Below are 56033 nucleotides of genomic sequence, written 5' to 3'. Positions count from 1 at the left end.
GCGCCAGGATGTCTTCAAAGATACGCCGGGTAGTCGGGTCTTTATCACCAATGTACTGAATGATCTCGCGGTAGCTATCAATCGCAATCCGCTCCGCCACCAGGTCCTCCAGCACCATCTCCTTCAGCGAAGTGCCCGCCACATACTGCGCGTGCGAGTTCTTGGTCAGGTTGTCCGGATTGAAATCCGGCTCGCCGCCCAACTGCACGATGCGTTCGGCCAACTTGTCGGCATGTTCGGCTTCCTGGTTGGCATGTTCGAGAAACTCGCTAGCAGCCACACTGGCTTTGATACCGCTGGCCATGAAGTAGTGGCGCTTGTAGCGCAACACGCAAACCAGCTCCGTGGCCAGCGATTCATTCAGCAGGCGCAGGATCTGTTGGCGGTCTGCGTGGTAACCCTCGGTCACCGCGCCTTGCTCGACGTGCTGGCGGGCACGTTCGCGCAGGGTTTGCACATCGGTCAGTTCAGTCGCATTCATGTTCATCTCCGTAAGCTTCAGGGTGGTCATGGCAGGTCCTGAAAGACTCACGCGCCGTGAGTGGCGTCGCTGTCTTTTTCGCGTTGTTTGCAGGTTTTGAAGCCCTTGGCATCAACGTGGCCAGTGGCGTCGAAACGCACGTAGTAGGGCTGCTGGTGGCCGTCGCGGTTGAGGATGTAGTCGTTGCAGGTGCCCCCGTGCGGCAGGTCGATCACGTTCGATGGACTGCCGCCAATGGCAATGACCTTCTGCATGGTCATGCCGTTCTCCACCTGCCTGACCAGCGGTTCTTCACGATAGGTGACGTGGTCCACGGGGTTTTCCGGGTGGCTGCTGCAGGCAGCCAGGGTGGCGCCTGCCAGAAGGATTGCCAGGGTCTGCTTGTACATGGTCCCGCTCCTTGCAAAGGGTCTGTGTGGTTTGGAACCGCTGCGCGCGCCGGGAGTTCGATTGCGATGGTCATGATGGCCGCTGTAGTGTTGGCCAGTCGTCCACGGAAAGGGGCTGGGGGCAATGCAGCAGGAATTGGCCACGCGATACCCGTTGGTGCTGGTGCCGGGCATGTTCGGGTTTGTCCGGATGGTGCTCTACCCCTACTGGTTCGGCATCGTGCCGGCCTTGCGCAAAGGCGGGGCGCAGGTGTTTCCGGTGCAGGTTTCGCCGTTGCACTCCAGCGAGGTGCGCGGCGAGCAGTTGCTGCAGATCATCGAAGACATCTGCCAGCGCACCGGCGCAGAAAAGGTCAACCTCATCGGCCATAGCCAGGGCGCCTTGAGCGCACGCTACGCAGCGGCCAAGCGGCCCGATCGGGTGGCGTCGGTCACGTCGGTGGCAGGGCCCAACCATGGCTCGGAACTGGCCGACCACCTGGAGCGTACGGCACCGGGCAACTCCCCTCAGGGGCGCATCCTCAAGGCGCTGCTACATGGCTTTGCCGTGCTGCTGGTGTGGCTGGAAACCGGCTGGCGCCGCGACCCGCTGCCGGTGGATGTGCATGCCTCGCACCAGTCGCTGACCAGCGCCGGGGTAGCGTTGTTCAACCAGGCTTATCCACAGGGACTGCCTAGCACCTGGGGTGGCGAAGGGGCCTATGAGGTCAATGGCGTGCGCTATTACTCCTGGTCTGGCACCTTGCAGCCCGGCCTGACCGACCAGGGGCGCAACCGTTTCGATGGCAGTAGCCGCTTCTGTCGGCTGTTCGCGCGCAGCTTCGTCAAGGAAAAGGGCCATTGCGACGGCATGGTCGGGCGCTTCAGTTCGCACTTGGGGCAAGTGATCGGTGATGACTACCCACTCGATCACCTGGACATCGTCAACCAGTCGCTCGGCGCCGTGGGCAAAGGCGCCGAGCCGGTGCGGCTGTTCACTGAACACGCCGCGCGGCTCAAGGCCTCAGGGCTCTAGCGACGGATCGGCGTGGTCCAGCGCTCGGCCAGCACCACGCCCGCCAGGGTCAGCAGGCCGCCGACCAGGTGGTAGCTGGCCAGTTGCTCGTCAAGCACCACGGCAGCGATCAGCGCCGTAACCAGCGGCAGCAGGTTGAAGAACAGCGTGGTGCGGCTTGGCCCCAGGCGGTGCACGGCCTGCATCCATACCAACGGTGCGATCATCGAGGCCAGCACGCAGGCGTACAGCACCAGGCCGATGTTGTGGCTGTTCAGGCCGGTCTTGTCCGAAAGCAGGAACAACGGCAGCAAGACGATGATGGCCACCAGCACCTGCAGGTACAGCAGCTGCATCGGTGGCAGGCGCAGCTGCCATTTCTTCAGCAGGAAGCTGTACAGCGCGTAGGCCAGGGTGGCCACCAGCATCAGCAGGTCGCCGCTGTTCAGGCCTTGCTGCAGGAGGCTGGCGGGGTGGCCGGCGCTGACCACTTCGAGCACGCCGAAGAACGACACTACAGCGCCCAGCAGGGCGCCGTAGCTCAGGCGCTGGCCCAGCCAGGCGATGGACAGCGCCAGCGACATCAGCGGCATCAGCGAGAGGATGATGCCCATGTTGGTGGCGCTGGTGATGCTGGCGGCGAAGTAGGCCAGGCTCTGGTACAGCGCCATGCCCAGCACGCCAAGCACGAACACCTTGGCCAGGTGCGGGCGGATGGCTGCACGGTTGCGCCACACCGTGGGCAGCAGGAACGGGGTGAACAGCAGCGCGGCCAGCAGCCAGCGGTAGAAGCCGATCTCGGCGGGGTGGATGGCACCGGCGGACATCTTGGTGACCACTGTGTTGCCGGCCCAGATGAGGATGGCGGTGAGGGGGAACAGGTAGTTCATGTAGCGGGGTACTCGTTTTGGGCTGATTGGGGCTGCTTTGCAGCCCTTCGCGGGTAAACCCGCTCCTACAAAGGACCGCGCAAGCCCGATGGAACGCGGATCTTTCCCATGGCAACGCTGACCGTTGTAGGAGCGGGTTTACCCGCGAAGGCCTGCAAAGCAGGCCCTCGATAGGCCTGTATTATCGGTTGTCCGTCCACAAGCCTATACTCCTATCCAGACAACCCACCCCGCCAAACAGTCAGCATGCAACGCAAATACCTCGACATCCCCCAGTTCACCGAGCTCCCGGCCCCGGTGTACTTCCGCCACGACGAGTTCGGCGCCGACACCCACAGTGCCCTGCACCAACACGCCTGGGGCCAGCTCAACTACACCGCCCATGGCGTGATGCACCTGGAGGTTGCCGGCCAGCGCTTTCTGTCGCCGCCGCACTACGCCGTGTGGGTACCGCCCGACACCGCGCATGGCTGCTACAACCCCCAGGCCATCGTCTACCGCTCGGTGTACCTGGACCGCAGCTTGTGCGCAGCGCTGGCGCAGCAACCGTGCAGCCTGATGATCAGCGACATCCTCAAGGCCATCCTCGCCGACTTCGCCCGCCGTGACCTCAAGGTGGCCGATAGCGAGCGCGACCAGCGCCTGGTGCAGGTACTGCTCGACCAGTTGCTGCTGGCGCCCACCCAGGCCTGCTACTTGCCGTTTGCCCAAAGCGATGGCCTGCGCCAGGTGCTCGACGCGCTCAGCGCCGAGCCGGGTGACAACCGCCCGCTGGCCGAGTGGGCCGCCCGTGTGCATGTCAGCGAACGCACCCTGGCTCGCCAGTTCCTGCGTGAGTTGGGCATCAGTTTTGGCGAATGGCGCCTGCGTCTGCGTTTTCTGCGCGCCATCGAAGCGCTGGAAGCCGGCCTGCCGATTCAGGCCATTGCTTTCGACCTGGGCTACAGCAGCGCCTCGGCGTTCATTGCCATGTTCCAGCGCCAGGCCCAGTGCACGCCCGAGCAATACCGCCGCCAGGCGCGGGCGGGGCGCTGAGAATTCTTGGCTACACTCAGCTCGACCCCCGTGCATCGGGCGCGGAGCCAAGGAGACCACTCCATGAAAGTGCTGCAAATCCCATTGCTGGTGCTGGCGGTGTTGTTCAGCGCCCAAGGTTTCGCCGCCAATACCGCGCAGCAGGAAAAGATGAAAACCTGCAACGCCGACGCCACCACCAAGGCACTGAAGGGTGATGAGCGCAAAGCCTTCATGAGCACCTGCCTGAAGAAGGACGTGCCGCAATCCCAGCAGGACAAGATGAAAACCTGCAATGCTGACGCCACCACCAAAGCCCTGAAGGGTGACGAGCGCAAGGCGTTCATGAGTGACTGCCTGAAGAAGAAATGACCTGCGCCTATGCCTGCGCCGTCAAGGCTGGCAGACTGCGGGCATTCCCGCTGTCTGCCGTCGAGGCTGTATGACTTTCACCCCCCGTCAGATCACCCTGGCCAGTCTGATCATCGTCATGGCCGGGCTGCTGCTGGCTTTGCCCCTGAAGTTGCTGCCCAGCCTGCTGGCCGGCCTGCTGGTGTTCGAACTGGTCAACATGCTGACCCCGCGCCTGCAACCTTTGATAGCCGGGCAACGCGCCCGCTGGCTGGCCGTGGCGCTGCTGGGCACGCTGGTGGTGACCACCTTGGCCCTGCTGATTGCCGGTGCCTTTAGCTTCCTGCTGCACGAGGCGGAAAACCCCGGGGCCTCGCTGGACAAGTTCATGGCCCTGGTGGAGCGCGCCCGTGGCCAGCTGCCGCCATTCATCGAAGGCTATCTGCCAGCCAGTGCTGCCGAGTTCAAGGTCGCCATCGGTGACTGGATCAAGAGCCACCTCAGCGACCTGCAACTGGTGGGCAAGGGCATGGCGCACATGTTCGTGACGCTGCTGATCGGCATGATTCTCGGCGCCATCATCGCCCTGCAGCGCATCCCCGACATTTCCCGACGCAAACCACTGGCGGCTGCACTGTTCGAGCGTCTCAACCTGCTGGTTAATGCGTTTCGCAATATCGTCTTCGCGCAGATCAAGATTTCGCTGCTCAACACCGCTTTCACCGGCATCTTCCTGGCCGTGGTATTGCCGCTGTTCGACGTGCACCTGCCGCTGACCAAGACGCTGATCGTGCTGACCTTCCTGCTGGGCCTGCTGCCGGTGATCGGCAACCTGATGTCCAACACGCTGATCACCATCGTCGGTTTGTCGCTGTCGATCTGGGTGGCGGCGGCGGCGCTGGGTTACCTGATCGTCATCCACAAGGTCGAGTACTTCCTCAACGCGAAGATCGTGGGCGGGCAGATCAGTGCCAAGGCGTGGGAACTGTTGTTGGCGATGCTGGTGTTCGAGGCGGCGTTCGGGCTGCCTGGGGTGGTGGCGGGGCCGGTCTACTATGCCTACCTGAAGAGTGAGCTGAAGCGGGCGGAGCTGGTTTGATTGTGTGTTGACCTGTGCTGGCCTCTTCGCGGGTAAACCCGCTCCTACAAGGATGTGGTGGCTGTGTAGGAGCGGGTTTACCCGCGAAGAGGCCGGGACAGGCTAATAGAGATGGATCAGGCTACGCCATACCGCTTGCGCGCCTCGATGGCCAACCCGCTGCCAATGCTGCCAAAGATATTGCCTTCCACATGCCGCGCATTCGGCAGCATCGCCGCCACACTGTTGCGCAGCGCCGGAATCCCGCTGGAACCGCCGGTGAAGAACACCGTGTCCACCTGCCCTTCGCTCACCCCAGCCTTGGCCAGCAACTCGGTCACGCTGCCACGCACCCGCTCCAGCAACCCTTCGATCGCCTCTTCGAACAGCACGCGGGTCAATTCCGCCGTCAGCTCAGGCTCGACCCGACGCAGGTCGATGCGGCGGCTGTCGTGCTCGGTCAGCTCGATCTTGCTGGCTTCCACTTCCATCGCCAACCAGTGCCCTGCGCGCTGCTCGATCAGCTTGAACAGGCGGTCGATGCCGAAGCTGTCCTCAATGTCATAGCGCATGCTGCCCAAGGCCAGTTGCGACTTCTGCGAGTACAGGGCGTTGATGGTGTGCCAGGTGGCCAGGTTGAGGTGATAGCTGGTCGGCATCAGCGCGCCGCTCTTCATGCGGCTGCCGTAGCCGAACAGCGGCATCACGCCCTGCAGGCTCAGTTGCTTGTCGAAGTCGGTCCCGCCGATGTGCACGCCACCGGTGGCGAGGATGTCGCTCTGCCGCTCGGCAACCAGGTGGCGCTCGGGCGACAGGCGGATCAGGGTGAAGTCCGAGGTACCACCGCCGATGTCGACGATCAGCACCAGCTCTTCGCGGCTGATGCCCGATTCATAGTCGAAGGCTGCGGCAATCGGCTCGTACTGGAACGACACGTCCTTGAAGCCGATCTTGCGCGCCACGTCGGCCAGGGTGTCCTCGGCCTCCTGGTCGGCGGCCGGGTCTTCATCGACGAAGAACACCGGGCGGCCCAGCACCACCTGGTCGAATTCACGACCCGCGGCGGCCTCGGCACGCTTTTTCAGCTCGCCGATGAACATGCCCAGCAGGTCCTTGAACGGCAGGGCGCTGCCCAGCACGCTGGTGTCGTGCTTGATCAGTTTCGAACCCAGCAGGCTTTTCAGCGAGCGCATCAGCCGGCCTTCGTAGCCTTCCAGGTATTCGTGCAGGGCCAGGCGGCCATACACCGGGCGCCGCTCCTCGATGTTGAAGAACACCACCGAAGGCAAGGTGATCTTGCCGTCTTCCAGGGCAATCAGCGACTCGACGCCAGGGCGGTGCCAGCCGACCGTGGAGTTGGAGGTGCCAAAGTCGATGCCCAAGGCGCGGGCCGGGGATACGTCAGACATGGGGAAAAAGCTTCCGGAGGCAAAACGGCCGCGCAGTGTATGCCAGTTGGCTACAGAATCAAGACCAGTCGTCTGCGATGGAGCAAACCCAAGGCGGTCTTGAAAGGCTATGCTTGACCCCTATCTTTAGTTGCATCTTCAGTTGCAACACGCACTTTCACATTGGTGATCCACAGATGGACTTCAAAGACTATTACAAGATACTCGGCGTAGAGCCCACGGCGGACGACAAGGCGATCAAGGCCGCGTACCGCAAGCTGGCGCGCAAGTATCACCCCGATGTCAGCAAGGAGCGCGACGCCGAGGACAAGTTCAAAGAGGCCAACGAGGCCTACGAAGTGCTGGGCGACACGCAGAAACGTGCCGAATTCGACGAGATTCGCAAGTATGGCGGCCAGCATGGCCGGCCATTCCAGGCGCCACCGGGCTGGGAGAGCCGTGGCGGTGCGGGCGGCGGTTTCGAGGGCGGCGATTTCTCCGACTTCTTCAGCTCGATCTTTGGTAACCGCGGTGGCAACCCCTTTGGTGGCGCCCGGCAGCAGCAACGCAGTGCCGGCAGGCGGGGGCAGGACGTGGAGCTTGAACTGGCGGTATTCCTTGAAGAGACCCTGAGCAAGGAGTCCAAGCAAATCAGCTTCCAGGTGCCGCAAACCAATGCCATGGGCCAGCGCACCGGCTTCACCACCAAGACCCTGAACGTGAAGATTCCGGCCGGGGTGACCGACGGCGAGCGCATCCGCCTCAAGGGCCAGGGCGCGCCGGGCAGTGGTGGCGGGGCCAATGGCGACCTATTCCTGACCATTCGCATGGCACCGCACCCGCTGTTCGATGTCGAAGGTCATGACCTGATCATCACCGTGCCACTGGCACCGTGGGAGGCTGCGCTTGGCACCAAGGTGGCCGTGCCGACCCTGACCGGCAAGATCAACCTGACCATCCGCCCCGACAGCCAGAGCGGCCAGCGCCTGCGCGTACCGGGCATGGGCCTGGCCAACAAGAACGGCGAGCGCGGCAACCTGTACGCGCAGCTGAAAGTGGTGATGCCGCCTGCATCCGACGAGTCTGCCCGCGAACTGTGGACAAAGCTTTCCGAGAAGGCTGCGTTCAACCCGAGGACACAATGGAGTAAGTGACCATGAGCAGCACCCTGATCGTTCAACTGGACATGCGTACCTTGTGTCAGGAAGCCGATGTGACGGCGGACTGCGTGATCGAAATCGTCGAGCACGGCATTGTCGAACCTTCCGGGCGAACGCCGGAGGACTGGCTGTTTGACGATCAGGCGCCGTTATTGGCCAAGCGTGCGGCGAAGCTGCATCAGGAACTGGAACTGGAGTGGGAAGGGGTGGCGCTGGCGCTGGAGTTGCTGCAGGAAGTGCAGCAGTTGCGCAGCGAGAACAGCATGCTGAAGCAGCGGTTGGGCAGGTTTACCCAGATGTGAGGGTTGCAGGCCCGGCCTCTTCGCGGGTAAACCCGCTCCTACAGGTTCAGCACAGGTTTCCGGAATGTGCGGTCCTTGTAGGAGCGGGTTTACCCGCGAAGAGGCCGGGCCTGCAAATATATAACTCAGCTTGGTTCAGCCCCCGGGTTCAACACCAGCTGCATGAAGGTCAGGTCCAGCCAGCGGCCAAACTTCACCCCCACCTGTGGCATCTGCCCGGTCACCACAAAGCCCAGGCGCTCATGAATGCGCACCGACGCCGCATTGCCACTCTCGATGGCCGCCACCATCACATGCTTGCCACACGCCCGCGCCCGCTCTATCAGCTTCGCCATCAACACCGGCCCCAGCCCCTTGCCACGCTGGTCACCCCGCACATACACCGAATGCTCCACGGTCAGGCGAAAGCCCTCAAATGGCCGCCAGTCGCCAAACGAGGCATAGCCCAGCACACCGGTCTCATCCACGGCCACCAAAATCGGATAGCCCTGCTGCGCCCGTGCTTCGAACCAGGCCTGGCGGTTGCCCAGGTCCACCGGGGTTTCGTTCCAGATCGCCGTGGTGTTGCGCACGGCGTCGTTGTAGATGTCGAGAATGCCCGGCACGTCGGTGGGCAGGGCGTCGCGGATTTCGTAACTCATGACAGCGTCTCGCAGGGTGGTTGTTTGCAGATTAAATGGTTACCAGGTCGCGCACACCTTCGGCTTGCATGTTTTCACCGCGGCCGCGCTGGACAATCTCACCACGGGCCATGACCAGGTACTGGTCGGCCAGTTCTTCGGCAAAATCGTAGAACTGCTCTACCAGCAGGATGGCCATGTCGCCGCGCTCGGCCAGGCGGCGGATGACTGCGCCGATTTCCTTGATGACCGAGGGCTGGATGCCTTCGGTCGGTTCGTCGAGGATCAGCAGGCGCGGGCGGCTGGCCAGGGCGCGGCCGATGGCCAGTTGTTGCTGCTGGCCACCGGACAGGTCGCCGCCGCGGCGCTGCTTCATCTGCTCCAGTACCGGGAACAGTTCGTAGATGAACGCTGGTACTTCGCGGGCTTCACGGGCCGGGAAGCGCGACAGGCCCATCAGCAGGTTTTCTTCAACGGTCAGGCGCGGGAAGATCTCGCGGCCCTGGGGTACGTAGGCGATGCCAGCGTGGACGCGTTGCTGGGGCTTGAGCGCGGTGATCGGCTTGCCTTCCCATTCGATGCTGCCGTCGCGGGCCGGTACCAGGCCCATCAGGCAGCGCAGCAGGGTGGTCTTGCCCACGCCGTTGCGGCCGAGCAGGCAGGTGACTTCGCCGACCTTGGCTTCGAAGGACAGGCCCCGGAGGATGTGGCTGCCGCCGTAGTATTGGTGCAGGGTGTCGATCTTGAGCATGTTGGTGTTCCTGAAGGTTTTGCTGTGCCTGTGCCGGCCTCTTCGCGGGTAAACCCGCTCCTACATGGACCGCGTAATGCCACGGCTGGCGGTTTCCTTTGTAGGAGCGGGTTCACCCGCGAGAAGAGGCCGGCACAGGTTTAAAGATCTAGCGGCCCAGATAAACCTCGACCACCCGCTCATCCGCCTGCACCTGCTCCAGCGACCCCTCCGCCAGCACGCTGCCCTGGTGCAGCACCGTCACATGGTCGGCAATGCTGCCGACAAAGCCCATGTCATGCTCCACCACCATCAGCGAATGCTTGCCGGCCAGGCCCTTGAACAGCTCGGCGGTGAACTCGGTCTCGGCATCGGTCATGCCCGCCACTGGCTCATCCAGCAACAGCAATTGCGGCTCTTGCACCAGCAGCATGCCGATCTCCAGAAACTGCTTCTGCCCGTGCGACAGCAGCCCGGCCGGGCGCTGGGCCAGGGGTAGCAGGCGCAAGGTGGTCAGCACTTCCTCGATACGTTGGCGCTGCTCACCGCCCAGCCGTGCTGCCAGGCTGGCCCACACAGACTTGTCGGTCTTCAGTGCCAGCTCCAGGTTCTCGAATACTGTCAGCGCCTCGAACACTGTGGGCTTCTGGAACTTGCGGCCGATGCCGGCCTGGGCGATCTGGTATTCACTCATGCGGGTGAGGTCGAGGGTGTCGCCAAAGTACGCGGCACCGCTGTCGGGCCGGGTCTTGCCGGTGATCACGTCCATCAGGGTGGTCTTGCCGGCACCGTTGGGGCCGATGATGCAGCGCAACTCGCCCACGCCGATGTACAGGTTCAGCGCGTTCAGCGCCTTGAAACCATCGAAACTGACGCTGATGTCTTCCAGGCTCAGCACCGTGCCGTGGCGGGTGTCCAGGCCAGCCTTGCGGCTGTGGCCCAGGCCGATGGCATCGCGGCCGGCGCCGAGCTGGTCGAACACCGGTTCCAGCATGAATTCAGGGTGTACCGGGGGCACGCCTCTCATGGCTGGCTCCTTTTCTTCAACAGGCCGACCACGCCCTTGGGCAGGTACAGGGTCACGAGGATGAACAGCGCGCCAAGGAAGAACAGCCAGAACTCCGGGAAGGCCACGGTGAACCAGCTTTTCATGCCATTGACCAGGCCGGCACCGAGCAGCGGGCCGATCAGTGTGCCGCGCCCGCCCAGGGCCACCCACACCGCGGCTTCGATGGAGTTGGTCGGCGACATTTCGCTGGGGTTGATGATGCCCACCTGCGGCACGTACAGCGCCCCGGCCAGGCCGCACAGCACGGCGCTGAGCACCCACACCAGCAGCTTGAAGCCGCGCGGGTCGTAGCCGCAGAACATCAGGCGGTTCTCGGCGTCGCGCACCGCCGTCAACAGGCGGCCGAACTTGCTGCGGGTCAGGCGCCAGCACAGGTACAGGCTGGCCAACAGCAGGCCGACGGTGAGCAGGAACAGCACCGCCCGGGTGCCTTGCGCAGTAATGTCGAAGCCAAGGATGGTGCGGAAGTTGGTGAAGCCGTTGTTGCCGCCAAAGCCGGTTTCGTTACGGAAGAACAGCAGCATGCCGGCGAAGGTCAGGGCCTGGGTCATGATCGAGAAGTACACGCCCTTGATCCGCGAACGGAAGGCGAACCAGCCGAACACCAGGGCCAACAGCCCGGGCGCCAGCACCACCAGGCACAAGGCCCAGGCAAAGTGCTGGGTACCGGCCCAGTACCACGGCAGCTCGGTCCACGACAGGAAGGTCATGAACCCCGGCAGGCCGTCACCGGCCGCCTGGCGCATCAGGTACATGCCCATGGCGTAACCGCCCAGGGCGAAGAACAGCCCGTGGCCCAGCGACAGCAGCCCGGCATAGCCCCAGACCAGGTCCAGGGCCAGGGCGACAATGGCGTAGCAAAGGATCTTGCCGACCAAGGTCAGGGTATAGGCCGACACTTGCAGGGCATGGTCCGCCGGTAGCAGTGACAGCAGTGGCAGGGCCACCAGCAGCAGGACGACGACGGCGCCGATCGCCAGCGACAGGCGTGGCCCGGCCTTTTGCGTAGCAGTGACAAGCAGTGGCTGGTTCATCAGTCGATTACCCGTCCCTTGAGGGCGAACAGGCCTTGCGGGCGCTTCTGGATGAACAGAATGATCAACGCAAGGATGAGGATCTTGCCGAGCACGGCGCCGATCTGCGGCTCCAGCAGTTTGTTGGCGATGCCAAGGCCGAATGCCGCCCAAAGGCTGCCGGCCAACTGGCCGACACCACCGAGCACCACCACCAGGAACGAGTCGATGATGTAGCTCTGGCCCAGGTCCGGGCCCACGTTGCCGACCTGGCTCAGGGCCACGCCACCCAGCCCGGCGATGCCCGAGCCGAGGCCGAAGGCGAGCATGTCGACACGCCCGGTGGATACACCGCAGCAAGCGGCCATGTTGCGGTTCTGGGTAACGGCCCGCACGTTCAGGCCCAGCCGCGTGCGGTTGAGCAGCAGCCAGGTCAGCAGCACCACGGCCAAGGCGAAGCCGATGATGACCAGGCGGTTGTACGGCAGCACCAGGTTGGGCAGCAGCTGGATACCACCGGACAGCCACGCCGGGTTGCTGACCTCGACGTTCTGCGCGCCAAACAGCAGGCGGATGGCCTGGATCAGGATCAGGCTGATGCCCCAGGTGGCCAGCAGGGTTTCCAGCGGGCGGCCGTACAGGTGGCGGATCACCGTGCGTTCCAGCGCCATGCCGACCCCGGCACTGACGGCGAAGGCCACCGGCAGGGCGATCAGCGGGTAGAACTCGATGGCACCGGGGGCGTAGCGCTGCAGCAGCACCTGGACCATGTAGGTGCTGTAGGCGCCGAGCATCAGCATCTCGCCATGGGCCATGTTGATCACCCCGAGCAGGCCGAAGGTGATTGCCAGGCCGAGTGCGGCCAGTAACAGGATCGAGCCAAGCGACAGGCCGCTGAAGGCCTGGCCGAGCAGCTCGCCGACCAGCAGTTTGCGCTGCACCTGGGCCAGGCTGGTTTCGGCAGCGGTGCGCACACCGGCATCGGTTTCTGCGTCGGGTTGCAGCAGGGCTTCGAGGCGGGTGCGGGCCAGTGGGTCGCCGGTCTCGCCTAGCAGGCGTACGGCGGCCAGGCGTACGGCCGGCTCGCTGGCGCCCAGTTGCAGGTTGGCCAGGGCGAGGCCGAGGGCGGCGTGTACGGCAGGGTCCGGCTCGCTGGCGAAGCGCCGGTCGAGGAAGGCCATCTGCGCCGGTTGTGCGCTCTTCTGCAGCTGTTGGGCAGCTGCCAGGCGGGTTGCGCTGTTGTGGCTGAGCAGCTGGTGGCTGGCCAGGGCGTTGTCGATCAGCCCGCGCAGGCGGTTGTTCAGGCGCAGCTTGCGGGTGTCGTCGGCGGCGATGCGGCCTTGGCGCAGGTTGTCCAGCAGCGGCAGGCGCGCGGCATCGGGTTGTGCCGCCCAGCCTTCGAGCAGTTGGGCCTGCTCGGCGGGCTTGGCGGTGAGGAAGAATTCGCCCTCGCTGGCTTGGGTTGCCAGGGGGATTAACAGGAACAGGGTGAGCAGCAGTCTGAGCATGCGGGCAATCCTGGAAATCGGGGTTGGATTCTTCGCGGGTTTACCCGCGAATGGGCCGCAAAGCGGCCCCCGTACTCAGTTACCTTTCACGGCGTAATCAGGCCGCTTGTCATTCCCCGGAATGAACGGGCTCCAAGGCTGCGCCCGCAGCGGTTGCTCGGTTTCCCACACCACACTGAACTGCCCGTCATCCTGGATCTCGCCGATCATCACCGGCTTGTGCAGGTGGTGGTTGGTCTTGTCCATGGTCAGGGTAAAGCCCGAAGGCGCCTTGAAACTCTGCCCGGCCAGCGCCTCACGCACCTTGTCCACATCAGTGGACTTGGCTTTTTTCGCCGCCTGCGCCCACATGTGGATGCCTACGTAGGTGGCTTCCATCGGGTCGTTGGTCACCGCCTTGTCGGCGCCCGGCAGGCCCTTGGCCTTGGCGTAGGCCTTCCAGTCGGCGACGAACTTCTGGTTGACCGGGTTATCCACCGACTCGAAGTAGTTCCACGCCGCCAGGTGGCCCACCAGCGGCTTGGTGTCGATACCGCGCAGCTCTTCTTCGCCCACCGAGAACGCCACCACCGGCACGTCGGTGGCCTTCAGGCCCTGGTTGGCCAGCTCCTTGTAGAACGGCACGTTGGAGTCGCCGTTGACCGTGGAGATGACCGCCGTCTTGCCGCCCGCGGAGAACTTCTTGATGTTGGCGACGATGGTCTGGTAATCGGCGTGACCGAACGGCGTGTACACCTCTTCGATGTCCTTGTCGGCCACGCCTTTGCTGTGCAGGAAGGCACGCAAAATCTTGTTGGTAGTGCGTGGGTAGACGTAGTCGGTACCCAGCAGGAAGAAGCGTTTGGCGCTGCCGCCGTCCTCGCTCATCAGGTACTCGACGGCCGGGATGGCCTGCTGGTTGGGCGCGGCGCCGGTGTAGAACACGTTCGGCGACATCTCTTCACCCTCGTACTGCACCGGGTAGAACAGCAGGCCGTTGAGCTCCTCGAACACCGGCAGTACCGACTTGCGCGACACCGAAGTCCAGCAGCCGAACACCACTGCGACCTTGTCCTGGGTCAGCAGTTGGCGGCTCTTTTCAGCGAACAGTGGCCAGTTGGAGGCCGGGTCGACCACCACCGGTTCGAGCATCTTGCCGTTAACCCCGCCCTTGGCGTTGATCTGCTCGATGGTCATCAGCGCCATGTCCTTGAGCGAAGTCTCGGAAATGGCCATGGTCCCTGACAGCGAATGCAGGATGCCGACCTTGATGGTCTCGGCCGCCTGGATGCTCCAGCTCAGGCCCATTGCGGCAATCGATGCGCTAAGGGTAAAGGCCTTGATCAGACTGCGACGCTTCATGTGCTCTCTCCGCTGAGTTTTTATGTGTTGGGCAAGCGGGGAGGGGTGTTGCAAGGGGTGTGCCTAGTGGCGAAAGCGGCGGAATAGAGGGGTTGTGCGAGGTGTTGGGGCGTTTGTGCGGGCCAGGTTGGTGCCTGTGGGATTTGTGTGCACAGGATTGGGGCCGCTTTGCGGCCCATCGCGACACAAGGCCGCTCCTACAGGAGATCGCGTTCCCTTGTAGGAGCGGCCTTGTGTCGCGATGGGCTGCAGAGCAGCCCCCGAGGCCATCAGCCGTTACGCACCGCCGAGCGCGGATGACGGCGGCTACGCACGAACTGATAGGTCACCGCCAGCAACAGGAACCAGATTGGCGTCACCACCAGCGCCGAGCGGGTATCCGCCTCCAGGCTCAGCAACACCAGGATGAAGGCGAAGAACACCAAACACACGTAGCACATGAAGCGCCCGCCCGGCATCTTGTACTTCGACGCCTGGTGCAGTGCCGCGCGGTGCGTGCGGTACTTCAGGTACGACAGCAAGATCAGCGTCCAGACGAACATGAACAGCACCGCCGAAACGGTGGTGACCAGGGTGAACGCCTCGACCACGTTCGGCACCAGGTAGATCAGCACTGCACCCAGCAGCAGGCAGATACAGGAGAAATACAGGCCGTTGGCCGGTACCGAGCGGCTCGACAGTTTTTCGAAAGCACTTGGAGCATCACCTTCCTGGCTCAGGCCGTAGAGCATGCGGCTGGTAGAAAACACGCCGCTATTGGCCGACGAGGCTGCCGAAGTCAGCACCACGAAGTTGATGATGCTCGCCGCTGCCGGCAGGCCCGCCAGCACGAACAGCTCGACGAACGGGCTCTTGCCCGGTACGACGTCGCGCCATGGGGTTACCGCCATGATGGCGATCAACGCCAGTACATAGAACACGATGATGCGCACCGGGATCGAGTTGATCGCCCGCGGCAGGGTGCGCTCCGGGTTCTTTGCTTCAGCTGCAGTAGTGCCCACCAGCTCGATGCCGACGAAGGCGAACACGGCAATCTGGAAGCCTGCGAAGAAGCCCATCAGGCCGTTGGGGAACATGCCGCCGTCATTCCACAGGTTGGCCAGTTGCGCAGTGCGCCCGCTGGGCGAGGTGAAGCCGGTGATGACCATGTACAGGCCGGTGGCGACCAGGCCGAGGATGGCGACGATCTTCACCAGGGCAAACCAGAACTCCAGCTCGCCAAACATTTTCACCGTCACCAGGTTCAGCGACAGCAGCAGGCCTACGCAAGTCAGCGCCGGTATCCACTGCGGCAGGTCGGGGAACCAGAACTGCGTGTAGGCGGCGATGGCGACCACGTCGGCGATGCCGGTGACCACCCAGCAGAACCAGTAGGTCCAGCCGGTGAAGTAGCCGGCCCAGGGGCCGAGCAGGTCGGCGGAGAAGTCGATGAATGACTTGTAGTTGAGGTTGGACAGCAGCAGCTCGCCCATGGCGCGCATGACGAAGAACAGCATGAAGCCGATGACCATGTAGACGAAGATGATCGACGGCCCGGCCAGGCTGATGGTCTTGCCCGAGCCCATGAACAGGCCGGTGCCGATCGCGCCGCCGATGGCGATCAGCTGGATGTGGCGGTTGGTCAGGTTGCGTTGCAGGTGCTGCTCATCAGGTGGTGTGGGTGAGGTTTGCGTCATAGGCTGCATTCCCTTGTAAGGTCGGTCTTCTTGTCTGAGGTAGCCGGCTAGGCTAACACGCGCGTTCCGGTTCGGGGCGCGACAGATCGACTCTACATTTGGGTAGCAGTGTTTTGCCTGTACCGGCCTCTTCGCGGGTGAACCCGCTCCTACACCGACCGCGCATAACCTGTGGTTGCGCGGCCTTTGTAGGAGCGGGTTCACCCGCGAAGAGGCCGGTACAGGTCAAACCTTAGGCGCTTGCCAGCACCCGTCGCCGTCTCACCACCAAACTATCCACCACCCACATCACCACCATCGACACCCCCACCAGCGGGAACATCACCCCCAGCACCAGCATCACCCCTACCGCCGTCTTCCAGCGCGGCAAGTCATGGCGCAGCGGCGGCACGCCCAGCCCACCCTCAGGCCGGCGCTTCCACCACATCACCAGCCCGCTCACCGAGCCCAGCAGAATCATCAGGCACACCAGCAGGATGATGATCTGGTTGAACGCGCCGAACATCTTGCCTTCATGCAGCATCACCCCCAGCTCGGTGGCGCGGGCGACCGGGCTGTAGTCCTGCCAACGCACATCGGCCAGCACCTTGCCGGTGTACTGGTCGACATGCAGGGTGGCGTCGTTGCGCGGGTCGTCGGCGAACACGGCAATGGTGAACACCCCGTCTGCGGTGGTGGGCAGGGTGATGCTGTAGCCCGGCTCGACCTGGCGCGCGGTGGCGATGTCTTCGACCTGCTGCACGCTCACCTGCGGCGCTGCGGGCGCGGCCGACATCATGTGGTGCCCGGCATGTTCGGCGTGTGCGCCGGACTGCGGCATCGGCGTGTTTTCCAGCGCCCAGGGTACGGTCTGGCGGTGTGCGCTGTTCAGCTCGCCCGCCTGCTGGTCCGACTTGGGCACGTCGTTCCACATGGCCGCCGGGAAGCGGTTCCACAAATCGGCGTACTGCTTGCCCCACATGCCGGTCCAGGTCATGCCGCTGACCAGCATCAGCAACAGCAAGGCCGAACCCCAGAAGCCGGTTACCGCGTGCAGGTCGCGCCACATCAGCCGGCCGCGTGCCGACAGCCGTGGCCACAACACACCCGCGCCATTGCGCCCGCGTGGCCACCACAAGTACAGGCCCGACACCACCAGTACGATGCCCCAGCCCGCAGCCAGTTCCACCAGGCGGTCACCCACCGTGCCAACCATCAGTTCGCCATGCAGGGCACGGGCGATGGCCTGCAGGTTCTGCTTGCCGTCCTGCGCGCCCAGCACCTTGCCGCTGTACGGGTCGACGAACACGTTCAGTTCGCGCCCGCCGTCATGCACCACGAACTGCGCGCTGCGCTCGGCGTTCAGCGGCGGCAGGTACTGGCCGACGTGCCCCTTGGGGTAGGCCTGCCTTACTTCTGCCAGCAGCGCATCCGCGCCCTGTCGATGGTGGCCCGCTTCGACCACCATCAGGTCGCGGTACAGCAGCGGGTCGAGCTGCGGCTTGAACAGGTAGATGATCCCGGTGATTGCCAGCAGGATCATGAACGGGGCCACGAACAGCCCCGCATAGAAGTGCCAACGCCAGGCCAGGTTGTAGAAGTTGATGCGTGTTCCTCTCATGGGAACCTCCTGTTTGACCAGCTGATGGGCGCAACCGCAGCTGCGCCCGTTGTTGTTGTCAGAAGCTGAAATCGACCTTGGTCCAGAAGGTCCTGCCTGGCTCGTTGACCGGCTGTGGATCGCTTGCCGGGTAACCGAACCCGGCGTTCCCGGCCAGGTTCAAGTGCTCGGCGTAGGTTTTGTCGAACAGGTTGTCGACCCCTGCGCTGAGCTTGAGGTTGTTGTTCACCTTGTAGGCACCGTTAAGCGAGAACACGCCGAAGCCGGCGCTCTTGGCGTAGTCCTTGCCAACCACGTTGCCCTGGTTCTCGGCAATGCGGTTCTGCGCCGCCACCAGCCGCCACAGGGCGCCGACGCTCCACACGTCGCGGCTGTAGGTCAGGCCCAGGCGGCTTTCCAGGGGTGGCATTTGCGGTAGCGCTTTGCCATCACTGCTGTTCTTGCCCCAAGCGTAGGCCAGCGTTGCGTCGGCCTTCCAGTTTTCAGTCAGCAAGTAGGCGGCGCCCAGTTCGCCACCCATGATGCGGGCGTCGATGTTCTGCGCCTGCGAGGTGCTCATGCCCATCATGCCGGTGCGGTAGTCGAACAGGATGTAGTCGCGGATCTGCCCGACATAGCCCGAGGCCCAGGCTTCCAGGCGCTCGGTGCGGTACTGGATGCCGAAGTCGAGCTGGGTGGTCTTCTCTGGCTTGATGCCGTCAAAGGCATTGGCCGCACTGGGTGGTGCCAGCTTGGGCGAGAACAGCTCCCAGTAGTCGGGGAAGCGCTGGGCATGGCCGAGGCCAATGTAGGTAGTGGCCGGGATGGCTGCCAGGTCGTGCTCGTAGCGCACGAAGCCGCTGGGCAGGGTGTCGGCGCGGGTGTCGCCTTCGGTGGCGCTGCCCTGGCGGAAGTCGCGGGCCGAAGCGCGGTCCAGGCGGGCGCCGGTAATCAGCCGGTCTTCGCCACTCATGTACCAGGTCAGTTCGCTGAAGGCGCCGTAGTTGTGGAAGTCGGCATCCTTGGTCCAGGCCTGGCCCTTGTGCGCGTCCACGCCCATGCCGCCACGCTGGCGATGTTCGTTGGTTTGCGCGTCGATGCCGCTGATCAGCTGCACGTCGGCCCAGCGCCAGGTGGCCTTGATGCGTGCGCCCAAGGTGCGGCGGTCGACGTTGCTGACCATCGGCATGCCCATCATGCCGCTGCCCGACGGCGTGCGCAGGCTGTAGTTGTCCATCACATGGTCGGCGTAGTTGTAGTAGACCTGCGCCTCGACCTTGTCCAGCACCTCGCCTAGGTTGGACTTTTCAAAGCGCAGGCCCAGGCTTTCGCGCTTGAACTGCGAGCCGTCCATGCCGCGCCCGGCATAGCGGGCCTCGCCATCACCCTTGCCGGCGGTGAGCTCCAGCAGGGTGTCTTGATCGGGCGTCCAGCCCAGGGCAACGTCGCCGTTCCACTTGTCCCAGCGCGACGGCACGGTGTCGTTGTTGCCGTCGTGGTAGTCATCCGAGCGTGACTGGTTGCCGACGAAGCGGGCATAGGCCTGGCTGTTGCCGGCAGCGGCGTCCAGCACCTTGTCGAAACGGCCGTTGGAACCGGCCAGCAGGCTGGCGTTGACCCGGCTGCCGAGGGTGCCGAACTTTTCCGGTTCGCGCTCGAAGAGGATGGTGCCTGCCGAGCCGCCAGGGCCCCAGATCACGCTTTGCGGGCCCTTGATCACGGTCAGGCGGTCGTAGGTTTCCGGCGAAATGTAGGACGTAGGGGCGTCCATGCGGTTGGGGCAGGCGCCGAGCATCAGGCCGCCGTTGGTGAGGATGTTCAGGCGCGAGCCAAACATGCCGCGCAGGACCGGGTCGCCATTGGTGCCGCCGGCGCGGATCGCCGAAAAGCCGGGAATGGTCTTCAGGTAGTCGGCGCCGTCGCTGGCCGGCACTGGCTGGCGCGGGTCTTTCGGGTTGGTGACCACGGTCAGTGGCGAACTCGGGGCCACGGCGGTAATCACCGTCGGGCTCAGCTCGGGTGCAGCGTGCGCATGGCCTTCATGGCCAGGGTCGGCGGCCAGGGCCACGGGCGCGAACAGCGAGCCGCAGACGGCGGCGAGGGTCCCACGCAGGGACAGGGCAGAAACAGGGGTGCAGCTGGACATAGTGATTCCAGTCGATCAGTCATGAGTAAGCGCGAAGCCTCCTGGCTCCGTGCGCAAAATGTGGGTTCAGACGTTGATCGAGGACGGCGGGGCGCGGCTGCGGGCACCGGGGAATACAGCCTGCCGGGCATGGCCCTGGTGCGTTGACGCAAGCAGGTGGGTGGTGGGGATGACGCTGCCGACGCTGAGCGGGCTGAGGGCCTGGGGCAGGGCGGGGCAGTTGAACAACAGGCTGCAGTAACCGCACTTTTCCCACATCACATGCAACTGGCCATCGCCGCCGTGGCCGTGATGTGCGTCGTTGCCATGCTGATGGGGAGCCGCCATCGGCATGTCCATCGGCATGCTCATGCCGGCGTGGTGGTCCATCGGCATCGACTGGGAAATCAGCGGGCCGATGAAGATCATCCACATGGCGAACAGGCTCAGCCATCCGCCACCGGCGCGCCTGCGGTCAGGGCGGGTAGTACGGCTGAGGCTGTTGCGCGGCAGGCTCATGGCGAGTGCCTGTCAGCAGGTGTCAGTGCGCGTGTTCGTGGGCTTGCGGCTGGTCCGTTGGCGGCTGCTTCTGCACGGCCACTTCGACGGTAACGTCGCCGGCCTTTTCGAAGTGCAGGGTCAACGGGAAGCGCTTGCCGTCGACGAGCAGGCTGCGGTCCTTGGGCTGCATCAGCATCACGTGGTAGGCGCTGGGGGCGAAGGTCAGGTCCTTGCCGGCGGGCACCACCGCGCTGGGCACCTGCTGCATCTTCATGGCGCCGCTGGCACTCATGGCGTGCTCGTGCAGTTGTGCATCGTCAGTGATGGGGCTGTCGACGCTGAGCAGGCGGTCATCGGCCTGGCCGTTGTTGTGCACCACGAAATACGCCGCCACGTTGGGCGCGTTGGGTGGCAGCTGCAGCGACCAGGGGTGGGCTATATGCAGGTCACCCACGCTGTATTCGTGGGCATTGGCAAAGGCGCCGGGCAGCAGCAGGGCGGCCATGACGAGGGCGTGCTTGAGCATGGTGAATCTCCGTTTCTGTTCAGGTTCAGGCAGACAGCGTGATGAACTCAGGCCAGCGGAGAGGCACGGGGGTTTAACGCAGGCCAGAGTTGGCGCGGCGTGGGTTGGTAATCAGCAGGTGGCGGCAACAGCCCGGCAAGCAGTGTCGGTGGGTTGTGCAACTGCGGCGGGTAGACGGGCAGGGCCAGCAGTGGTGCGGTGCCGGAGCAGCACCAGCAGTTCGTCATGCCGGCGCTGTCGTCACTTTGCGGGCCGAGGTCGATCTTGGCCAGGGCCTGCACATCGACCTTGGCCTTGTTGGCCATGCTGGAACAGAAAGCCCCCCACAGCAGCTGCTCGGCCGGGCCCTTGGGCGCGGCAGAAGACAGCGGCATGGCCAGCAGGTTGAACAGCACTGCTAGGCAGGCTATCCAGGCAATGTGCCGACGTGGGGGCATGGAGAGATCCGGTCAGGAATCGTGGTGGGTATTGTAAGGCCGAGTATAGGTAAAAATGGCGGGGTGCGGTGAAGTGACGCAGGTCGGGGTGGCTTTGGGGGCTGCTTTGCAGCCCTATCGCGACACAAGGCCGCTCCTACAGGGGATCGCGCCATGGCCAGCATGCGCGGTCCTTGTAGGAGCGGCCTTGTGTCGCGATAGGGGCGCGAAGCGCCCCCGGCATTCTCAAGCCTTGTTACGCCCCATCAGCCCACGCACGGTCTCCTGCAAATCCGCCGGCAACACCACCACCTTGGCATTGTTGCTCCCGGCCAGGTTCTCCATCGCCCCGACATAGCGCTCACCCAGCAGATACATCGCCGGCACGGTCTCGTTGCCCACCGCTTCCTTCACCAGCGAAATCGCCCGCGCCGAAGCCTCGGCCAGGCTGATCTGCGCCTCGGCATCCAGCCTGGCCGCCTGCAGGCGCGCCTCTGCTTCAAGGATTGCCGCCTGCTTGGCCCCTTCGGCACGGGTCACATCGGCCTTGCGCTCACGCTCGGCGGCGGCCTGGCGCTCCATGGCCAGTTGCATGTTTTCCGATGGCTTGATGTCCTGGATTTCCACCGAGCGTACGGTCACGCCCCAGTCTTCGGTCTGCTCGGACATCGCCTCACGCAGGCGCGCCTTGATCTGTTCGCGGCTGGACAGCGCTTCGTCCAGGTCCATGGCGCCGACGATGGCACGCAGCGAGGTCATGGTCAGGCTGGTGACGGCGAACGAGAAGTTCTGCACGCCATACGAGGCTTTCTGCGGGTCGACCACTTTGGCGAAGCACAGCGCGTTGGCGACGATCACCGCGTTATCCTTGGTGATGATTTCCTGCTGCTGCACATCGAGGATGATGTCCTTGGTCGGCAGGCGATAGGCAACCACGTCCACGTAAGGAATGACAATGTTCAAGCCGGGCTTGAGCGTGGTGTTGTAACGGCCCAGGCGTTCCACGATCCATTCTTCGCCCTGAGGCACGATACGTACCCCCTTGAACACTGTGATCAGGACGAACAGGGCGATGGCGCCGACGACGATGAGGCTGGTCATGATGCAAAATTCCTTTTAGTGCGGTTTCAGGCCCGGATGACGCGGGCGGTGTTCCCCTCGATGGCGGTCAGGCGCACCCGTTCGCCGGTCGGGATTTCGCTATCGGCGACGCAGGTCCATTCTTCGTTGCCGAGGATCGGCTTCTGGAAACGCACACGGCCTTTCTGGAACTCCGAAACGCCCGAGGTCAGCAAGCCCACTTCGCCGATCACGCTGTCGGCGGTCCAGCGCACATCCGGCTGCTTGCGCCGGAACAGCTTGAACCACAGCGCTGTAGTGGCCGACGACAGCAGCACCCACAGCAGCACCTGCATGTCCAGTTGCAGGCTGGGGGCGGCCAGCGAGATAAGCGAGACCAGCACGGCACCGATGCCGAACCAGAGGATGAAGAACGTCGGCAGGAACAGTTCGAGCAGGATCAGCGCGATGCCGAACACCAGCCAGATCCACCATTGCATTTCCATATGGGTGAAACCTTCCGGGGGAGGTGGGGTAAAGCTTAATGCAGCGGTGTGGGCTAAGGCTATTAAGCTGAGGCCGAGCGGGCTGTAGGAGTGTTCTGATATTGGCGGTGCATTCCACAGGGACGGCTTGTGGCGCAGGGGAGCCTGTCGATAGGTATGCGGCGCCTATGAGATCGAGCGCCGCCCGCGCGGCGCTTCGCGGGACAAGCCCGCTCCCACATCTGTTTCGGGCCAGTCACTCCTGTGAGGTCATCGCTGTCCGCCTTGTTTGTTCTATTCGATATCGAGGGTGGGCAACTGCTCTTTATCTATCTCCAGTCATGCACCAGGGCTGCAACCCATCTTGTGCAGGAATAATTGGCCCGAAACAGATGTGGGAGCGGGCTTGTCCCGCGAAGCGCCGCGCGGGCGGCGCTCGATCTTGAAGCCGATGCAATAACTCCGGCGTACTGGGCGGAGGTTCCAATGGCCTACAGATCTTCCCGTTGTTGGTCTTTGGGTTGATCGCGAGCCATCATGAAATCAGAGCTGGCTTTGTCATTGAAAGTCTTTAGTACCGCCGTCAGTAACACCGGAGAATCGAACTCGCGGTCTACATCCGGTAAAGTCGGACGTTTCAATATCAGTACCGGAATTTCAAGCTCCCGAGCCACTTCCAGTTTCGGTTCGGTCGCCACGCTACCGCTGTTCTTGCTGATCAGCACATCAATACCCCGCTGAACAAAAAGGCTGCGCTCATCTTCAATATTGAATGGGCCGCGAGCCCCGATAATTTCACAGCGTGAGTTGCCAGCGTATGCCTCCAGCGCCCGCAAGGTCCAGAACTGCTCCGGCGGAATCTCGTCCAGATGTTGCAGCGGCTCTCGTCCCAGCGTGAACAGCGGCCTGTGGAACGGCTTGAGCGCGTCGACCAACCTCGCCCAGTCCTCGACTTCGCGCCAGTCGTCCCCCGCTTGCGCCTGCCAGGCCGGGCGGCGCAAGGCCCAGCACGGAATACCAGCAATCCGTGCAGCGCTGGCAGCATTGCGGCTGATTTGTGCGGCATACGGATGGGTCGCGTCGACCAGCAGGGTGATGCCCGCCTCGCGCAGGTAGCTGGCCAGGCCCTCGGCGCCACCAAAACCGCCGACCCGTACCTGGCATTGCAGGTCCTGCGGCACGCGGCCGATACCGGCCAGGCTGTAGACATGTTGCGGGCCAAGGCGGCGGGCGATGGCCAGGGCTTCGGTGACGCCACCCAACAGCAGGATACGGGCAGTCATTGCACGCCTGCCTTGCCGACGATGCCGCCTTGGCGGTCGATGGCGAACACTTCCACCTGCACTTGCGCGGGCACTACGCTGCGGGCAAAGGCCAGGGCGTGGGCACATACCGCGTCGCCCAGGGCGATGCCGGCTGCATGCGCCAGGGCCAGGGCCTGCTGGCTGGTGTTGGCGCCGATGATGGCGGCCTGCAGGGCTTCGTCGGCGCCGATGTCTGCCCCCCAGCCGGCCAGTTGCGGCAGGTCGATGCTGGAGTGGCGGCTGTGCAGGTCCATGTGCCCGGCGGCCAGTTTGCTGATCTTGCCGAAGCCGCCGCACAGGCTCAGGCGCGGCACCGGCACCTTGCGCAGGTGCTTGAGCACCGCGCCGACGAAATCACCCATTTCGATCAGGGCGATTTCCGGCAGGCCGTAGACCCGGCGCATGGTGTCCTCGCTGGCGTTGCCGGTGCACGCGGCAATGTGCATGTAGCCGTTGGTATGGGCCACGTCGATGCCTTGGTGGATCGAGGCGATATAGGCCGCGCAGGAAAACGGCCGCACGATGCCGCTGGTGCCGAGGATCGACAGCCCGCCAAGGATGCCCAGGCGCGGGTTCATGGTCTTCAGCGCCAGCTGCTCGCCACCCTGCACATTGACCGTGACCTCGAAGCCGCCGGCGTAGCCGCACTCGCCGGCCAGGCGTTGCAGGTGCTCGCTGATCATGCGCCGTGGTACCGGGTTGATGGCCGGTTCACCCACGGCCAGCACCAGACCTGGGCGTGTAACGGTGCCGACACCCTGGCCGGCGACGAAGCGGATACCGGGCTCGCCCTGCAGGCGTACCTGACTGTAGAGCAGGGCGCCGTGGGTCACGTCCGGGTCGTCACCGGCGTCCTTGAGCGTGCCGGCTTCGGCGCTTGCGCCAGCCAGGCGACAGAACTCCAGGCGCATCTGCACCACCTTGCCCTTGGGCAGGGTGATATCCACGGCATCGTCACGCTGCCCGGTGAGCAGCAGTTTGGCCGCCGCCAGGCTGGTGGCGGTGGCGCAGCTGCCGGTGGTCAGGCCGCTGCGCAGGGGCGCGGGTTGTTCGTGGGTTTCTTCACGCATCGGCGGGCTTCACCACTTCCAGCAGGGTGATCGGCAGCGCCTGGCGCCAGGTGTCGAACGCGCCCAAGGGCTGGGCATGGGCGACATGGATGCGGGTCAGCTCGCCACCGTGCTGCTCGCGAAAATGCGCCAAGGCCAGTTCGCTTTGCAGGGTCACCGCGTTGGCTACCAGCCGGCCGCCGGGGCGCAGGTTTGCCCAGCACCGGTCGAGCACGCCTTCGCGGGTGACGCCGCCGCCGATGAAGATTGCATCGGGTTGCTCCAGGCCTTCCAGCGCTGCCGGTGCCTTGCCGCGGACCAGTTGCAGGCCAGGTACACCCAGCGCATCGCGGTTATGTTCGATGAAGCCCTGGCGGCCTTCGTCAGCTTCAATGGCCAGGGCGCGGCAGGCTGGGTGGGCGCGCATCCACTCGATGCCGATCGAGCCGCAGCCGGCGCCCACGTCCCACAGCAGCTCGCCAGGTTGTGGTGCCAGACGCGCCAAGGTGATGGCGCGGACATCGCGCTTGGTCAGCTGGCCGTCGTGGCGCAAGGCGCTGTCTGGCAGGCCGGCGAGCCGGTGCAGGCGTGGGGCGTCGAGCGCGGCCAGGCATTCGATGGCTACCAGATTGAGTGCGGCGATATCGGCGTGCGGCCAGTCCTGGGCGGTGCCGGCCAACTCACGCTCCTCTTCGCCACCCAGGTGTTCCAATACCCGCAGGCGGCTTGGCCCGAAGCCTCGTTCGCGCAGTAGCGCGGCAATTGCCGCCGGGCTGTCGCCATCGTTGCTCAGCACCAGCAGGCGTATGCCGCTGTACAGGTGTGCATTGAGCGCTGCCAAGGGGCGGGCCACCAGCGACACCACCTGCACGTCCTGCAGCGGCCAGCCCAGGCGGGCAGCGGCCAGGGCGCAGGAGGAGGGCATCGACAGCACGCGCATTTCCTGCGCAGGCACCTGGCGCGCCAGGCTGGCGCCAACGCCGTAGAACATCGGGTCGCCGCTGGCCAGCACGCACACCGGTTCGCCACGCAGGGCCAGTACCGGGGTTAGCGAGAACGGGCTGGGCCAGGCCAGCTGTTCAGCGGTTATGCAGCGTGGCAGCAAGGCCAGCTGGCGTGGGCTGCCGACGATCTTCGCAGCGCTCAGCAGGGCGCGCCGGGCTTGTTTGCCCAGGCCAGGGAAGCCGTCTTCGCCGATGCCTATTACTGTCAGCCAGGGGGTCATGTGTTTCAAATCCGCCAATTTTGGGGGCGCTTTGCGCCCCTTCGCGGGTGAACCCGCTCCTACAGGGGACTGCGCAGCCGTTTGGGGCAACGGTGATCCTGTGGGAGCGGGTTTACCCGCGAAGAGGGCGACGCGGTCCTGAATTTCTACTCAATAGCCGAGGATGCTCGACCACCGGCTTTTCATGCCGCCGGACAAAGCAGGCATAATACCGCGCCTTCTACACTCAAGCGCATTTTCACAGATTGCCGGACGCCCCTTTGACGCAGGACCATGCCCCCATTGTTACGCCCCGCCCCTCGGCCTGCCCGGGGTTGTGGCGCATCGTCAGTGCCCGTGATGGCGGTATCTGCCGTATCAAGTTGCCGGGTGGGCTGCTGCTGGCCGACCAGGCCGAGGCGGTGGCAGCGGCGGCCGAGCGTTTCGCGGGTGGCGTGATCGAAGCCACCAACCGTGGCAACCTGCAGATTCGCGGCATTGGCAGCGAGCACCGTGCCCTGGTCGAGACCTTGCTCGCTGCCGGCCTGGGCCCGCGCGAGGCGGCCGGTGACGATGTGCGCAACCTGATGCTCAGCCCGCTGGCCGGGCATGACCCGGCAATGCTGCTGGACGCCCGGCCGCTGGCCGGGCAGATCCTCGACCTGCTGGAAGGCACCCCGCGTTTCCATCAGTTGTCGGCCAAGTTCGCCGTGCAGCTGGATGCCGGCGAAAGCCTGGCCATGCTCGAACACCCCCACGACCTGTGGCTGTCGGCCCTGCGCCTGGAACAGCAGACCTGGCTGGCGTTTGGCCTGGCGGGTTGCCCGGCCGACGGCCGAGTACTCGGCGCCGTACCGGTGGAACAGGGCCTGGCGCTGGTGCGTGCCGTGCTGGAGCGCTTCCTCGACCTGGCAACCCCGGCGCAGTCGCGCATGCGCCAGTTGCTGGAGGTGTGCCCGGTAACCGATTTTGTCGACGGCCTCGGCCTGGATATCCGCCGCGACTCTGCCGTGCTCGACTGGCGCCGTGAAGCACAATACGCCTCATGGCTGGGCGTATTGCCCCAGGCGCAAGGCCTGGCCCTCGGCGTTGCCCCGCCCCAGGGCCGCCTGACCCCGGCCATGCTGCGTGGCGCCGCCCGTATTGCCCGTGAACTGGGCGATGGCAGCCTGCGCCTGAGCCCCTGGCAAAGCCTGGTGCTGACCAACCTGCAAGCGCAACACATCGAACAGGCCAAGGCCGAATTATCCGCAACCGGCCTGCTATGCCACGACCATGAGCCGCTGGCACGCATCAGCGCCTGCACCGGCGCCAGCGGTTGCGCCAAGGCCCTGGGCGAGACCAAGGCCGACGCCGTGACCCTGGCCACACTGCTGGGCCCTGGTGCCCCCGCCAGCGTGCACCTGTCCGGCTGCCCCCGATCCTGTGCCGTGGCCCATGTTGCCCCGGCCACCCTGCTGGCCCGCTCGCCGGGCCGTTACGACCTGTACCTGCGTGATGCGCGCCAGCCGGGCTTCGGCACCTTGCGCGCCAGCGACCTTACCTTGAACGAAGCAGGCGCCATGCTCGACCTGCCGACGGAGCACCTTGATGATTGACTACATCCGCGATGGTCAGGAGATCTATCGCAATTCCTTCCGGATCATCCGTGAGGAAGCCCGACTCGAGCGGATCCCCGCAGACCTCGAAAAGCTCGCCGTACGGGTGATCCACGCCTGTGGCATGGTCGACGCCATCGATGGCCTGCAGTTCTCCGATGGCGCCGGCCGGGCCGGGCGCGAGGCGCTGCTGAACGGCGCGCCGATCCTGTGCGATGCGCACATGGTTGCCGAAGGCATCACCCGTGCCCGCCTGCCGGCGGACAACAAGGTTATCTGCACCCTGCGCGACCCTAGCGTGCCGGGCCTGGCCAAGGACGCTGGCAACACCCGCTCCGCCGTGGCCCTGGAACTGTGGCGCCCGCACCTGGAAGGCAGCGTGGTGGTGATCGGCAACGCCCCTACCGCGTTGTTCTACTTGCTGGAAATGCTCGACGCCGGCGCCCCCAAGCCGGCGCTAATCCTCGGCTTCCCGGTCGGCTTCGTCGGTGCTGCCGAGTCCAAGGCCATGCTCGCCGCCGACAGCCGTGGCGTGCCGTTCGTGATCATGCAGGGCCGCCTGGGCGGCAGCGCGATGGCCGCCGCCGCGGTCAACGCCCTGGCCACGGAGGTGGAATGATGGTGCCGCGTGGACGTCTGCTGGGCCTGGGCGTGGGCCCTGGCGACCCTGAACTGATTACCCTCAAGGCCCTGCGCCTGCTGCGCGAGGCGCCCGTGGTCGGCTACTTCGTGGCCAAGGGCAAGCGTGGCAATGCCTTTGGCATCATCGAGGCGCACCTGCAGCCCGAGCAGACCTTGCTGCCGCTGGTGTACCCGGTAACCACCGAAGCGCTGCCGGCGCCGCTGTCCTATGAACAGGTCATCAGCGACTTCTACGACGAAGCCAGCCTGCAGGTGGCCGAGCACCTGGATGCCGGCCGTGACGTGGCGGTGATCTGCGAAGGCGACCCGTTCTTCTACGGCTCCTACATGTACCTGCACGACCGCTTGGCACAGCGTTACGAAGCCGAGGTAATCCCTGGTGTCTGCTCGATGCTGGGTGGCGCTTCGGTGCTGGGTGCGCCGCTGGTTTACCGCAACCAGAGCCTGTCGGTACTGTCTGGCGTATTGCCGGCCGAGGAGCTCAAGCGCCGTCTGGCCGACGCCGATGCGGCGGTGATCATGAAGCTGGGGCGCAACTTCCCCAAGGTGCGCGACGTGCTGGCCGAACTGGGCCTGGACGGGCGCGCGCTGTATGTAGAGCGGGCGACTATGGCCAACCAGAAGATCGTACCGCTGGACCAGGTCGACCCGCAGTCGTCGCCGTACTTCTCGCTGATCATCGTGCCGGGGGAAAAATGGCAGGGCTGAACATGCACAAGGTACCGGCAATCGTCATTCTTGGCCCGGGCAGCCTGGCCACGGCGCAGCGGATCCAGCAGTGTTATCCACAGGCTACGATCCATGGCCTGGAAGGCCGGGTCGAAGGCGCCGACTGCTATTACAGCGCCTTCGGCGATACCCTGCGCGCGCTGTACCAGCAGGACACGCCGATCATCGCCCTGTGCGCAGCAGGTATCGTTATCCGCAGCCTGGCCAGCCTGCTCAACGAGAAGGGCAGCGAGCCACCGGTGTTGGCCGTGGCCGAGGATGGCAGCGCGGTAGTGCCGTTGCTCGGTGGCCTGGGCGGTGTGAACGTGATGGCGCGTGAAATTGCCGAAGCGCTGGGCGTTGCCGCCGCCATCACCACCAGTGGTGAGCTGCGCTTCGGCACCTGCCTGTTGAACCCGCCGCAGGGCTATGCCCTGGCGGATATCGAGCAAGGCAAGCGCTTTGTCTCCGACCTGCTGGCTGGCGAGTCGGTGCGCATCGAAGGCGACGCACCGTGGTTGCAGCAGGCGCAGTTGCCTGCCAGCGACGCGGCCCAGCGCACCATCCATGTGGGGCATCAGGCGCGCCCGGCCAGCCGTGATGAACTGCTGATCCACCCGCGTTCGGTGGTAGTGGGCGTTGCCGGCGGCAACCTGGCCAGCATTCGTGCTGCCTTGCAGCAAGCCGGCATCGCCGAGCCCGCTGTGGCCTGCGTACTGGCGGACGAACAAGCCATGGGCGATAACGCCTTGCACGAGGCAACACAGGCCCTGGGCGTTGCCTTGCGCTTTGCTGCCAAGCCGCACGATGTGGCTGGCATGGTAGCGGCGGCCTTGCCTGATGCCCAGTTGATCGAGCAGGCAGAAGTGGTCATCGCGGTGGCGCCTGCCCCGGTCGAAGTGACGCAGATCGGTCGCCGTCGCGGCCGCCTAGCGGTGATCGGCCTGGGCCCGGGTGCCGCCGAACTGATGGTGCCGGCGGTCAAGGCCGAGCTGGCGCGCGCCGAGGATGTGCTTGGCTACGAAACCTATGTGCGCATGGCCGGCCCGTTCCGTGACGAGCAGATCCTGCATTGCACCGACAACCGTGAAGAGATGCAGCGTGCCCGGCATGCCTTCGAACTGGCCGCTCAGGGCCGTTCGGTGGTGGTGGTGTCGTCAGGCGACCCAGGCGTGTTCGCCATGGCGGCGGCGGTACTTGAAGCGTTGCACGAGTCGAGTGACCCGGCGTGGCATCGCGTCGACCTCGAGATCCTGCCTGGGGTGTCGGCCTCGCTGGCGACCGCCGCACAGGCAGGCGCGCCCCTGGGCCATGACTTCTGCGTGATGTCGCTGTCGGACAACCTCAAGCCTTGGTCGATCATTGAAAAGCGCCTGGACCTGGCCGCGCAGGCCGACCTGGTGCTGGCGTTCTACAACCCGATTTCCAGGTCCAGGCCACATCAGCTTGGCGTGGCGCTGGAAGTGGTACGGCGGCATCGTGAGGGGAACACGCCTGTAGTCCTTGGCCGTGACATCGGTAGGCCGGGGCAGACGCTGAAGGTAGTCACCTTGGCCGAACTGCTGCCAGAAATGGTCGACATGCGCACCATGGTGCTGGTGGGGTCTTCCACCACCTGCGCGTTCGACCGCGCAGCTGGCGGGGTCTGGGTCTATACCCCACGCTGGTACGGTACCAAACCGTAAGCAGTGGCAGCCCGGGGGGATGAGGAATTGCTTCGGGGCAGTTTGATGCGCAGGTCACAGGTAGGTTTGCGGCTGGAGCCATTTGGCTTCAACCGTAACCTTCTTGGAGACCTTTGATATGACGACCGATAACGAGAAGCTGCAACTTCAGGTCCTGCCTGACAAGAACCTGTTCGTCTTCCCCGACCAAATGGGTGAACAAAACCGCGATGCCGCAAAGGCTTGCCACGCCCTGGCAACGCAGGGTGCCAATAAACAACACGACCCCATCCTTGAAACTCAGCTCTGGTTCAAGCAATACATTTTCCTGATGTCCAAGATGGGCTGGGCGCCGACCAACGTCGACGTACAGCAGATTACCCAAAGCAACATGCAACTTGAGATCAGCAACCTGCTGGGCAAGGGCCTGCAGGCGGCCTACGGCGTTTTCAGTGGTGATGTGGCAACTGCCCTGGAAAATCTCGGGAAAACGGTTATTGCAGCGTTGGCCGCGAGTACCAAGAACGTCGAGCTGCTCGACCGCAAGTCGGTGGAAGATGACCGAACCGGGCTGAGCCTTACCAAATGCGAGGAGACGGCCGCCGGCCAGGTGGCGATGCTTGTCAGTGCGATCCAGACCGACGCCAAGCCCGACAAGACGGCCAACTATCTGCTGGCCAAGTGGGAAAGCAGCGGTACCTCCAACTTTGCCTGTGGTGCGGTGTTGAATTTCGATCAACGCCAATATGACAAAGTTCGTGCCCTGGTAGAAACCAAGCTTGACGACAATGCCCTGCAGGTCCTGCTGGCACTGGAACTCTAACTATGAAGTGGGCCTGTCGGCATGTTTTCGGCAGGCCTGGAGGGCATGCAGATGCAAGCCAATTACACTTTGTGGTTAAACGGCAACAGCTTGGTATTGATCGATAATTCCGTCAGCGCTTCACGAGCGGAAGCACTGCTGGATGTTCAACTGGCTGCCTACCTGACCGCCAAAAAAGGCCATGCCATTCAGGATGCTGCGTGGCACAAGGAATATCTACGAGTACAGGGCGGCTTCGGTTGCAATATCGCCACCCTGCATTGCGGCACTCCAGTTGCGACACAGGCATCCGCCAGCGAACCGTGGCAGATCCTGCGGGACAGGCTCCTGGCAGGTGTGCTCGGCACCTTGCGCGAGCCGGTAGCCGAATGCCTCGATGCTTACTCCGCCCAACCAGACGCTGCCATTGAGCAGTTGTTATGGGTGGAATGCGTTCGGCCGCCAGATGACAAAGGCATCAGTCATGTCCGTGTGGAGTTGCGCCTGATACTGGCCGACTCAAGCGTCATCAGTACCGAGTTAGGCTTCAGCACTGCAGAGAAACTGACTGCGGATTGGCTGAGGCAGCCGCTGAGCCTTGCGAGCGGCCACGCAACCCGGCAGTTCGATGGCAATTATCAAACCCATGAAAAGGTGATCCATTCGATAAGCGCGGGCCTGCACGACTCCATAAAGCTCAAACAAATGCAGTACCGCAGCAGGGTCAGAACTTTTGTATCTTCAGGAGCCCAAAATGAGTGAATTCAATCAAAAGGCGGCCAGTGGCAAGCTTGTCCACAGCGGGCTGCTGTCATTCCTGCCAGGTGTGAGTCGCGAAGCGCGCGAAGATATCTTGTTGGCCACTGCCTTTGCCCAGCAAGTTGCTTGGTCGGAATTTGACGAAAACTTTCAAAAGGACTGGTTCAAGAATTACTGGCGCAATCTAGCTTTTATGGGTTTCGATGGCAAACATTCGCCTGACGAGCGTCGACCAGGGCGCGACAGGACTAGCCTGGCCGACCAAGCGCTGGCCCAGATTCGTCAGGCAGGATTAGCCGACCATGCCAAAACTGCCGAGCTTTCTTTGCAGGCGCTGCGAAAAAACAGCCAGGCATTGACCGCGTTTGAATCCAGGGCCGTTACCAAAACCATTGGGCGTTTTCAGTTGGTGCCGTGCGCCCAGCAGTCGAGCGGCGCTATCGACATGGTGATGGTTCACATGGAAGTGTCGATGAAAAAGACGTTCAAGGAATTCCTGTTCATGCAGTCGAACAGTGAAGTAAAGGTCGAGGACATACGCGTCGAAGTGATTCACTTCAACTTGCAGGGGTTCCGCGAAGACTACCGCAAGCGGGCACAGGCCAGTGTCGACAAGCAAAATGGCAAGGCCATACATGAGCTGCAGTTGTAGGCACCCGGCCGGCTGGCCAGAGAACGTCAGGGCAACAGGTAGCCGCGGATCCCGGTAAAGATGATCTGCGCGGCCAGGGCACAGACGAACAGCCCCATCAGCCGGCTGACAATCTGCAGGCCCTGGTCACCGAGCAGGCGCTCGATACGGTGCGACAGATACAGCACCAAACCCACGGTAAAGCTGGCCAAGGCAATGCTGATGATTGCCAGCAACTTGTCATCCCAGTGCGGTTGGCTCACCCCCATCACCAGCAAGGCGCCGATGGTGCCAGGCCCGACGGTGAGCGGGATGGTCAGCGGTACGATGGTGACGTCCTGCTGCACGTTATCGGCCTGTACGGCAGATTTGCCTTGGGCCATGCCCAGCGCGGAAATGAACAGCACACTGCCGGCGCCGATACGAAAGGCGTCGGCGGTGATGCCGAAAATACCGAAGATCGCCCGCCCGAACAGGTACAGCAGCACACTGGCGATGAGCGCGGCAAAGGCCACCTTCCAGGCCAGTTGCTTGCGCTCCTTGCTGGAGTGGCCACGGGTCAGGCTGATGAAGCACGACAGCACGAAGAACGGGCTGTAGAGCACGAGCATTTTCAGGTAGACGCTGAACAACTCATGGAGCATGGGGGCAGTCCAGGCAGTTAGGGCTGGGCAGAGTTTATCAGCAGATTCAGTTGCTATCCTGTGCGGGCCTATTCGCGGGTAAACCCGCTCCCACAGGTACTGCATCAGACCTGAGGGCGGCGCTATCCTGCGGGAGCGGGTTTACCCGCGAATAGGCCGGCACAAGCGCTACAGATCAGGAAGTATGCGCCGGGTCTACCTGGGCTTCGCGGTGGTTGGCCCAGTACTGGATCAGCTCGCGCAACTGCGACAGCTCTACCGGCTTGGCCATGTGCCCGTCCATGCCCGCCAGCCGCGCGCGTTCCTTGTGTTCGGCAAGAATGTGCGCGGTCAGCGCCACCACCGGGGTGCGTTGGCGCTGGTTGGCGGTTTCCCAGGCACGCAGTTGCTGAGTGGCCGAGAAGCCGTCCAGGATCGGCATTTCGCAATCCATCAGCACCAAGTCATAGCGCTGCGCTTTCATTGCCTGCAAGGCTTCTTCGCCATTGCAGGCGGTGTCTGGCTCGAGGTTGAGCTTGCCGAGCATGCCGCGGATCACTTTGGTGGAAATGCTGTTGTCCTCGGCGACCAGCACGCGGAAATCACCAGGCAGGTCCAGCGCCTGCGGGATGCCAGGCAGGCTGGCAGGCACCGCTTGCTCGCGGCCGCGCTGGGCCAGCTCCTCGGCGAGGGTGGTCTTCAGCGTGTAGCCGGCCACCGGCTTGGCGAGTATCCGTTTGACCCCGGCGTTGCGCGCAATGACCTTGCTCGGTGCGTTGCTGATGCCGGTGAGCATCACCACCAGGATGTCGTGGTTCAGGCTCGGGTCTTCCTTGATCTTGGCGGCCAGCTGCATGCCGGTCATGCCAGGCATGTTCTGGTCCAGCAGCACGGCGTCGAAGTAGTCGCGCAGGTGCGCCTTGGTGCGCAGCAGGGCCAGCGCCTCTTTGCCCGATGGCACCGCACTGACGTTCATGCCCCAGGCGCTGCACTGTTGCACCAGCACCTTGCGGCAGGTGTCGTTGTCGTCCACCACCAGCACGCGGGCATCGCGCAGCGGACCGTCGAGGTCGGCCGGTGGTTGCTCCAGGCGCGAAGGGTCCAGCGGCAGTGTCAGCCACAGGGTATTGCCCATGCCGGTGCTGCTCTTGATGCCGAATTCGCCCTGCATCAGGCCGATCAACTGCTTGGCGATGACCAGCCCGAGATGGCCGCCCAGCTTGTTGCTGGAAAGGAAGTGGTGGCTGTGCAGCTCGGCCTGTAGCAAGGCTTCGCGGTCAGCGGCAGGCAGCGGCTCGCCACTGTCTTGCACGGCAATGCGCAGGCGTGGCACTTCGCCCCGTTGGTCTAGCGCCACCACCAGCAGGATCTCGCCCTGGTCGGTGTTTTTCAGGGCGTTGTCCAGCAAGCTCGACAAGGCCTGGCGCAGCCGCGTCGGGTCACCGCTGATCACCCGCGGTACCTGCGGCTGGGTGAAGCTGATCAACTCGATGTTCTGCTGCTCGGCCTTGGCGCGGAAGATGTTCAGGCAATCCTCGATCAGCGCGTTGAGGTCGAACTGCACGTCATCCAGCTCGATCTGGCGCGACTCCAGTTTGGAAATGTCGAGAATTTCGTTGATCAGTGTGAGCAGCTCATTGCCGGCGCTGTGGATGGTCTGCACGTAGTCGCGCTGCTTGACCGACAGCGGCGTGCCCAGCAGCAGCTCGGTCATGCCCAGCACGCCGTTCATGGGGGTGCGGATTTCGTGGCTGATCTTGGCCAGGAACTCGGCCTTGGCGTTGATTTCAGCATCGCTGGCGGCCAGCGCACGGCTGGCGCTGAAGCGCTCTTCGCTCATGCGCCGCAGGCGTTCGCTGACCGCCAGGTTGAGCAGCAGGCCGCTGGCCACGGTCAGCCCCAGCAGGATGCACAGCAGCCAAGGCGTCGAGGTGCGGGTCAGGCCGAGCAGGGCCGGCAGCAGCACCAGGCCACCCAGGTTGAACACCACCATGCCCAGGCTGAACAGGCGCCCAGGCGCATAGCCCTTGTACCAGTGGTAGCTGCTGACCAGCAGCATGCTCACGCTGCCCAGGGCCAGCAAGGCGTAGGTCATCAGGTTGAGGGGCAGGGTGTCGACGAACAACAGCACCAGGCCGCTGACCCCGACCACCAGCATTTCGCCTTGCAGCAGGCGGTTCAGCCGTGGCGAATTGCACGGCGAGAAGAAGTGCTGGGTGAAATACAGCCCGGCCAGGCCAGCCAGTACCAGGGTCAGGTAGGCGGCGGGCGTTTGCGCGCTGTGCCACACGTGCCACCAGGGGCCGCTGAGGTTCAGCAGGATCAGGCCGCTGAGCAGCATCAGGCCGTGGTACAGCGCCAGGATCAGGGTGGTGCTGGAGCGGCTGTAGAGGAAGCGGATCAGGTTGTGCATGATCAGCATCACCAAACCGCCGAACAGCATGCCGAACAGCAGCGGCTGGCCTTGTTCGGCGGCGGCTACGGCCGCTGGCTCCAGGCTGATGGCCGGGCGCAGCTGATGCTCGGAGACCAGCCGCAGGTAGATGTCCAGGGGTTGCTTGCTGTTGGGCAGGGGCAATACATGGTCGCTGCCACGCAGGGTGGGGCTGGCATTGCCGGCCAGGCGCCCGTGGTGCAGCTGACGCAGAAGTTTGTCGCCGTCGAGGGCGTAGAAGTCCAGGGCAGACAAGTCTGGGGCGAATACCCGCAGCAGTTGTTCCTGGTCGCCCGGTTGCAGGTGGTAGTGCAGCCATAAGGCCTGTTCCGCCGGGGCGGCATCCAGGTCGGCGAGGATCAGTGGGCTGAACTGGTTGCGGTAACGCTCGGAGCGTACGTCGCTTAGTTGCAGGTTGGCCTGTTCGTCGAGCAGAACGGTCCAGCCTCCGTCATGTTCGGCCGCAGCGGGGAACATGCAGAGCAGGGTCAGCAAGCTGACGATCAGAGCTGAGGCAATCCGAAGCCGACGCACTACGAAATCCCTTCTTAGCCGATGTGCCGGGTACTAACTATGCGCGGCGCGCCAAGTCGAAGGCAAGGCCCAGGCCGGGCCCTGTCGACGAGCCGGGTGCCGTGTGCGCAAGGCACCACGGCGCTCCGGTAGTACTTACTGCTGGTGCTCACCGCGCTCGCGGGCGATGGCCCGGTAGCCGATGTCGGTACGGTAGAAGCTGCCGTTCCAGCTCACTTCCTTGGCCAGGCGGTAAGCCTGCTGCTGCGCATCGGCAACGGTGCTGCCCATGGCGGTGGCACACAGGACGCGGCCGCCGTTGGTGGCCACTTGGCCATCCTTGAGCGAAGTACCGGCATGGAACACCTTGCCTTCGATCTTGGCCGCAGCGTCCAGGCCGCTGATCACGTCGCCCTTGGCGTAGTCGCCCGGGTAACCGCCAGCTGCCAGTACCACGCCCAGGCTCGGGCGCGGGTCCCACTGCGCTTCGACCTTGTCCAGCGCCTTGGCGAATGCAGCTTCGATCAGCAGCACCAGGCTCGACTCCAGGCGCAGCATGACTGGCTGGGTTTCCGGGTCGCCGAAGCGGCAGTTGAACTCGATGACCTTGGGGTTGCCCGCCTTGTCGATCATCAGCCCGGCGTAGAGGAAGCCAGTGTAGACATTGCCTTCCTCGGCCATGCCGCGCACGGTCGGCCAGATCACCTGGTCCATCACGCGCTGGTGCACCTCGGCGGTGACCACTGGGGCAGGGGAGTAGGCACCCATGCCGCCGGTGTTCGGGCCGGTGTCCTGGTCGCCGACGCGCTTGTGGTCCTGGCTGGTGGCCATGGGCAGCACGTTGTGGCCGTCGACCATGACGATGAAGCTGGCTTCCTCGCCGTCGAGGAACTCTTCGATCACCACGCGCGAGCCGGCTTCACCGAAGGCGTTGCCTGCCAGCATGTCACGTACGGCGGCTTCGGCTTCTGCCAGGGTCATGGCGACGATCACGCCCTTGCCCGCAGCCAGGCCGTCGGCCTTGATCACGATCGGCGCGCCTTTTTCCTGCAGGTAGGCCAGTGCCGGCTCGATTTCGGTGAAGTTCTGGTAGTCGGCGGTCGGGATCTTGTGACGCGCCAGGAAGTCCTTGGTAAAGGCCTTGGAACCTTCCAGCTGGGCCGCGCCCTTGGTTGGGCCAAAGCAGTCCAGGCCGCGGCTGCGGAACAAGTCGACCACGCCGATGACCAGCGGTGCTTCCGGGCCGACGATGGTCAGGTCGACGTTCTTCTCGGCGAAGTCGGCCAGTTGCTCAAGGGCGCACACGTCGATGGCGACGTTCTCGCACTTGGCTTCGGTAGCGGTGCCGGCGTTGCCTGGGGCAACGAAGACTTTCTCGACGCGTGGGTCCTGGGCAACTTTCCAGGCCAGGGCGTGCTCACGGCCGCCGCTGCCGATGATCAAAACTTTCATGTCAAAACCTCGAATTCTTTCGGACGGGAGGCAAAGCCTCACGCTGTACGAGGTCGCAATGAAGCAGGTAGATGCAAGGCGGGGCCGGTTCCGATGAGCGGAGTTGCCTTCTGGCAATGAGCATCAGCGGAACCGGCCCCAACGCAGCAGATGCCTGCTTCAGTGCGGCCGATTGCCGTAAATCAGTGGCGGAAGTGGCGCATTCCGGTGAAGACCATCGCAATGCCGGCTTCGTCAGCAGCAGCAATCACCTCGGCATCACGCATCGAACCACCCGGCTGGATCACGGCGCTGATACCCACTTTAGCCGCATTGTCGATGCCGTCACGGAACGGGAAGAACGCATCCGACGCCATGACCGCGCCCTGCACTTGCAGGCCAGCATGCTCTGCCTTGATTGCAGCAATGCGAGCGGAGTTGACGCGGCTCATCTGGCCGGCACCAACGCCGATGGTCTGGCGCTGCTTGGCGTAGACAATGGCGTTGGACTTGACGAACTTGGCCACTTTCCAGGCGAATACCAAGTCGTGGATTTCTTGCTCGGTCGGGGCACGCTTGGTGACGATCTTCAGGTCATCGGCGGTGATCATGCCGATATCGCGGCTTTGCACCAGCAGGCCACCGTTGACACGCTTGAAGTCCCAACCGGCAGCGCGCTCGGCTGGCCACTCGCCGCATTCCAGCAGGCGTACGTTCTGCTTGGCGGCAACCACGTCGCGGGCAGCCTGGGAGATTTTCGGGGCGATGATCACTTCGACGAACTGGCGGTCGACGATGGCCTTGGCGGTTTCGCCGTCCAGTTCACGGTTGAAGGCGATGATGCCGCCAAATGCCGACTCGGTGTCGGTGGCGTAGGCCAGGTCGTAGGCCTTGCGGATGCCGCCTTCTTCTTCAGGCACCACAGCCACGCCGCATGGGTTGGCGTGCTTGACGATGACGCAGGCCGGCTTGACGAAGCTCTTCACGCACTCCAGCGCGGCGTCGGTGTCGGCCACGTTGTTGAACGACAGTTCCTTGCCCTGCAGCTGCACGGCAGTGGAAATGCTGGCTTCGCCCTTTTTGGCTTCTACGTAGAACGCCGCGCTCTGGTGCGGGTTCTCGCCGTAGCGCATTTCCTGGGCCTTGACGAACTGGCTGTTGAAGGTGCGCGGGAACTCGCTGCGTGCGGAGGTCGAAAGGGTCTCTTTGGCCTGGTCGATGGTGCCCATGTAGTTGGCGATCATGCCGTCGTAGGCGGCAGTGTGCTCGAACGCCTTGAGCATCAGGTCGAAGCGCTGGGCGTAGGTCAGTCCGCCGGCCTTGAGGCCTTCGACGATGCCGGCGTAATCGCTGGCGTTGACCACGATGGCGACGTCTTTGTGGTTCTTGGCAGCCGAACGGACCATGGTCGGGCCGCCGATGTCGATGTTCTCGATGGCGGTCGGCAGGTCACAGCCAGGCTTGGAAATGGTGGCTTCGAACGGGTACAGGTTGACTGCAACCAGGTCGATCGGCTTGATGCCGTGCTCGTTCATGATGGCGTCGTCGGTACCACGGCGGCCGAGGATGCCACCGTGGATCTTCGGGTGCAGGGTCTTGACCCGGCCATCCATCATTTCGGCGAAGCCGGTGTAATCGGCCACTTCCACCGCGTTCACGCCGTTGTCCTTGAGCAGCTTGTAGGTGCCGCCGGTGGACAGGATCTCGACACCGAGCTGCTGCAGCTCACGGGCGAATTCGAGGATACCGGTCTTGTCGGAGACGCTGATCAGGGCGCGGCGGACTGGCAGGCGGGTAGTCTGGTCGGTCATTTCGGGTTCCAATAACGCGGTGGAGTCAGCAAAAAAGGCGTCTCTGTTCAGGGAGCCGCCTTTTCTGGTTGGGATTCTGGCTTACAACAAGTCGTACTGCTTGAGCTTCTTGCGCAGGGTGCCTCGGTTCAGCCCGAGCATCTCGCTGGCCTTGGTCTGGTTGCCCTTCACGTAGTTCATCACGCTTTCGAGCAGGGGCGCCTCGACTTCGGAGAGCACCAGGTTGTACACGTCCGTCACGGTCGCGCCTTCCAGGTGGGCGAAGTAGTTGTGCAGCGCCTTCTCGACGCTGTCGCGAAGGGTCTGGCCCTCTTCGCTCGGCGTGTTGAGGTGCTGTTTCAGGTTGGCGTTGTCGCTCACGGGCGTTGTTCCACTCACAAAATTCTCGGTCATCATCGTCATGCGGCCACCCCTTGTCCGTCCTCTGTCTCAAGGCTCTGTCGACGTTCACTGAAAAACGCGCGAACGTTGGCGCACTGCGCTTGTGTGTCTTCCAAAGCGTTGAACCGGGAGCGAAACTCCTTGCCGCCGGGTCGTGTTGCCAGGTACCAGCCAACGTGCTTGCGGGCAATACGTACGCCCATCACATCGCCATAGAAGGCATGCAGCGCGGCCAGGTGCTCCAGCAGGATGCGTTCCACTTCGTCCAGTTGCGGTGCCGGCAGGTGTTCGCCGGTGCGCAGGTAATGCTCGATCTCGCGAAAGATCCATGGCCGCCCCTGGGCAGCCCGGCCAATCAACAGGCCATCGACCCCGGTGGCGTCCAGCACCGCCCGGGCCTTTTCTGGCGAAGTGATATCGCCGTTGGCAAAAACCGGGATGGACACCGCCTGTTTGATGGCAGCGATGGTGTCGTATTCGGCTTCGCCTGTGTACAGGTCGGCGCGTGTGCGACCATGCACCGCCAGCGCCTGGATGCCGGCCTGTTCGGCGATCTTCGCCACGTTCAGGCCGTTCTTGTTCGCCCGGTCCCAACCGGTGCGGATCTTCAGGGTCACCGGTACATCCACGGCGCCGACCACGGCGTGGAGGATTTCGCTGACCAAGGCTTCATCTCTCAATAAAGCAGAGCCTGCAGCTTTGTTGCAGACTTTTTTTGCCGGGCAGCCCATGTTGATATCGATGATCTGGGCTCCCGCTTCGACGTTGGCCTGCGCCGCCGCTGCCATCATCTGCGCATCACCACCGGCGATCTGCACCGAGCGTGGCTCGGGATCACCTTCATGGATGCGGCGCAGGCTCGACTTGCGGCTGTTCCACAGGCTCATGTCGCTGCTGACCATTTCCGACACCACCATGCCCGCGCCCAGGCGCTGGCAAAGTGTACGGAAAGGCTGGTCCGTGACCCCGGCCATGGGCGCGAGGATCAGGTTGTTACGTAGTGTGTATGGGCCGATGCGTACCGCCGACATAGGTGATCCCTGTTGTGGGGCCGAATCTTGGAGTTCGAAAAAGGGTGGGCATGATACCCGCTCTCGGTGCCTGGATAAAGATGGATTTGGATAAAATCTGAACAGTTGTCGGCTTATGACATTTGGTATGGGCGAGGGTCTGGGGCTGCTTTGCAGCCCATTCGCGGCACAAGGCCGCTCCCACAGGGTGTGTGGGAGCGGCCTTGTGCCGCGAATGGGGCGCAAAGCACCTCCGGCAGTTATTTCGGTTATTCCGGCGAACGGAAGCTCAGGCTGTAATTGACCGCCTTCGGTCCCGGGTCGAGGATGTCCAGGGCAATATGGATCGGGGTCTGGCTGGGCATTTCGCCACGCCCGGCCAGTTCACCGGACAGGTACTCGCTGGGTTTGAAGCGACGGCTGGCGATCAGCTGGCCATTGAGGTCAGCGAAGCGCAGCTCCAGCAGTGGGAACGGCTGGGCGAATGGCGCCCGGTTGTAGATGATCGCATCGACGATCAGTGCGCCTTTGAAGTCGGGGTGGCTGCGTACCACCAGGTTGCTGCTTTTGATCCGTGCGATATCGACGCGAGTCGGTACCTGGCAGCCGATCATCGGGCAAATTTGCTGGAAGATCGGCCGGTATTGGTCCTGGCGGGCCATTTCGTCGAAGTGGAACCACACGTACTGGAACGCCAGCAGGCCAGCGGCCAGCAAAGTCAGCAAGCCCCACAGCAAGCGTTTTCCCCAGTTGGGCGCAGGCTTTTCCCAGCCCAGCTGCAGCGGGTCGTCGACCACATCGACCAGCGGCTCCTTGCGCGCTGCGCGCTCGGGCTTGTCGGTAAAACTCGGTTCCTGGCGCTCGCCTGGCAGCGCTTCGACAGGGTCGTCGTCACGCGCCGACAGGTGCAGTGGCAGTGGCTCATCGTCACGGGCACTCAGGCCCTGCTCCGGGAATTCATCGTCGTTGGCGCGCAGCGGCTCGCTGAATTCGACGTGGTCATCGATTTCGGCGGCGCGGTTTACCGGCGGCTCGTCGTCGATGTCCAGGTCCAGGTTGCCGCCCAAGGTCGGTTCGGTGCGCTCGCCAGGGTCCGGCTCCGGTTCCAGCTCCAGGGGCTCCGGTGCCAGCAACACTGGCTCAGGCTCTGCTGCCGGTTGCGGCTCGAAGGGTTCGTCGGTGGCCGTACCGAACAGGTCGTCGACATGTTCGTCCGGCTGCAGCTCGTCGCGCCGCGCCTGCAGCCCGTCGTCCAGGTTGGCCGGGCGTGCCGAGGCGGGTTGGCCACGACGCTCCAGGCGCTCCAGTTCCTTGTCGAGGTCGAGCTCATCCAGCGCCTGGGCGGTGAGTGCCCAGTCCTCGTCAGGTGTGCTGTTGTGCGCACTGACGGCCGGCTCGGGGGCAATCGCCGGCTCGACCACCGGTTCGGCCGGCGCAGCAGGTACCGGCGCAGGCACCATGGGTGCACTGGCAGTACCGCTACGGTTCTGCTCCAGCAACTGCTTGGCGGCGTTGAACACCTGCAAGCAGTGGCCGCAGCGCACCACACCGCGCGCCACACTCAGCTGGTGGTGGGTGACGCGAAAGCTGGTCTGGCAATGCGGGCACTGAGTGACGAAACTGTCGGTCATGCGGCAATCCGGGAGCTGTGCAGAAAGGTATTCTAGGCCCGCTTAACGGCGGCGACCACTGATGCGCACCCAACCGTCGCGCACGACGATCGGGTCCAGCTCGAAGTCGGCGGCGTAGGCGGCGGCCACTTCCTCACCCTGCTCGGCGAGGATGCCCGACAGCGCCAGCAAACCACCTGGGCGGACCAGGCCAGACAACTGCGGCGCCAGCGACACCAGTGGGCCGGCCAGGATGTTGGCGACCAGCACGTCGGCCTGCATGGCCGGCATGTGCTCGGGCAGGTACAGCGCCAGCTTTTCATTGGCGATGCCGTTGCGCTGGGCGTTGTCGCGCGACGCCTCGATGGCCTGCACGTCGATGTCGGTGCCGACCGCTTCACGCGCGCCCAGCAGCAGCGCGGCGATGGCCAGGATGCCCGAGCCGCAGCCGAAGTCCAGCACCTGGGCGCCGTCGAGTTGCTGGCCGTCGAGCCATTCCAGGCACAGGGCGGTGGTGGGGTGGGTGCCGGTGCCAAAGGCCAGGCCCGGGTCGAGCAGCAGGTTCACCGCGTCCTTTTCCGGGGCATCGTGCCAGCTGGGCACGATCCACAGGCGGTTGCCGAAGCGCATTGGCTGGAAACCATCCATCCAGCTGCGTTCCCAGTCCTGGTCCTCGATCACTTCGGCCTGGTGCTCGGGCAGCTCGGCGCCCGTCAGCAGGCGCAGGTGGGCGAACACCTGCTCTGGGTCGGCATCGGCCTCGAACAGCGCCAGCAGGTGGGTGTGCGACCACAACGGGGTGGTGTTGAGGTCTGGCTCGAAGATCGGTTGATCTTCGGCGTCCATGAACGTGACCGAAACGGCGCCTACTTCAAGCAGGGCGTCTTCGTAGGTTTCGGCTTGTTCCGGGCTGATGGCCAGGCGTACTTGCAGCCAAGGCATGGCGGGCACCTTTGGTAAATCGACAGGGGCAGCCCTAGGCTGCGCGAAGGCTGGCAGTTTACGCGAGTGCGGGGGATTTGTGGATTGGCTTGGGAAGGGGGCTGCTGCGCAGCCCGATCGCGACACAAGGCCGCTCCTACAGATGATCGCATTCCCCTGTAGGAGCGGCCTTGTGTCGCGATCGGGGCGCGCAGCGCCCCCAAAAATCCATCAGACAAAACAGAGCGAGAGCGACTCAGCTATATAAGCAGGCTTATCTTCGCCTTCGATCTCCAACGTGGCAATCGCCTTGAGCAGCCACTGCCCTGGCTTCTTCTCCGTCACCTGGGCCAGTTCCAGCTTCAACCGTACCTGGCTGTTGACCTTGACCGGCTGGATGAAGCGCACACTGTCCAGCCCGTAGTTCACTACCATCTTCAGCCCTTGCGGCAGGACCAGAATGTCCTCCATCAGCACGGGAATAAGCGACAACGTCAGGAAACCATGGGCGATCGTGCAGCCAAACGGGGATTTTGCCGCCTTTTCCGGGTCGACGTGGATGAACTGGAAATCACCCGTCGCCTCGGCGAACAGGTTGATGCGTTGCTGGTCGATCTTCAGCCAGGCGGAGTGGCCCAGTTCCTTACCAACGTACTGCGAAAGCTCTGTAACCGGTACATAGGGCATCGCGGACTCTCCAGATTGCAAGTTGGTACGAAGGTGCAAGATCAGCACGATCAACCGTTTCAGTCAAGTTGCCAGCTTTTCGGCGAATATCGGTATATAGCCGCACGTGCTTATAATGGCCGCCATGCCCGAGGGAGATGCTTATGCTGTTGCGCGGTTTGACCTGGCTGGTGCTGTTCCAGCTGCTGGGTACGGCAATCAACCACCTGTTGGTGCCGTTTCTGCCCGGGCCGATCATCGGCCTGTTGCTGCTGTTGTTCTTCCTCATGGCCCGTGGCGAGGTAGGCAAACCGCTGAACGAGGCCGCCAGCAGCCTGCTGCGCTACCTGCCGCTGTTGCTGGTACCGCCGGCCGTGGGAGTGATGGTGTATGCCAAGGACATTGCCGCCGACTTCTGGGCCATTGCCGGGGCCTTGCTGATTTCCTGCCTGGTGACGCTGGTGTTTGTCGGCGTGTTGATGCAAAAGCTCATCCACCGCCAGGGCAAGCGTGAGGGGCAGCCATGATGCTCGACTGGCAAGGCGCGCTGGATGCGGTGGTTCACCATCCTTTGTTCGGTATCGGCATCACGCTCGGGGCTTACCAGGTTGTGCTGGCAGCCTACGAGAAGACCCGCTGGATCTTTCTGCAACCGGTATTGGTGTCGATGTTGCTGGTGATCGGCGTGTTGCTGCTGTGCGGCATCAACTACAGCGAATACCGCAAGAGCACCGAAATCATGAACATTCTGCTGGGGCCCGCCACCGTGGCCTTGGCTGTGCCGCTGTACCTCAACCTGCGCCGGATCCGCCAGCTGTTCTGGCCCATCTTTACTACGCTGGTAGTCGGAGGTCTGTTCGCCACGCTGTGCTGTCTGCTGCTGGGCTGGTGGTTCGGTGCCGAGCACATGATCCTGATGACCATGGCACCGAAGTCGGTGACCTCGCCGATCGCCATGCTGGTGGCCGAGCAGATTGGTGGCGTGGCGGCGCTGGCGGCAGTGTTCGTGCTGATCACCGGGGTGATCGGGGCGATCTTCGGCCCGGCGCTGCTGAGCCGCTTCGGCGTGCACAGCCCCGAGGCGCGCGGCATGTCGCTGGGTGTGACTGCGCACGCGGTGGGCACTTCGGTGGCTTTGCAGGAAAGTGACGAATGCGGCGCCTTTGCCGCGCTGGCAATGAGCCTGATGGGGGTGGCCACGGCGGTGTTTTTGCCGCTGGCGGTCAGCCTGGTGGCCTGAGGAATTGTGATGACGCTACCGCTGTTTCCACTCAATACCGTGCTGTTTCCTGGCTGCTTCCTTGATTTGCAGATTTTCGAGGCGCGCTACCTGGACATGATCGGCCGCTGCATGAAGCAGGGCGAAGGGTTTGGTGTGGTGTGCATCCTGGAAGGCGAGCAGGTCGGCAAGGCGCCGCCGGTGGTCGCCTCGATTGGTTGCGAGGCGGTGATCCGCGACTTCGTGCAGCAGGACAACGGTTTGCTGGGTATCCGGGTTGAAGGTGTGCGGCGCTTCAACCTGCACAGCACCGAGGTGCAGAAGGACCAGTTGCTGGTGGGCCAGGTGCAATGGCTGCCGGAGCAGGCGGACAGCCCGTTGCTTGAGGCGGACGATGACCTGCTGGCACTGCTGGTGGCCCTTGGCGAGCACCCGATGGTCGAAGCGCTGGACATGCCGCGCCCGGTGGGCGGGCGCCAGGCGCTGGCCAACCAGCTGGCGTACCTGCTGCCGTTCATGGAAGAGGACAAGCTGGATTTGCTGACCCTTGACTCGCCGCAGCAGCGGCTGGGGGAGATCCAGAAGCTGCTGGAGCGGATTCAGGGTGAGTTGTTTGCCTGAGGGTTCTGTGTTGCCTGTGCCGGCCTCTTCGCGGGTAAACCCGCTCCTACAAGGGGCGGCGCAGGTTTCGTGGCGTGTACATTCCTTGTAGGAGCGGGTTCATCGAGGCGTCGAACCGCCGCGAAGAGGCCCGCACAGACAACATCAATACTGATAGCGCAGTAAAGCCTGCGGCAACGCATGCATGGCAAAGAACGCCAGCAGCGCAATACACGCCGGCAACACCAGCCACCACACCCGCTGGGGCAGTGCCGGCAGCGTCTGCTTGTGTTGTACCAGCGTCAGGCTAAGCGCACACACGCAGCACGCCAGCAAAGCCCCGGCAAGGATGTCGGTCGGCCAGTGTGCCCCCAGGTACACCCGCGACAGGGCAATCGCCAGCGCCGGAATGCAGCCCAACGCCACCCAGGTCAGGCGCATGCGCGGCGGCTGTCCGCGCCCGGCCAGCACGGCCATCACCAGAAAGAACGCAAACGACGCCGAACTGTGCCCGCTAGGCATGCTGTAGCTGGTCAATGGATCGCTCAAAACCTCAGGTCGGGCCCGGGAGAACAGCCATTTCAGCGTGCCGTTGGCAACTGCGGTGCCCATCAGTGCGCCCGCTGCGAACAGGGCATGCCGCCATTGCCGGGCAAGCAGCAGCAGCCCGGTCAGCAGACCGCCAAGGAACAGTTGGGTACGGAAATCGCCCAGCCGGGTCACCAGCACCACGGTGCCATCGATGGCCTGGCTGCGGTGCTCCTGGACCAGCGTCATGATCCCTTGGTCGAATTCATTCAGGTACGGCCAGCCGAGGAACAGCGCGGCCAGGGCGACAAAGCTCAGGCCTGCCACCAGTCGGGTGCCGTGGCGCTGGTCACGCAGGCTGCTGTTCAGGCTCAGGCCAAGTAGCACTGCCAGGGTGCCGGCGATGATCCCGGCATCCAGCCAGAAGCCTTCTGGCAGGGGCAGGCGCATGGCCGCGCCAGTGGCCCAGCCGGGCAGCAGGTAGGCCACCGACCAACCGGCGCCGGCCACCAGGCTGACGGCGATGAAGCGCGGCAGCGGCATGTCGAACATGCCGGCGACCATCGGCAGCATCGGCCGTAGCGGGCCGATGAAGCGCCCCACCAGCAGGCTGGCGATGCCATAGCGCTGGAAGTAGCTTTCGGCGCTGCCAATCCATTCCGGGTGGTGTCGTAGCAGTGGCAGGCGGCGGATGTTCTGGTGGAAGTACTTGCCTATCGTATAGGACAAGGCATCGCCCGACAGGCCGCCGAGAAAGCCCAGCAGCAGCGTTTCGCCCAGGCTGAAGGCACCGCTGCCGGCCAGTACCGCGACGGCGAACAGCAGTACCGTGCCCGGCACGATAATGCCGGCAATGGCCAGGCATTCGATGCAGGCCACCAGGAATATTGCCAGGCCAAGCCACTGCGGGTTGGCGCTGAGCCAGCCGGTCAGGCTGTCGAGCCATTGGCCCATGGTTCAGCTTCCTTGTTCGAGAATGAAGAAATCGCGGCCTTCAAGTTGGCCGCGGCGTAACGGGTTGCGCGTGCAGAAGCGCGCGTATTCGGCGTCGACGAAGCGGTAGGGCAGGTGTTCGTCGCGCCCGTGCGGGATGCCCAGGCGGGCGGCCTGGATGACCCGTGGCACGGCGTTGCCGCAATCCTCCACGTACAGGCGCTCGGCGTCGAAGCGCTGGGCGTCCCAATGCGGCACCTTCAGGCCCAGCGCCCGGCACAGCAGCGTTTGCCCGGCACACAGGCGTTCGGCCGGGCGCAACTGGCCGCTGGCGTCGGGGTTGTTCAGCTGCATCTGTGCCAGGCTGTTGGGGCCCGAGAGGGCGTCCTGCCAAGGATAGGCGGACTTGATCAGCACCGCGTTGCCCGGCCCATGGGCGCTGAAGTTCAGCGAATCGCCGCCGCGGGCGTAGTACATGTAGATGTGCCCGCCGTCGAGGAACAGTGCCTTGCGTTTTTCCGTGTAGCCGAGCGAGGCATGGCTGCCTTTGTCGGTGAGGTAGTAGGCCTCGGTCTCGATGATGCGCGCGGCCAGCCACAGGTCGCCATGGCGGTGGCGAATGACCTTGCCGAGCAGGGCTTTGGCCAGGGTCTGGGCGTCGCGGTCGAAAAAGCTGTCGGGCAGGGCAGGCATGCGGACGGTTCGCGGCTGGGGAGGCGGGGATGATAGCAATGAATGGCTTAATCGAGGCTGAACCGAGAGTGATGTTGGCAGTGCCGGCGTCTTCGCGGGTGAACCCGCTCCCACAGGTACAGCACAGCACTCAGGCCTCGTGCAGCCCCTGTAGGAGCGGGTTCACCCGCGAAAGGGCCACAACAGGAGATAGAAATTTCGATAACCCTGGTTACATCTTTCCTGCACATTGCCCCCGCCATTTTCTACCATCCGCCTCCCGCCGCTGGGCGTATACCTGCGCGGCAGTTATAATCAGCCGATTTCCCCTTTCGCCAAGACACCGAACCCATGACTGAGTCCGTTCTTGACTACATGACCCGCCTGGGTCGCGCTGCCCGTGAGGCTTCCCGGGTGATCGGCCGTGCCAGCACCGCGCAGAAGAACCGCGCCCTGCAAGCCGCCGCCGAGGCACTGGACGCTGCCCGTGCCGAGCTGACCGCTGCCAACGAGCTGGACCTGGCCGCTGGCCGTGCCAACGGCCTGGAGCCGGCGCTGCTCGACCGCCTGGCGCTTACCCCGGCGCGTATCGACGGCATGATCACCGGCCTGCGCCAGGTGGCCAGCCTGCCGGACCCGGTCGGTGCCATCCGCGACATGAGCTACCGCCCATCGGGTATCCAGGTCGGCAAGATGCGCACGCCGCTGGGGGTGATCGGGATCATCTACGAATCGCGCCCGAACGTGACCATCGATGCCGCCAGCCTGTGCCTGAAGTCGGGTAACGCGACCATCCTGCGTGGCGGCTCCGAGGCTATCCACTCCAACCGTGCCATCGCCACTTGCATCCAGCGCGGCTTGGCCGAGGCCGGCCTGCCGGCGGCAGTGGTGCAAGTGGTCGAGACAACCGACCGCGAAGCCGTAGGCGCGCTGATCAGCATGCCGGAATTCGTCGACGTCATCGTCCCGCGCGGCGGCCGTGGCCTGATCGAGCGCATCAGCCGCGACGCCCGCGTGCCGGTCATCAAGCACCTGGACGGTATCTGCCACGTCTATGTCAGCCAGCACGCCGACCTGGGCAAGGCCTGGAACGTGGCCTTCAACGCCAAGACCTACCGCTACGGTATCTGCGGCGCGATGGAAAGCCTGCTGGTCGACCAGCAGGTGGCCGAGCGCTTCCTGCCGGAGATGGCCCGCCGCTTCCAGGAGAAGGGCGTGGAGCTGCGTGGCTGCGAGCGTACCCGCGCGCTGATCGAGGCCAAACCGGCCACTGAAGACGACTGGCACACCGAGTACCTCGACGCGATCCTGTCGATCCGCGTCGTCGATGGCCTGGACCAGGCCATCGAGCACATCAACCACTATGGCTCGCACCACACCGACTCGATCATCAGCGAACACCAGGGCGAAGCCCGTCAGTTCATGGCTGAAGTCGATTCGGCATCGGTCATGCTCAACACCCCGACCTGCTTCGCCGACGGCTTCGAGTACGGCCTGGGTGCGGAAATCGGCATTTCCACCGACAAGCTGCATGCCCGCGGCCCGGTCGGCCTGGAAGGCCTGACCTGCGAAAAATACGTGGTGATCGGCGACGGCCAGCTGCGCGGCCAGGGGTCCTGCTGAGTTGAGCAAGGCCCAGGCAGTCCGGCGCATCGGCATTCTAGGCGGCACCTTCGACCCCGTGCACATCGGCCACCTGCGCAGCGCGCTGGAAGTCGCCGAGCTCATGGGGCTGGACGAGTTACGCCTGCTGCCCAATGCCCGGCCGCCACACCGTGATACCCCGCAGGTGGCTGCGCAAGACCGCCTGGCCATGGTCCGCGAAGCAGTGCAGGGCGTGGCTTGCCTGAGCGTCGACGCCCGCGAGCTGGAGCGCGACAAGCCGTCGTACACCATCGATACGCTGGAGTCGATCCGCGCCGAGCTTGCCAGCAGCGACCAGCTGTTCCTGGTGCTGGGCTGGGATGCTTTCTGTGGCTTGCCCGGCTGGCACCGCTGGGAAGAATTGCTGCAACACTGTCACATCCTGGTGCTGCAACGCCCGGATGCCGACGTAGAACCCCCTGACGAGCTGCGCAACCTGCTGGCTGCGCGCTCGGAGAGCGATCCCACCGCCATGTCCGGCCCGGCGGGAAATATTTCGTTCGTCTGGCAGACACCGCTTGCGGTGTCGGCTACACAGATCCGACAGCTGCTGGCCAGCGGCAAATCGGTGAGGTTCCTGGTGCCGGACGCCGTACTGGCCTATATCGAGGCGCACGAACTGTATCGTGCGCCCAACTGACGGTGCCTCTGGCGCCTCATCCAACGAGTTGAACGAGTTTTATATGACCAAGCAGAAAATTTACGGCGAAGAACTGGTCGCAGTGACCAAGGCCGCGCTGGAAGACGTCAAGGCCCAGGACATCCAGGTCATCGACGTGCGCGAGAAGCACAGCCTGACCGACTACATGATCATTGCCACCGGTACCTCCAACCGCCAGATCAACGCGATGGCCGAAAAGGTTCGCGAAGCGGTCAAGGCCAAGGGCGCCCAGCCACTGGGTGAAGAAGGCAAGGGCGACAGCGACTGGGTGCTGCTGGACCTGAACGACGTCATCGTGCACATGATGACCGCCGCTGCCCGCCAGTTCTACGACCTGGAGCGCCTGTGGCAGGGTGCCGAGCAAAGCCGTGCCGCCGATGGCAAGCACCACAGCCCGGACCACGCCCACGAGTACTCCGACAAGCTCAAAGACCGCGAATAAGGAAAGCGCTGTGCGTTTGCGCCTGATCGCGGTCGGCTCGCGCATGCCGAAGTGGGTTGAGGAAGGCTGGCATGAATATGCCAAGCGCCTGCCCGCCGAGCTGTCGCTGGAGCTGGTGGAAATCCCGCTGAACACCCGTGGCAAGAATGCCGACGTCGCCCGCCTGATCCGTCAGGAGGGCGAAGCCATGCTGAGCAAGGTTCAGCCTGGGGAACGCATCGTCACCCTCGAGGTCCATGGCAAGCCCTGGAGTACCGAGCAGCTGGCGACCGAGTTGGACCGCTGGCGCCTGGATGCGCGTACGGTCAATTTGATGGTGGGAGGCCCGGAAGGCCTGGCGCCTGAGGTATGCGCGCGCGCCGAGCAACGCTGGTCGCTGTCGCCGCTGACCCTGCCGCACCCGTTGGTAAGGATACTCATCGGCGAGCAGATCTACCGCGCCTGGACCGTGTTGTCCGGGCACCCTTACCACAAATGAGCCTGTAAGCAGTCCGATGTCGCAGCCGATCCGTCTCAAGGACCACGAGAAAGACGCCCGCCTGGTGCGCAACCGCGTCGTGGTCGGCGCAGTGGCGGTCATGCTGCTTATTTGCGTGCTGGTCGCCCGGCTGTACTACCTGCAGATCATCCAGTACGACTATCACTCGACGCTGTCGGAGAACAACCGGGTGCATGTGCAGCCGATCCCGCCGACCCGTGGGCTGATCTTCGACCGCAACGGCGTGATCGTTGCCGACAACCGGCCCAGCTTCAGCCTGTCGATGACCCGCGAACGTGCGGGTAACTGGCAGGAAGTGCTGGATACCATCGTCGAAGTTCTGGAGCTGACGGATGATGACCGGGCGTTGTTCGAGAAACGCATGCGCCAGGGGCGCCGGCCGTTCGAGCCGGTGCCGATCCTGTTCGAACTCAATGAAGAGCAGATCGCCCGCGTGGCGGTGAACCAGTTCCGCCTGCCGGGCGTGGAAGTGGTGGCCCAACTGGTGCGCCACTACCCGCAAGGCGCGCATTTCGCCCATTCGGTCGGTTACGTGGGGCGGATCAACGAGAAAGAGCTGAAAACGCTCGACCCGGTGAACTACAGCGGCACCCACCATATCGGCAAGACCGGCATCGAGCGCTTCTACGAAGACGCCCTGCATGGCCAGGTGGGTTACGAGGAAGTCGAGACCAACGCCCGTGGCCGTGTGCTGCGGGTGCTCAAGCGCACCGACCCGAAACCGGGCAAGGACATCGTGCTGAGCCTGGACATCAAGCTGCAGGAAGCCGCCGAGGCCGCCCTGGGTGGCCGGCGTGGCGCGGTGGTGGCGCTCGACCCGCGAACCGGCGAGGTGCTGGCGATGGTCAGCCAGCCCAGCTTCGACCCCAACCTGTTCGTCACCGGCATCAGCTTCAAGGCCTACGCCGAGTTGCGCGATTCGATCGACCGGCCGCTGTTCAACCGGGTACTGCGTGGCCTGTACCCACCGGGTTCGACCATCAAGCCGGCGGTGGCCATCGCCGGCCTGGACAGTGGCGTGGTCAATGCCAGCAGCCGGGTGTTCGACCCGGGCTACTACCAGCTGCCCAACTACGACCACAAATACCGTAACTGGAACCGCTCCGGCGATGGCTGGGTCGACCTGGACACCGCGATCATGCGCTCCAACGACACCTACTTCTACGACCTTGCGCACAAGATGGGCATTGATCGGCTGTCCAGCTACATGAACAAGTTCGGCATCGGCCAGCGGGTGTCCCTCGACATGTTCGAGGAGTCTGCCGGGCTGATGCCATCGCGCGAATGGAAGCGTGCTACCCGTCGCCAGGCCTGGTTCCCCGGCGAAACCCTGATCCTTGGCATCGGCCAGGGCTACATGCAGGCCACGCCGTTGCAACTGGCCCAGGCCACTGCCCTGATCGCCAACAAGGGTGTGTGGAACCGCCCGCACCTGGCCAAGACCATCGAAGGCCAGCCGCCGGTGGACGACAACCCGATGGAAGACATCGTGTTGCGTGACAAGTCCGACTGGGCCAAGGTGACGCATGGCATGGAACAGGTAATGCACAACGCCCGCGGTACTGCGCGCAAGGCTGCGGCCGGCGCCCAGTACCGCATTGCCGGCAAGAGCGGTACCGCCCAGGTGGTGGCGATCAAGCAGGGCGAGAAATACGACCGCAACAAGCTTCAGGAGCGCCACCGCGACCACGCCCTGTTCGTCGCCTTTGCCCCGGCCGAAGATCCGAAGATCGTGGTCTCGGTGATGGTCGAGAACGGTGAGTCCGGCTCGGGTGTCGCCGCACCGGTGGTACGCCAGATCATGGACGCCTGGCTGCTTGACGAAAACGGCCGGCTCAAGCCCGAGCTAGCGCCTGCTACCGTGACCCAGGAATCGGCCCTGTGATGAACAATTTCGATCGCATGCTCTCCAGCGAGGATGTGATGCGTCGGCGCGCCAGCTTTCTGCAGCGCGTCCATATCGATGGCCCCTTGCTGGTCATTTTGCTGACCCTCGCGGCCGGCAGCCTGTTCGTGCTCTATTCGGCCAGTGGCAAGAACTGGGACCTGCTGCTCAAGCAGGCCACTTCGTTCGGCATCGGCCTGGTGTCGATGTTCGTCATCGCCCAGCTGGAACCGCGCTTCATGGCCCGCTGGGTGCCGCTGGCCTACCTGACCGGGGTGCTGTTGCTGGTGGTGGTGGACGTGATGGGTCACAACGCCATGGGCGCCACACGCTGGATCAACATCCCCGGGGTGATCCGCTTCCAGCCTTCGGAATTCATGAAGATCATCATGCCGGCGACCATCGCCTGGTACCTGTCCAAGCGCACCTTGCCGCCGCACCTGAAGCACGTGGCGATCAGCCTGGTGCTGATCGGCGTGCCGTTCATCCTGATCGTGCGCCAGCCCGACCTGGGCACGGCGCTGCTGATTCTCGCCTCGGGTGCCTTCGTGCTGTTCATGGGCGGGCTGCGCTGGCGCTGGATCATCAGCGTGCTGGCGGCGGCGGTGCCGGTGGCGGTGGCGATGTGGTTCTTCGTCATGCACGACTACCAGAAACAGCGGGTACTGACCTTCCTCGACCCGGAAAGCGACCCGTTGGGCACTGGCTGGAACATCATCCAGTCCAAAGCGGCAATCGGCTCGGGCGGGGTATTCGGCAAGGGCTGGCTGCTGGGCACCCAGTCGCACCTGGACTTCCTGCCGGAAAGCCACACCGACTTCATCATCGCCGTGCTCGGCGAGGAATTCGGCCTGGTTGGCATCTGCCTCCTGCTGATCGTGTACCTGCTGCTGATCGGCCGCGGCCTGATGATCACCGCCCAGGCGCAGACCCTGTTTGGCAAGCTGCTGGCAGGCAGCCTGACCATGACCTTCTTTGTATACGTGTTCGTCAATATCGGTATGGTCAGCGGCCTCCTGCCCGTGGTGGGCGTGCCGCTGCCCTTCATCAGCTATGGCGGAACATCGTTGGTGACGCTGCTGTCAGCGTTTGGCGTTCTGATGTCGATCCACACGCACCGCAAATGGATCGCGCAGGTTTGAATAAGGTGAACAATTTCATGCAAGCAGTGCGTAACTGGGCTGCCCGTTGTGCGCCGTGGATCGGCGCGGTGGGCCTGTTCGGCGCTGTACAGCTGGCCCATGCCGGCGATTATCAAGGCTCGCCCCAGGTGGCCGAGTTCGTTGGGGAGATGAGCCGCGACTATGGCTTTGCCCCTGAGCAGTTGATGGGCGTGTTCCGTGAAGTAGAGCGCAAGCAGTCGATCCTCGACGCCATTTCGCGCCCGGCCGAACGGGTCAAGCCGTGGAAGGACTACCGGCCGATGTTCATCACCGACGCGCGCATCGCCCGCGGTGTCGACTTCTGGCGCCAGCACGAGGCCGTGCTGGCCCGCGCCGAGCAGGAATACGGCGTACCGGCGCAGTACATCGTCGCGATCATTGGCGTGGAAACCTTCTTTGGCCGCAATACGGGCAATTACCGGGTGATCGACGCCCTGTCGACCCTGGGCTTCGATTACCCGCCTCGGGCCGAGTTCTTCCGCAAGGAACTGCGCGAATTCCTGCTGTTGGCGCGCGAAGAGCAGCTTGACCCGCTCACGCTCAAAGGCTCCTATGCCGGCGCCATGGGCTTGCCGCAGTTCATGCCGAGCAGCTTCCGCAACTACGCGGTGGACTTCGACAGCGACGGCCATATCAATATCTGGAACAACCCGGATGATGCCATCGGCAGCGTCGCCAGCTACTTCAAGCGCCACGGCTGGGTGGCCGGCGAGGGTGTGGTCAGCCGCGCCTGGGTGGACGGAGAGCGCGCCGACGAAGGCCTGACCACCGGCATCGAGCCGGTGAAGACGGTCGGGGAGTTGCGCGCGCTTGGCTGGTCGGTTCATGATTCGCTGCGCGATGATCTGCCGGTTACCGCCTTCCGTCTCGAGGGTGACAGTGGCCCTGAATACTGGATGGGCCTGAAGAACTTCTACGCGATCACTCGCTACAACCGCAGCGTGATGTATGCCATGGCGGTGCATCAGCTTGCGGAACAGCTGGTCCAAGTACGGGGCGTCAAGTAATGCGCGCAATCATCTCTGCCAACTCGTTCAAGCTGCTCAGCTGCCTCGCCATCGGCGTGGTGCTGGCCAGCTGCTCCTCCAATCGCCCAGCCCAGCAAAGCAGTGGCAACGTCGTGCGCAGCCAGCCGGGCCTGGACATCAACCGGGCGCACAAGGACGGCGCGCCGTGGTGGGACGTGGATGTGAACAAGATCCCCGACGCCACGCCAACCGTGCACACGGGTAACTACAAGGCCAACCCGTACACGGTGCTGGGCAAGACCTACTACCCGATGCAGGACTCGCGCAACTACCGCGCCGAGGGCACTGCGTCGTGGTACGGCA

56 protein-coding genes (2 of these 56 cut by a window edge) are annotated in these 56033 nt (G+C 63.9%); 24 read left to right on the top strand and 32 right to left on the bottom strand.

The window, feature by feature from the left end:
• Positions 1–481, bottom strand: the 5' portion of a protein-coding gene (locus ACIP1G_RS15315; protein WP_400738447.1) for a bacterioferritin. The gene continues 50 nt to the left of window position 1, outside the view; only the first 481 of its 531 coding nucleotides appear in the window; it begins with the start codon at positions 479–481; its stop codon lies beyond the left edge, outside the window.
• A gap of 47 nt (positions 482–528) precedes the next feature.
• Positions 529–870 (bottom strand): osmotically-inducible lipoprotein OsmE, encoded by a 342-nt coding sequence (gene osmE, locus ACIP1G_RS15310; RefSeq protein WP_400738405.1) that lies wholly within the window; start codon positions 868–870, stop codon positions 529–531.
• A 124-nt stretch (positions 871–994) separates the two neighbouring features.
• Between osmE and ACIP1G_RS15305 the strand changes: the two genes are divergently transcribed.
• Positions 995–1885 carry an alpha/beta fold hydrolase gene (locus ACIP1G_RS15305; RefSeq protein ID WP_400738402.1) on the top strand — a complete coding sequence of 297 codons (891 nt, stop codon included), beginning with the start codon at positions 995–997 and terminating at the stop codon, positions 1883–1885.
• Here ACIP1G_RS15305 and ACIP1G_RS15300 read toward each other — a convergent pair.
• Positions 1882–2754, bottom strand: coding sequence for a DMT family transporter (locus tag ACIP1G_RS15300; RefSeq protein ID WP_400738399.1), 873 nt, complete (start codon positions 2752–2754; stop codon positions 1882–1884). The two genes, ACIP1G_RS15305 and ACIP1G_RS15300, sit on opposite strands and share 4 nt — an antisense overlap.
• 246 nt (positions 2755–3000) lie before the next feature.
• On the opposite strand from ACIP1G_RS15300, the gene ACIP1G_RS15295 reads away from it, so the two are divergent.
• The 3 genes from ACIP1G_RS15295 to ACIP1G_RS15285 all read left to right on the top strand — a co-directional run bounded on the left by ACIP1G_RS15295 (position 3001) and on the right by ACIP1G_RS15285 (position 5218).
• Entirely contained in the window at positions 3001–3789 is a 789-nt protein-coding gene (locus ACIP1G_RS15295) for an AraC family transcriptional regulator (RefSeq protein WP_400738396.1), read from the top strand.
• Positions 3790–3852: 63 nt separating this feature from the next.
• Entirely contained in the window at positions 3853–4140 is a 288-nt protein-coding gene (locus ACIP1G_RS15290; protein WP_400738393.1) for a PsiF family protein, read from the top strand.
• Between the two features lie 70 nt (positions 4141–4210).
• Positions 4211–5218: an AI-2E family transporter gene (locus ACIP1G_RS15285; protein ID WP_400738390.1), complete on the top strand. Its 1008-nt coding sequence runs from the start codon at positions 4211–4213 to the stop codon at positions 5216–5218.
• Between the two features lie 116 nt (positions 5219–5334).
• Here the strand turns inward: ACIP1G_RS15285 and ACIP1G_RS15280 are convergent, their stop codons facing one another.
• Positions 5335–6606, bottom strand: a complete 1272-nt coding sequence (locus tag ACIP1G_RS15280; RefSeq protein ID WP_400738388.1) for an Hsp70 family protein — start codon at positions 6604–6606, stop codon at positions 5335–5337.
• Positions 6607–6782: 176 nt separating this feature from the next.
• Here ACIP1G_RS15280 and cbpA point away from each other — a divergent pair, with 176 nt between their 5' ends.
• Both cbpA and ACIP1G_RS15270 read left to right on the top strand, forming a co-directional pair.
• Positions 6783–7739 carry a curved DNA-binding protein gene (gene cbpA / locus ACIP1G_RS15275; protein WP_400738385.1) on the top strand — a complete coding sequence of 319 codons (957 nt, stop codon included), beginning with the start codon at positions 6783–6785 and terminating at the stop codon, positions 7737–7739.
• 2 nt (positions 7740–7741) lie between these two features.
• A complete protein-coding gene (locus ACIP1G_RS15270) occupies positions 7742–8047 on the top strand; it encodes a chaperone modulator CbpM (RefSeq protein ID WP_201202507.1) in 306 nt (101 codons plus the stop codon).
• Positions 8048–8172: 125 nt separating this feature from the next.
• Here the strand turns inward: ACIP1G_RS15270 and ACIP1G_RS15265 are convergent, their stop codons facing one another.
• From ACIP1G_RS15265 to cbiE, 17 genes are all read right to left on the bottom strand, one after another.
• Entirely contained in the window at positions 8173–8688 is a 516-nt protein-coding gene (locus tag ACIP1G_RS15265) for a GNAT family N-acetyltransferase (protein WP_400738381.1), read from the bottom strand.
• Between the two features lie 31 nt (positions 8689–8719).
• Positions 8720–9418, bottom strand: a complete 699-nt coding sequence (gene urtE / locus ACIP1G_RS15260) for an urea ABC transporter ATP-binding subunit UrtE (RefSeq protein ID WP_400738378.1) — start codon at positions 9416–9418, stop codon at positions 8720–8722.
• Positions 9419–9566: 148 nt separating this feature from the next.
• Positions 9567–10424 (bottom strand): urea ABC transporter ATP-binding protein UrtD, encoded by an 858-nt coding sequence (gene urtD / locus ACIP1G_RS15255; RefSeq protein WP_400738375.1) that lies wholly within the window; start codon positions 10422–10424, stop codon positions 9567–9569.
• A complete protein-coding gene (gene urtC, locus ACIP1G_RS15250) occupies positions 10421–11500 on the bottom strand; it encodes an urea ABC transporter permease subunit UrtC (protein ID WP_400738372.1) in 1080 nt (359 codons plus the stop codon). The genes urtD and urtC overlap by 4 nt, the downstream gene beginning before the upstream one ends.
• Positions 11500–12987, bottom strand: a complete 1488-nt coding sequence (gene urtB, locus ACIP1G_RS15245; RefSeq protein WP_400738369.1) for an urea ABC transporter permease subunit UrtB — start codon at positions 12985–12987, stop codon at positions 11500–11502. The genes urtC and urtB overlap by 1 nt, the downstream gene beginning before the upstream one ends.
• Before the next feature lie 75 nt (positions 12988–13062).
• Positions 13063–14328, bottom strand: a complete 1266-nt coding sequence (gene urtA / locus ACIP1G_RS15240) for an urea ABC transporter substrate-binding protein (protein ID WP_400738366.1) — start codon at positions 14326–14328, stop codon at positions 13063–13065.
• A 269-nt stretch (positions 14329–14597) separates the two neighbouring features.
• Entirely contained in the window at positions 14598–16004 is a 1407-nt protein-coding gene (cycA, locus tag ACIP1G_RS15235) for a D-serine/D-alanine/glycine transporter (RefSeq protein ID WP_400738363.1), read from the bottom strand.
• A gap of 232 nt (positions 16005–16236) precedes the next feature.
• Positions 16237–17604, bottom strand: coding sequence for a PepSY-associated TM helix domain-containing protein (locus tag ACIP1G_RS15230; protein WP_400738360.1), 1368 nt, complete (start codon positions 17602–17604; stop codon positions 16237–16239).
• A 58-nt stretch (positions 17605–17662) separates the two neighbouring features.
• Entirely contained in the window at positions 17663–19729 is a 2067-nt protein-coding gene (locus ACIP1G_RS15225; protein ID WP_400738358.1) for a TonB-dependent copper receptor, read from the bottom strand.
• Positions 19730–19795: 66 nt separating this feature from the next.
• Positions 19796–20227: a DUF2946 domain-containing protein gene (locus tag ACIP1G_RS15220; RefSeq protein ID WP_400738355.1), complete on the bottom strand. Its 432-nt coding sequence runs from the start codon at positions 20225–20227 to the stop codon at positions 19796–19798.
• Positions 20228–20249: 22 nt separating this feature from the next.
• A complete protein-coding gene (locus tag ACIP1G_RS15215; protein WP_400738352.1) occupies positions 20250–20735 on the bottom strand; it encodes a copper chaperone PCu(A)C in 486 nt (161 codons plus the stop codon).
• A gap of 47 nt (positions 20736–20782) precedes the next feature.
• A complete protein-coding gene (locus ACIP1G_RS15210; RefSeq protein ID WP_400738350.1) occupies positions 20783–21172 on the bottom strand; it encodes a DUF2946 domain-containing protein in 390 nt (129 codons plus the stop codon).
• Positions 21173–21397: 225 nt separating this feature from the next.
• Positions 21398–22252, bottom strand: a complete 855-nt coding sequence (locus ACIP1G_RS15205) for an SPFH domain-containing protein (protein WP_400738347.1) — start codon at positions 22250–22252, stop codon at positions 21398–21400.
• Between the two features lie 26 nt (positions 22253–22278).
• Positions 22279–22716 (bottom strand): NfeD family protein, encoded by a 438-nt coding sequence (locus tag ACIP1G_RS15200; protein ID WP_400738345.1) that lies wholly within the window; start codon positions 22714–22716, stop codon positions 22279–22281.
• Positions 22717–23186: 470 nt separating this feature from the next.
• A complete protein-coding gene (locus ACIP1G_RS15195; RefSeq protein WP_400738342.1) occupies positions 23187–23978 on the bottom strand; it encodes a cobalt-precorrin-6A reductase in 792 nt (263 codons plus the stop codon).
• The gene (locus ACIP1G_RS15190; protein WP_400738340.1) at positions 23975–25069 is read right to left on the bottom strand and encodes a cobalt-precorrin-5B (C(1))-methyltransferase; all 1095 of its coding nucleotides are present in this window, start codon (positions 25067–25069) and stop codon (positions 23975–23977) included. Before ACIP1G_RS15190 ends, ACIP1G_RS15195 begins: the two co-directional genes overlap by 4 nt.
• Positions 25062–26273, bottom strand: coding sequence for a precorrin-6y C5,15-methyltransferase (decarboxylating) subunit CbiE (gene cbiE, locus ACIP1G_RS15185; protein ID WP_400738337.1), 1212 nt, complete (start codon positions 26271–26273; stop codon positions 25062–25064). Before cbiE ends, ACIP1G_RS15190 begins: the two co-directional genes overlap by 8 nt.
• A gap of 245 nt (positions 26274–26518) precedes the next feature.
• On the opposite strand from cbiE, the gene cobG reads away from it, so the two are divergent.
• From cobG to ACIP1G_RS15150, 7 genes are all read left to right on the top strand, one after another.
• Positions 26519–27850, top strand: a complete 1332-nt coding sequence (cobG, locus tag ACIP1G_RS15180) for a precorrin-3B synthase (RefSeq protein ID WP_400738334.1) — start codon at positions 26519–26521, stop codon at positions 27848–27850.
• The gene (locus ACIP1G_RS15175; RefSeq protein ID WP_144175090.1) at positions 27843–28469 is read left to right on the top strand and encodes a precorrin-8X methylmutase; all 627 of its coding nucleotides are present in this window, start codon (positions 27843–27845) and stop codon (positions 28467–28469) included. Before cobG ends, ACIP1G_RS15175 begins: the two co-directional genes overlap by 8 nt.
• The gene (locus ACIP1G_RS15170) at positions 28466–29200 is read left to right on the top strand and encodes a precorrin-2 C(20)-methyltransferase (RefSeq protein WP_400738331.1); all 735 of its coding nucleotides are present in this window, start codon (positions 28466–28468) and stop codon (positions 29198–29200) included. Before ACIP1G_RS15175 ends, ACIP1G_RS15170 begins: the two co-directional genes overlap by 4 nt.
• On the top strand, positions 29188–30885 hold the full coding sequence (gene cobJ / locus ACIP1G_RS15165; RefSeq protein WP_400738329.1) for a precorrin-3B C(17)-methyltransferase: 1698 nt from the start codon (positions 29188–29190) through the stop codon (positions 30883–30885). Before ACIP1G_RS15170 ends, cobJ begins: the two co-directional genes overlap by 13 nt.
• A gap of 82 nt (positions 30886–30967) precedes the next feature.
• Complete coding sequence (locus ACIP1G_RS15160; protein ID WP_400738327.1) at positions 30968–31687, top strand: hypothetical protein; 720 nt, start codon at positions 30968–30970, stop codon at positions 31685–31687.
• Between the two features lie 51 nt (positions 31688–31738).
• Positions 31739–32428, top strand: coding sequence for a hypothetical protein (locus tag ACIP1G_RS15155; RefSeq protein ID WP_400738325.1), 690 nt, complete (start codon positions 31739–31741; stop codon positions 32426–32428).
• Positions 32421–33077: a hypothetical protein gene (locus tag ACIP1G_RS15150; RefSeq protein ID WP_400738323.1), complete on the top strand. Its 657-nt coding sequence runs from the start codon at positions 32421–32423 to the stop codon at positions 33075–33077. The genes ACIP1G_RS15155 and ACIP1G_RS15150 overlap by 8 nt, the downstream gene beginning before the upstream one ends.
• Positions 33078–33103: 26 nt before the next feature.
• Here the strand turns inward: ACIP1G_RS15150 and ACIP1G_RS15145 are convergent, their stop codons facing one another.
• From ACIP1G_RS15145 to ACIP1G_RS15105, 9 genes are all read right to left on the bottom strand, one after another.
• Positions 33104–33700 (bottom strand): MarC family protein, encoded by a 597-nt coding sequence (locus tag ACIP1G_RS15145; RefSeq protein WP_346643782.1) that lies wholly within the window; start codon positions 33698–33700, stop codon positions 33104–33106.
• 175 nt (positions 33701–33875) lie between these two features.
• Complete coding sequence (locus ACIP1G_RS15140; RefSeq protein WP_400738321.1) at positions 33876–36647, bottom strand: response regulator; 2772 nt, start codon at positions 36645–36647, stop codon at positions 33876–33878.
• A gap of 135 nt (positions 36648–36782) precedes the next feature.
• Positions 36783–38078 carry a phosphoribosylamine--glycine ligase gene (gene purD / locus ACIP1G_RS15135; protein ID WP_400738319.1) on the bottom strand — a complete coding sequence of 432 codons (1296 nt, stop codon included), beginning with the start codon at positions 38076–38078 and terminating at the stop codon, positions 36783–36785.
• A 182-nt stretch (positions 38079–38260) separates the two neighbouring features.
• A complete protein-coding gene (purH, locus tag ACIP1G_RS15130; protein ID WP_400738318.1) occupies positions 38261–39868 on the bottom strand; it encodes a bifunctional phosphoribosylaminoimidazolecarboxamide formyltransferase/IMP cyclohydrolase in 1608 nt (535 codons plus the stop codon).
• 81 nt (positions 39869–39949) lie between these two features.
• Complete coding sequence (fis, locus tag ACIP1G_RS15125; RefSeq protein WP_003249693.1) at positions 39950–40270, bottom strand: DNA-binding transcriptional regulator Fis; 321 nt, start codon at positions 40268–40270, stop codon at positions 39950–39952.
• Positions 40267–41280, bottom strand: a complete 1014-nt coding sequence (dusB, locus tag ACIP1G_RS15120) for a tRNA dihydrouridine synthase DusB (protein WP_400738316.1) — start codon at positions 41278–41280, stop codon at positions 40267–40269. The genes fis and dusB overlap by 4 nt, the downstream gene beginning before the upstream one ends.
• Before the next feature lie 248 nt (positions 41281–41528).
• On the bottom strand, positions 41529–42890 hold the full coding sequence (locus ACIP1G_RS15115) for a DUF3426 domain-containing protein (protein ID WP_400738313.1): 1362 nt from the start codon (positions 42888–42890) through the stop codon (positions 41529–41531).
• A gap of 42 nt (positions 42891–42932) precedes the next feature.
• Positions 42933–43811: a 50S ribosomal protein L11 methyltransferase gene (gene prmA, locus ACIP1G_RS15110; protein ID WP_400738310.1), complete on the bottom strand. Its 879-nt coding sequence runs from the start codon at positions 43809–43811 to the stop codon at positions 42933–42935.
• Between the two features lie 210 nt (positions 43812–44021).
• Positions 44022–44477, bottom strand: a complete 456-nt coding sequence (locus tag ACIP1G_RS15105; protein WP_400738308.1) for a MaoC family dehydratase — start codon at positions 44475–44477, stop codon at positions 44022–44024.
• Positions 44478–44620: 143 nt separating this feature from the next.
• Here ACIP1G_RS15105 and ACIP1G_RS15100 point away from each other — a divergent pair, with 143 nt between their 5' ends.
• The 3 genes from ACIP1G_RS15100 to ACIP1G_RS15090 are packed head-to-tail and all read left to right on the top strand — an operon-like array spanning position 44621 to position 46296.
• Entirely contained in the window at positions 44621–44983 is a 363-nt protein-coding gene (locus ACIP1G_RS15100) for a CidA/LrgA family protein (RefSeq protein WP_346643774.1), read from the top strand.
• On the top strand, positions 44980–45696 hold the full coding sequence (locus tag ACIP1G_RS15095; RefSeq protein ID WP_400738305.1) for an LrgB family protein: 717 nt from the start codon (positions 44980–44982) through the stop codon (positions 45694–45696). Before ACIP1G_RS15100 ends, ACIP1G_RS15095 begins: the two co-directional genes overlap by 4 nt.
• 9 nt (positions 45697–45705) lie before the next feature.
• Positions 45706–46296, top strand: a complete 591-nt coding sequence (locus ACIP1G_RS15090) for an LON peptidase substrate-binding domain-containing protein (RefSeq protein WP_400738302.1) — start codon at positions 45706–45708, stop codon at positions 46294–46296.
• A 144-nt stretch (positions 46297–46440) separates the two neighbouring features.
• On the opposite strand, the gene ACIP1G_RS15085 is transcribed toward ACIP1G_RS15090, so the two are convergent.
• Positions 46441–47757 carry a bifunctional DedA family/phosphatase PAP2 family protein gene (locus tag ACIP1G_RS15085; RefSeq protein ID WP_400738299.1) on the bottom strand — a complete coding sequence of 439 codons (1317 nt, stop codon included), beginning with the start codon at positions 47755–47757 and terminating at the stop codon, positions 46441–46443.
• 3 nt (positions 47758–47760) lie between these two features.
• Entirely contained in the window at positions 47761–48429 is a 669-nt protein-coding gene (locus ACIP1G_RS15080; protein ID WP_400738297.1) for a DNA-3-methyladenine glycosylase, read from the bottom strand.
• 330 nt (positions 48430–48759) lie between these two features.
• On the opposite strand from ACIP1G_RS15080, the gene ACIP1G_RS15075 reads away from it, so the two are divergent.
• The 8 genes in view from ACIP1G_RS15075 to ACIP1G_RS15040 are tightly spaced (at most 43 nt apart) and all read left to right on the top strand, a layout consistent with a single transcriptional unit that may run on beyond the window.
• Positions 48760–50031, top strand: a complete 1272-nt coding sequence (locus ACIP1G_RS15075) for a glutamate-5-semialdehyde dehydrogenase (protein WP_400738296.1) — start codon at positions 48760–48762, stop codon at positions 50029–50031.
• Between the two features lies 1 nt (position 50032).
• Positions 50033–50692, top strand: a complete 660-nt coding sequence (gene nadD / locus ACIP1G_RS15070) for a nicotinate-nucleotide adenylyltransferase (protein WP_400738293.1) — start codon at positions 50033–50035, stop codon at positions 50690–50692.
• Between the two features lie 43 nt (positions 50693–50735).
• Positions 50736–51155: a ribosome silencing factor gene (rsfS, locus tag ACIP1G_RS15065; protein ID WP_009685825.1), complete on the top strand. Its 420-nt coding sequence runs from the start codon at positions 50736–50738 to the stop codon at positions 51153–51155.
• A 10-nt stretch (positions 51156–51165) separates the two neighbouring features.
• On the top strand, positions 51166–51633 hold the full coding sequence (gene rlmH / locus ACIP1G_RS15060; RefSeq protein WP_003249722.1) for a 23S rRNA (pseudouridine(1915)-N(3))-methyltransferase RlmH: 468 nt from the start codon (positions 51166–51168) through the stop codon (positions 51631–51633).
• A 16-nt stretch (positions 51634–51649) separates the two neighbouring features.
• A complete protein-coding gene (gene mrdA / locus ACIP1G_RS15055; protein ID WP_400738289.1) occupies positions 51650–53539 on the top strand; it encodes a penicillin-binding protein 2 in 1890 nt (629 codons plus the stop codon).
• Between the two features lie 38 nt (positions 53540–53577).
• Positions 53578–54681, top strand: coding sequence for a rod shape-determining protein RodA (rodA, locus tag ACIP1G_RS15050; RefSeq protein ID WP_400738444.1), 1104 nt, complete (start codon positions 53578–53580; stop codon positions 54679–54681).
• A 17-nt stretch (positions 54682–54698) separates the two neighbouring features.
• Complete coding sequence (mltB, locus tag ACIP1G_RS15045) at positions 54699–55709, top strand: lytic murein transglycosylase B (RefSeq protein ID WP_400738286.1); 1011 nt, start codon at positions 54699–54701, stop codon at positions 55707–55709.
• Positions 55709–56033: the 5' portion of a septal ring lytic transglycosylase RlpA family protein gene (locus tag ACIP1G_RS15040; protein WP_400738283.1), read on the top strand. Its footprint extends 677 nt past the window's final position; the window shows 325 of its 1002 coding nt (coding positions 1–325); it begins with the start codon at positions 55709–55711; the stop codon falls past the right edge of the window. The genes mltB and ACIP1G_RS15040 overlap by 1 nt, the downstream gene beginning before the upstream one ends.

It is taken from the genome of Pseudomonas sp. NPDC089392 (genome assembly GCF_044749595.1).
Taxonomy (GTDB): domain Bacteria; phylum Pseudomonadota; class Gammaproteobacteria; order Pseudomonadales; family Pseudomonadaceae; genus Aquipseudomonas.
The sequence above is the reverse complement of the archived record's forward strand: the minus strand, read 5'-3'. Positions and strand labels throughout refer to the sequence as shown.

Bases quoted from the DNA above. Each gene is read 5' to 3' on its own strand.
- osmE (WP_400738405.1), bottom strand. From the start codon at position 870: ATGTACAAGCAGACCCTGGCAATCCTTCTGGCAGGCGCCACCCTGGCT.
- ACIP1G_RS15305 (WP_400738402.1), top strand. From the start codon at position 995: ATGCAGCAGGAATTGGCCACGCGATACCCGTTGGTGCTGGTGCCGGGC.
- ACIP1G_RS15300 (WP_400738399.1), bottom strand. From the start codon at position 2,754: ATGAACTACCTGTTCCCCCTCACCGCCATCCTCATCTGGGCCGGCAAC.
- ACIP1G_RS15295 (WP_400738396.1), top strand. From the start codon at position 3,001: ATGCAACGCAAATACCTCGACATCCCCCAGTTCACCGAGCTCCCGGCC.
- ACIP1G_RS15290 (WP_400738393.1), top strand. From the start codon at position 3,853: ATGAAAGTGCTGCAAATCCCATTGCTGGTGCTGGCGGTGTTGTTCAGC.
- ACIP1G_RS15285 (WP_400738390.1), top strand. From the start codon at position 4,211: ATGACTTTCACCCCCCGTCAGATCACCCTGGCCAGTCTGATCATCGTC.
- ACIP1G_RS15280 (WP_400738388.1), bottom strand. From the start codon at position 6,606: ATGTCTGACGTATCCCCGGCCCGCGCCTTGGGCATCGACTTTGGCACC.
- cbpA (WP_400738385.1), top strand. From the start codon at position 6,783: ATGGACTTCAAAGACTATTACAAGATACTCGGCGTAGAGCCCACGGCG.
- ACIP1G_RS15270 (WP_201202507.1), top strand. From the start codon at position 7,742: ATGAGCAGCACCCTGATCGTTCAACTGGACATGCGTACCTTGTGTCAG.
- ACIP1G_RS15265 (WP_400738381.1), bottom strand. From the start codon at position 8,688: ATGAGTTACGAAATCCGCGACGCCCTGCCCACCGACGTGCCGGGCATT.
- urtE (WP_400738378.1), bottom strand. From the start codon at position 9,418: ATGCTCAAGATCGACACCCTGCACCAATACTACGGCGGCAGCCACATC.
- urtD (WP_400738375.1), bottom strand. From the start codon at position 10,424: ATGAGAGGCGTGCCCCCGGTACACCCTGAATTCATGCTGGAACCGGTG.
- urtC (WP_400738372.1), bottom strand. From the start codon at position 11,500: ATGAACCAGCCACTGCTTGTCACTGCTACGCAAAAGGCCGGGCCACGC.
- urtB (WP_400738369.1), bottom strand. From the start codon at position 12,987: ATGCTCAGACTGCTGCTCACCCTGTTCCTGTTAATCCCCCTGGCAACC.
- urtA (WP_400738366.1), bottom strand. From the start codon at position 14,328: ATGAAGCGTCGCAGTCTGATCAAGGCCTTTACCCTTAGCGCATCGATT.
- cycA (WP_400738363.1), bottom strand. From the start codon at position 16,004: ATGACGCAAACCTCACCCACACCACCTGATGAGCAGCACCTGCAACGC.
- ACIP1G_RS15230 (WP_400738360.1), bottom strand. From the start codon at position 17,604: ATGAGAGGAACACGCATCAACTTCTACAACCTGGCCTGGCGTTGGCAC.
- ACIP1G_RS15225 (WP_400738358.1), bottom strand. From the start codon at position 19,729: ATGTCCAGCTGCACCCCTGTTTCTGCCCTGTCCCTGCGTGGGACCCTC.
- ACIP1G_RS15220 (WP_400738355.1), bottom strand. From the start codon at position 20,227: ATGAGCCTGCCGCGCAACAGCCTCAGCCGTACTACCCGCCCTGACCGC.
- ACIP1G_RS15215 (WP_400738352.1), bottom strand. From the start codon at position 20,735: ATGCTCAAGCACGCCCTCGTCATGGCCGCCCTGCTGCTGCCCGGCGCC.
- ACIP1G_RS15210 (WP_400738350.1), bottom strand. From the start codon at position 21,172: ATGCCCCCACGTCGGCACATTGCCTGGATAGCCTGCCTAGCAGTGCTG.
- ACIP1G_RS15205 (WP_400738347.1), bottom strand. From the start codon at position 22,252: ATGACCAGCCTCATCGTCGTCGGCGCCATCGCCCTGTTCGTCCTGATC.
- ACIP1G_RS15200 (WP_400738345.1), bottom strand. From the start codon at position 22,716: ATGGAAATGCAATGGTGGATCTGGCTGGTGTTCGGCATCGCGCTGATC.
- ACIP1G_RS15195 (WP_400738342.1), bottom strand. From the start codon at position 23,978: ATGACTGCCCGTATCCTGCTGTTGGGTGGCGTCACCGAAGCCCTGGCC.
- ACIP1G_RS15190 (WP_400738340.1), bottom strand. From the start codon at position 25,069: ATGCGTGAAGAAACCCACGAACAACCCGCGCCCCTGCGCAGCGGCCTG.
- cbiE (WP_400738337.1), bottom strand. From the start codon at position 26,273: ATGACCCCCTGGCTGACAGTAATAGGCATCGGCGAAGACGGCTTCCCT.
- ACIP1G_RS15175 (WP_144175090.1), top strand. From the start codon at position 27,843: ATGATTGACTACATCCGCGATGGTCAGGAGATCTATCGCAATTCCTTC.
- ACIP1G_RS15170 (WP_400738331.1), top strand. From the start codon at position 28,466: ATGATGGTGCCGCGTGGACGTCTGCTGGGCCTGGGCGTGGGCCCTGGC.
- cobJ (WP_400738329.1), top strand. From the start codon at position 29,188: ATGGCAGGGCTGAACATGCACAAGGTACCGGCAATCGTCATTCTTGGC.
- ACIP1G_RS15155 (WP_400738325.1), top strand. From the start codon at position 31,739: ATGCAAGCCAATTACACTTTGTGGTTAAACGGCAACAGCTTGGTATTG.
- ACIP1G_RS15150 (WP_400738323.1), top strand. From the start codon at position 32,421: ATGAGTGAATTCAATCAAAAGGCGGCCAGTGGCAAGCTTGTCCACAGC.
- ACIP1G_RS15145 (WP_346643782.1), bottom strand. From the start codon at position 33,700: ATGCTCCATGAGTTGTTCAGCGTCTACCTGAAAATGCTCGTGCTCTAC.
- purD (WP_400738319.1), bottom strand. From the start codon at position 38,078: ATGAAAGTTTTGATCATCGGCAGCGGCGGCCGTGAGCACGCCCTGGCC.
- purH (WP_400738318.1), bottom strand. From the start codon at position 39,868: ATGACCGACCAGACTACCCGCCTGCCAGTCCGCCGCGCCCTGATCAGC.
- fis (WP_003249693.1), bottom strand. From the start codon at position 40,270: ATGACGATGATGACCGAGAATTTTGTGAGTGGAACAACGCCCGTGAGC.
- dusB (WP_400738316.1), bottom strand. From the start codon at position 41,280: ATGTCGGCGGTACGCATCGGCCCATACACACTACGTAACAACCTGATC.
- ACIP1G_RS15115 (WP_400738313.1), bottom strand. From the start codon at position 42,890: ATGACCGACAGTTTCGTCACTCAGTGCCCGCATTGCCAGACCAGCTTT.
- prmA (WP_400738310.1), bottom strand. From the start codon at position 43,811: ATGCCTTGGCTGCAAGTACGCCTGGCCATCAGCCCGGAACAAGCCGAA.
- ACIP1G_RS15105 (WP_400738308.1), bottom strand. From the start codon at position 44,477: ATGCCCTATGTACCGGTTACAGAGCTTTCGCAGTACGTTGGTAAGGAA.
- ACIP1G_RS15100 (WP_346643774.1), top strand. From the start codon at position 44,621: ATGCTGTTGCGCGGTTTGACCTGGCTGGTGCTGTTCCAGCTGCTGGGT.
- ACIP1G_RS15095 (WP_400738305.1), top strand. From the start codon at position 44,980: ATGATGCTCGACTGGCAAGGCGCGCTGGATGCGGTGGTTCACCATCCT.
- ACIP1G_RS15090 (WP_400738302.1), top strand. From the start codon at position 45,706: ATGACGCTACCGCTGTTTCCACTCAATACCGTGCTGTTTCCTGGCTGC.
- ACIP1G_RS15085 (WP_400738299.1), bottom strand. From the start codon at position 47,757: ATGGGCCAATGGCTCGACAGCCTGACCGGCTGGCTCAGCGCCAACCCG.
- ACIP1G_RS15080 (WP_400738297.1), bottom strand. From the start codon at position 48,429: ATGCCTGCCCTGCCCGACAGCTTTTTCGACCGCGACGCCCAGACCCTG.
- ACIP1G_RS15075 (WP_400738296.1), top strand. From the start codon at position 48,760: ATGACTGAGTCCGTTCTTGACTACATGACCCGCCTGGGTCGCGCTGCC.
- rsfS (WP_009685825.1), top strand. From the start codon at position 50,736: ATGACCAAGCAGAAAATTTACGGCGAAGAACTGGTCGCAGTGACCAAG.
- mrdA (WP_400738289.1), top strand. From the start codon at position 51,650: ATGTCGCAGCCGATCCGTCTCAAGGACCACGAGAAAGACGCCCGCCTG.
- rodA (WP_400738444.1), top strand. From the start codon at position 53,578: ATGCGTCGGCGCGCCAGCTTTCTGCAGCGCGTCCATATCGATGGCCCC.
- mltB (WP_400738286.1), top strand. From the start codon at position 54,699: ATGCAAGCAGTGCGTAACTGGGCTGCCCGTTGTGCGCCGTGGATCGGC.